Origin of the sequence: Scytonema sp. PCC 10023 (genome assembly GCF_963920835.1) — a bacterium.
Lineage (GTDB): Bacteria > Cyanobacteriota > Cyanobacteriia > Cyanobacteriales > Nostocaceae > Kalymmatonema.
Map to the genome: position 1 here is coordinate 1 of NZ_CAWUDP010000004.1, position 57671 is coordinate 57671.

47 protein-coding genes (1 of these 47 running past the window's edge) are annotated in these 57671 nt (G+C 44.0%); 26 read left to right on the forward strand and 21 right to left on the reverse strand.

Annotation, left to right across the window (positions count from 1 at the left end):
* The first annotated feature begins 362 nt into the window (after positions 1-362).
* Positions 363-641, forward strand: coding sequence for a helix-turn-helix domain-containing protein (locus ACM0OZ_RS03610; protein ID WP_414581462.1), 279 nt, complete (start codon positions 363-365; stop codon positions 639-641).
* Positions 642-785: a hypothetical protein gene (locus tag ACM0OZ_RS03615; RefSeq protein WP_414581463.1), complete on the forward strand. Its 144-nt coding sequence runs from the start codon at positions 642-644 to the stop codon at positions 783-785.
* Positions 786-826: 41 nt separating this feature from the next.
* On the opposite strand, the gene ACM0OZ_RS03620 is transcribed toward ACM0OZ_RS03615, so the two are convergent.
* Entirely contained in the window at positions 827-2704 is a 1878-nt protein-coding gene (locus tag ACM0OZ_RS03620; RefSeq protein ID WP_414581464.1) for a GUN4 domain-containing protein, read from the reverse strand.
* A gap of 16 nt (positions 2705-2720) precedes the next feature.
* The gene (locus ACM0OZ_RS03625) at positions 2721-3218 is read right to left on the reverse strand and encodes a hypothetical protein (RefSeq protein ID WP_414581465.1); all 498 of its coding nucleotides are present in this window, start codon (positions 3216-3218) and stop codon (positions 2721-2723) included.
* 543 nt (positions 3219-3761) lie between these two features.
* On the opposite strand from ACM0OZ_RS03625, the gene ACM0OZ_RS03630 reads away from it, so the two are divergent.
* Complete coding sequence (locus ACM0OZ_RS03630; protein WP_414581466.1) at positions 3762-5024, forward strand: HhoA/HhoB/HtrA family serine endopeptidase; 1263 nt, start codon at positions 3762-3764, stop codon at positions 5022-5024.
* Between the two features lie 370 nt (positions 5025-5394).
* On the opposite strand, the gene ACM0OZ_RS03635 is transcribed toward ACM0OZ_RS03630, so the two are convergent.
* Positions 5395-6138, reverse strand: coding sequence for a class I SAM-dependent methyltransferase (locus ACM0OZ_RS03635; protein WP_414581467.1), 744 nt, complete (start codon positions 6136-6138; stop codon positions 5395-5397).
* Between the two features lie 693 nt (positions 6139-6831).
* Between ACM0OZ_RS03635 and ACM0OZ_RS03640 the strand changes: the two genes are divergently transcribed.
* Positions 6832-8760 (forward strand): alpha-amylase family glycosyl hydrolase, encoded by a 1929-nt coding sequence (locus ACM0OZ_RS03640; RefSeq protein ID WP_414581468.1) that lies wholly within the window; start codon positions 6832-6834, stop codon positions 8758-8760.
* 103 nt (positions 8761-8863) lie between these two features.
* Here the strand turns inward: ACM0OZ_RS03640 and ACM0OZ_RS03645 are convergent, their stop codons facing one another.
* Positions 8864-9658 carry a hypothetical protein gene (locus ACM0OZ_RS03645; protein WP_414581469.1) on the reverse strand — a complete coding sequence of 265 codons (795 nt, stop codon included), beginning with the start codon at positions 9656-9658 and terminating at the stop codon, positions 8864-8866.
* Positions 9659-10025: 367 nt separating this feature from the next.
* Here ACM0OZ_RS03645 and ACM0OZ_RS03650 point away from each other — a divergent pair, with 367 nt between their 5' ends.
* Entirely contained in the window at positions 10026-10193 is a 168-nt protein-coding gene (locus ACM0OZ_RS03650) for a hypothetical protein (RefSeq protein ID WP_414581470.1), read from the forward strand.
* 90 nt (positions 10194-10283) lie between these two features.
* On the opposite strand, the gene ACM0OZ_RS03655 is transcribed toward ACM0OZ_RS03650, so the two are convergent.
* Complete coding sequence (locus ACM0OZ_RS03655) at positions 10284-10964, reverse strand: helix-turn-helix transcriptional regulator (RefSeq protein ID WP_414581471.1); 681 nt, start codon at positions 10962-10964, stop codon at positions 10284-10286.
* Positions 10965-11065: 101 nt separating this feature from the next.
* Between ACM0OZ_RS03655 and ACM0OZ_RS03660 the strand changes: the two genes are divergently transcribed.
* Entirely contained in the window at positions 11066-11722 is a 657-nt protein-coding gene (locus tag ACM0OZ_RS03660) for a DUF3386 domain-containing protein (protein WP_414581472.1), read from the forward strand.
* A gap of 337 nt (positions 11723-12059) precedes the next feature.
* Complete coding sequence (locus ACM0OZ_RS03665) at positions 12060-12740, forward strand: phosphatase PAP2 family protein (RefSeq protein WP_414581473.1); 681 nt, start codon at positions 12060-12062, stop codon at positions 12738-12740.
* A 72-nt stretch (positions 12741-12812) separates the two neighbouring features.
* Here the strand turns inward: ACM0OZ_RS03665 and ACM0OZ_RS03670 are convergent, their stop codons facing one another.
* The gene (locus tag ACM0OZ_RS03670) at positions 12813-14297 is read right to left on the reverse strand and encodes a PLP-dependent aminotransferase family protein (protein WP_414581626.1); all 1485 of its coding nucleotides are present in this window, start codon (positions 14295-14297) and stop codon (positions 12813-12815) included.
* 280 nt (positions 14298-14577) lie between these two features.
* Between ACM0OZ_RS03670 and ACM0OZ_RS03675 the strand changes: the two genes are divergently transcribed.
* Complete coding sequence (locus tag ACM0OZ_RS03675) at positions 14578-14805, forward strand: hypothetical protein (RefSeq protein ID WP_414581474.1); 228 nt, start codon at positions 14578-14580, stop codon at positions 14803-14805.
* Between the two features lie 428 nt (positions 14806-15233).
* Positions 15234-17918 (forward strand): CHAT domain-containing protein, encoded by a 2685-nt coding sequence (locus ACM0OZ_RS03680; protein ID WP_414581475.1) that lies wholly within the window; start codon positions 15234-15236, stop codon positions 17916-17918.
* Positions 17919-18351: 433 nt separating this feature from the next.
* Here ACM0OZ_RS03680 and ACM0OZ_RS03685 read toward each other — a convergent pair whose 3' ends face one another.
* The 7 genes from ACM0OZ_RS03685 to ACM0OZ_RS03715 all read right to left on the reverse strand — a co-directional run bounded on the left by ACM0OZ_RS03685 (position 18352) and on the right by ACM0OZ_RS03715 (position 30275).
* Positions 18352-21408: a filamentous hemagglutinin N-terminal domain-containing protein gene (locus ACM0OZ_RS03685; protein ID WP_414581476.1), complete on the reverse strand. Its 3057-nt coding sequence runs from the start codon at positions 21406-21408 to the stop codon at positions 18352-18354.
* Positions 21409-21703: 295 nt separating this feature from the next.
* Entirely contained in the window at positions 21704-24478 is a 2775-nt protein-coding gene (locus ACM0OZ_RS03690) for a filamentous hemagglutinin N-terminal domain-containing protein (RefSeq protein WP_414581477.1), read from the reverse strand.
* A 238-nt stretch (positions 24479-24716) separates the two neighbouring features.
* Entirely contained in the window at positions 24717-25511 is a 795-nt protein-coding gene (locus ACM0OZ_RS03695) for a DUF928 domain-containing protein (RefSeq protein WP_414581478.1), read from the reverse strand.
* 64 nt (positions 25512-25575) lie between these two features.
* On the reverse strand, positions 25576-27864 hold the full coding sequence (locus tag ACM0OZ_RS03700) for a CHASE2 domain-containing protein (RefSeq protein ID WP_414581479.1): 2289 nt from the start codon (positions 27862-27864) through the stop codon (positions 25576-25578).
* A 242-nt stretch (positions 27865-28106) separates the two neighbouring features.
* The gene (locus ACM0OZ_RS03705) at positions 28107-29093 is read right to left on the reverse strand and encodes a DUF1822 family protein (RefSeq protein WP_414581480.1); all 987 of its coding nucleotides are present in this window, start codon (positions 29091-29093) and stop codon (positions 28107-28109) included.
* Between the two features lie 21 nt (positions 29094-29114).
* Positions 29115-29756 (reverse strand): sigma-70 family RNA polymerase sigma factor, encoded by a 642-nt coding sequence (locus tag ACM0OZ_RS03710; RefSeq protein WP_414581481.1) that lies wholly within the window; start codon positions 29754-29756, stop codon positions 29115-29117.
* 168 nt (positions 29757-29924) lie between these two features.
* Positions 29925-30275, reverse strand: coding sequence for a hypothetical protein (locus tag ACM0OZ_RS03715; RefSeq protein ID WP_414581482.1), 351 nt, complete (start codon positions 30273-30275; stop codon positions 29925-29927).
* Between the two features lie 469 nt (positions 30276-30744).
* Between ACM0OZ_RS03715 and ACM0OZ_RS03720 the strand changes: the two genes are divergently transcribed.
* The 5 genes from ACM0OZ_RS03720 (at position 30745) to ACM0OZ_RS03740 (ending at position 36321) form a co-directional block, all read left to right on the forward strand.
* Entirely contained in the window at positions 30745-30957 is a 213-nt protein-coding gene (locus ACM0OZ_RS03720) for a hypothetical protein (RefSeq protein ID WP_414581483.1), read from the forward strand.
* A 39-nt stretch (positions 30958-30996) separates the two neighbouring features.
* Positions 30997-32643 (forward strand): ATP-binding protein, encoded by a 1647-nt coding sequence (locus ACM0OZ_RS03725; RefSeq protein WP_414581484.1) that lies wholly within the window; start codon positions 30997-30999, stop codon positions 32641-32643.
* A 433-nt stretch (positions 32644-33076) separates the two neighbouring features.
* Entirely contained in the window at positions 33077-33598 is a 522-nt protein-coding gene (locus tag ACM0OZ_RS03730; protein ID WP_414581485.1) for an NHLP leader peptide family RiPP precursor, read from the forward strand.
* A 260-nt stretch (positions 33599-33858) separates the two neighbouring features.
* Positions 33859-34647, forward strand: coding sequence for a response regulator (locus ACM0OZ_RS03735; protein ID WP_414581486.1), 789 nt, complete (start codon positions 33859-33861; stop codon positions 34645-34647).
* A gap of 384 nt (positions 34648-35031) precedes the next feature.
* The gene (locus ACM0OZ_RS03740; protein ID WP_414581487.1) at positions 35032-36321 is read left to right on the forward strand and encodes an RNA-guided endonuclease InsQ/TnpB family protein; all 1290 of its coding nucleotides are present in this window, start codon (positions 35032-35034) and stop codon (positions 36319-36321) included.
* A gap of 61 nt (positions 36322-36382) precedes the next feature.
* Here ACM0OZ_RS03740 and ACM0OZ_RS03745 read toward each other — a convergent pair whose 3' ends face one another.
* Entirely contained in the window at positions 36383-36646 is a 264-nt protein-coding gene (locus ACM0OZ_RS03745) for a hypothetical protein (protein WP_041039605.1), read from the reverse strand.
* A 594-nt stretch (positions 36647-37240) separates the two neighbouring features.
* Here ACM0OZ_RS03745 and ACM0OZ_RS03750 point away from each other — a divergent pair.
* On the forward strand, positions 37241-37588 hold the full coding sequence (locus ACM0OZ_RS03750; RefSeq protein ID WP_414581488.1) for a hypothetical protein: 348 nt from the start codon (positions 37241-37243) through the stop codon (positions 37586-37588).
* A gap of 347 nt (positions 37589-37935) precedes the next feature.
* On the opposite strand, the gene ACM0OZ_RS03755 is transcribed toward ACM0OZ_RS03750, so the two are convergent.
* The 7 genes from ACM0OZ_RS03755 to ACM0OZ_RS03785 form a co-directional block, all read right to left on the reverse strand.
* On the reverse strand, positions 37936-38841 hold the full coding sequence (locus tag ACM0OZ_RS03755) for an ATP-grasp domain-containing protein (protein ID WP_414581489.1): 906 nt from the start codon (positions 38839-38841) through the stop codon (positions 37936-37938).
* A 130-nt stretch (positions 38842-38971) separates the two neighbouring features.
* On the reverse strand, positions 38972-39214 hold the full coding sequence (locus ACM0OZ_RS03760) for a hypothetical protein (RefSeq protein ID WP_414581490.1): 243 nt from the start codon (positions 39212-39214) through the stop codon (positions 38972-38974).
* A gap of 331 nt (positions 39215-39545) precedes the next feature.
* The gene (locus ACM0OZ_RS03765; RefSeq protein WP_414581491.1) at positions 39546-40796 is read right to left on the reverse strand and encodes a S8 family peptidase; all 1251 of its coding nucleotides are present in this window, start codon (positions 40794-40796) and stop codon (positions 39546-39548) included.
* A gap of 397 nt (positions 40797-41193) precedes the next feature.
* Positions 41194-41490 (reverse strand): NHLP leader peptide family RiPP precursor, encoded by a 297-nt coding sequence (locus ACM0OZ_RS03770; protein WP_414581627.1) that lies wholly within the window; start codon positions 41488-41490, stop codon positions 41194-41196.
* A 303-nt stretch (positions 41491-41793) separates the two neighbouring features.
* Positions 41794-42141, reverse strand: coding sequence for an NHLP leader peptide family RiPP precursor (locus ACM0OZ_RS03775; protein WP_414581492.1), 348 nt, complete (start codon positions 42139-42141; stop codon positions 41794-41796).
* 234 nt (positions 42142-42375) lie between these two features.
* Entirely contained in the window at positions 42376-42621 is a 246-nt protein-coding gene (locus ACM0OZ_RS03780) for a hypothetical protein (protein WP_414581493.1), read from the reverse strand.
* A 137-nt stretch (positions 42622-42758) separates the two neighbouring features.
* Complete coding sequence (locus ACM0OZ_RS03785; protein ID WP_414581494.1) at positions 42759-43151, reverse strand: NHLP leader peptide family RiPP precursor; 393 nt, start codon at positions 43149-43151, stop codon at positions 42759-42761.
* Positions 43152-43537: 386 nt separating this feature from the next.
* Here ACM0OZ_RS03785 and ACM0OZ_RS03790 point away from each other — a divergent pair, with 386 nt between their 5' ends.
* From ACM0OZ_RS03790 to ACM0OZ_RS03840, 11 genes are all read left to right on the forward strand, one after another.
* Positions 43538-46795, forward strand: coding sequence for a type 2 lanthipeptide synthetase LanM family protein (locus ACM0OZ_RS03790; protein WP_414581495.1), 3258 nt, complete (start codon positions 43538-43540; stop codon positions 46793-46795).
* A gap of 140 nt (positions 46796-46935) precedes the next feature.
* On the forward strand, positions 46936-47238 hold the full coding sequence (locus ACM0OZ_RS03795; RefSeq protein WP_414581496.1) for a PLD nuclease N-terminal domain-containing protein: 303 nt from the start codon (positions 46936-46938) through the stop codon (positions 47236-47238).
* Positions 47239-47348: 110 nt separating this feature from the next.
* Positions 47349-47630 (forward strand): Nif11-like leader peptide family natural product precursor, encoded by a 282-nt coding sequence (locus ACM0OZ_RS03800; RefSeq protein WP_414581497.1) that lies wholly within the window; start codon positions 47349-47351, stop codon positions 47628-47630.
* A 72-nt stretch (positions 47631-47702) separates the two neighbouring features.
* On the forward strand, positions 47703-47993 hold the full coding sequence (locus ACM0OZ_RS03805; RefSeq protein WP_414581498.1) for a Nif11-like leader peptide family natural product precursor: 291 nt from the start codon (positions 47703-47705) through the stop codon (positions 47991-47993).
* Positions 47994-48016: 23 nt separating this feature from the next.
* Complete coding sequence (locus ACM0OZ_RS03810; protein WP_414581499.1) at positions 48017-49279, forward strand: nif11-class peptide radical SAM maturase 3; 1263 nt, start codon at positions 48017-48019, stop codon at positions 49277-49279.
* Positions 49276-49512, forward strand: coding sequence for a hypothetical protein (locus ACM0OZ_RS03815; protein WP_414581500.1), 237 nt, complete (start codon positions 49276-49278; stop codon positions 49510-49512). Before ACM0OZ_RS03810 ends, ACM0OZ_RS03815 begins: the two co-directional genes overlap by 4 nt.
* A gap of 44 nt (positions 49513-49556) precedes the next feature.
* A complete protein-coding gene (locus tag ACM0OZ_RS03820) occupies positions 49557-50978 on the forward strand; it encodes a cache domain-containing protein (RefSeq protein WP_414581501.1) in 1422 nt (473 codons plus the stop codon).
* Between the two features lie 389 nt (positions 50979-51367).
* Positions 51368-53989, forward strand: a complete 2622-nt coding sequence (locus ACM0OZ_RS03825; RefSeq protein WP_414581502.1) for a hypothetical protein — start codon at positions 51368-51370, stop codon at positions 53987-53989.
* A gap of 175 nt (positions 53990-54164) precedes the next feature.
* Positions 54165-54950, forward strand: a complete 786-nt coding sequence (locus tag ACM0OZ_RS03830; RefSeq protein ID WP_414581503.1) for a MinD/ParA family protein — start codon at positions 54165-54167, stop codon at positions 54948-54950.
* A 547-nt stretch (positions 54951-55497) separates the two neighbouring features.
* Complete coding sequence (locus ACM0OZ_RS03835; RefSeq protein ID WP_414581504.1) at positions 55498-56706, forward strand: DUF7005 family protein; 1209 nt, start codon at positions 55498-55500, stop codon at positions 56704-56706.
* Positions 56707-57041: 335 nt separating this feature from the next.
* Positions 57042-57671: the 5' portion of a cyclic nucleotide-binding domain-containing protein gene (locus ACM0OZ_RS03840; protein WP_414581505.1), read on the forward strand. Its footprint extends 465 nt past the window's final position; 630 of the gene's 1095 nt are visible here — the first part of the coding sequence; its start codon is at positions 57042-57044; the stop codon falls past the right edge of the window.

Genomic DNA, 57671 nt, shown 5'->3' on the forward strand with positions numbered 1-57671 from the left:
GCTCCCTATGAAGAAAGAAGTAAATGTCTAGACAAGTCTAGAATTTATATAGCAGGTTGTCTTTTACCGCACAGATTCAGAACGCTGCCCTATTGAAGAATTTTTTGATTCTCTGTCTGCAAAATAAAAAATACCGGGCGATTAGAAATCGCGGCTACACAGACAAAGCCTGCCTCCGCAGGCTAGATGTATTAGTCCGCGCAGGCGGTGAGACAGCGCTGCAGGAGGGTCTCCCTCCGTAGGCGACTGCGAACCCGAAGGGACTTGGTTTGTGTAGCCCCAGACTTCCAGTCTGTGGGATGAGGAAAATTTACACATTTGGGATACTCTCCCAAAAAGAGATTATTTAAGTGGGAAGCAAAATGATGAGTGATGTTGAGAAATACATTGGCAGACGCAAGCAAACCGATGCGGAGTTTGCTGAAGATTTTGAATCTGGATATTCCAGTTTTAAAATTGGGGTGCTACTGGCGCAAGCAAGAATTGAAGCGGGAATCACACAAGAAGAATTAGCACGTCGGTTAAATTTGCATGAATCTATAATCATCAAAATCGAAAACGATGGTTCAGATGTTGGTATCTCTACTTTAGAAAGATATGCAAATGCTTTAGACAAGAAACTTTATGTAGAAATTCAATAAGTGCGTACACACAAAGCAGCGGGAATGCAGCAAGGCTTTTTCTACGATTTCAGCAATTATGGCATCCACGACAGGCTGAGTGATGATGGTATAACACAATGGCATCCTGCATTTTTGTCTATTGCCATCATTGAGATTCTCTGACACTCACAAAAAACCTCAGATCAACTTGGGTGATTGAAGTTTCATAGACGAGTGATTACGAAGTCACTAAACTGTGCAGTAACAGGATCTCGGTTGTTTGCGGAAAGAACAAAAAGAAATATTTCTACCTCTGGAGATATTTCTAAATTGTCATTTTTTAAAAGAACCCAATTGCTCCCATTGGAACTGTAAAACATACTAAAATCTTTACCTTGTCTTTTGATCTTAAAATAAATAGTCTCATCCTCATAAGGCGTTTTACCTAAGGGTTCTGGATGTGCTGATAGATTTCTACACATTTCAATCTGTTTACCTTCTAACTTGTAAATGCGTAGATGATCATTTGGAGCATTTGTTGACCTAATACCAAGACCAGCACGCTGATTATTGATAGTAGGATTAAATTTAACTTTAACCCGCACCTCAAAGTCTCCATTTAATGGATAAGTAACAACGGGTGCTGTCTTAACAGATTCTTTATTTTCTGTGTAAATTTCTGTGTCTCCGCCGGCAGTTATCGATAACACACCAGGTGGAGTTATACTATACCCACTGCTGGGGGAACTGCCTGGTATCCAGGTAAAACTTTGATTCATCCAGGTAAAAATGCCAGAAACTTTAGCTTGAGGAGAAGGAGATATCGAAGGTTGGGGAGAAGGATATTTCCCTCCATTGAAAAAGTAAATGCCCAACGAAGTACCAAGTAATATAGCTGTACCTATAGCTATTAAAACAAGTAAGGTTAAGTTAGCGGGTCTTGATGTGTTTCTATCCTCATTTAGAGTTATATTCTGTTGAATTGCTTGCCCATTTGGAAGCTCTGGTTTGATAATCTGTTCAGTAAGCGCAGTGTCAGATTGTATTTTGCATTGCTCAAGCCTTGACATGAGAGAAGAGAAACGACTTACAACAGCATTAGATCGCTTCGAATATAGCCAAGCTCTGCAATACGGAAGATGACCATCAGAAGCAGTTAAAGCAAAAATAAGGTTATCATATGTACTCCAATTACCTCTTACAAACCAGCCAACGCAATCACCGAAACGCTGAAAGACTTCGTAACCTGCGCCCCTTGTTCCTCCAATACTTCGCCAAATACGCTGCTGTACACTAAGACCAAATCGCGCATCACTATATTTAACCCAAAGTTGGTCGATTTGGCTGAGGTCTTGACAGGGTAATTTTCTCAAATCTTCTGCTTCAAGTTGACCCTGTTGTTCTCGACCAGATAGCTTAAGCACAATAGCTCTGGTTTCCCTATCAGCCTCCAGCCAATTTCCCACTGCTAGGAATTCTTGGAGTACAGTGTAGTTTATGACCTGCTCGCTACTGAGGTCATCATCTGAATCATCTCGTTGATTTTGCGGGGTGTTTTGAGTTTCTATAACCTCTAGGTTTCTCAGTTCTTGGGTATTGGGGACTTCTTTCTTCGGTTCATAACTGAGGTCATCGCTTTGACTTTCCGGGATCACCTTCACTGTTGTCTCTGGCTTTTGCCCAGTAATACCCCAGACCAGCTTAATTATCGGAGCAGTATAAACACGCGTTTGTTCGCGAAAATCAACCCAAGTTATGCCTTCTAGGGAAAGTGGGAGTTGAGGCTTCTGTGGGGCATCAGCAAGCAGTACAGGAATAACAGGGCACTTTCGTTGCTTAAATTGACGCAAAAAACCATATATTTCATCTTCTTGCCACGGACCTATACCACTCTTACCAACAAAAACTGCTGCTGACTTTATGTGGGCAATCTGTTTTTCTAATTCCGGCTGCCAAGGAAAACCAGGTCGTAGCTCCCAATCATCCAGCCACGGTTCAATCTTATAGTCGTTCTTTAATTGCTGGGCAATTTTTATGACTGCTTCCTTATCTTCGCTATTGTGGCAAAGGAAGACATCGAACTGAGGTTGAGCGTAGGTCATTTAGAAGCTTCTCCTGTTATTCCTTCACACCAGCAATAATTGCTAGGGCGTTGGCATATTGTTCCAAATCTCTTCTCAACGCTTCTAATTCATCCCGCAAATTTCCTTCCTCAGACCAATTGCGCTCATGCTCTTTAGGACTCAAGTGAGGAGGACGCTGTGCTTCCCATGTCTGCAACAGTGGATGCCATTTGGCAAGAAAAGGACGCAAACCATTATTCAGTACCGCTATAGCAATGCCTCCAACAGACTCGCGGGATGCACCAACATCTGGTCCAGCTTGTTTGAGGACTTCCCGTGTTATGCCAAACAGACTGTATAAAGATGTTAGCGCCTCACGCAACAGTCCTTCGTCAATTTCCAAAGGTTGAACAGCAATACGGGTCACAAGTTCAACATATAACGACCATGCAGCCCGACGCTCAGTTGGATCGGCTTCCCATTCAGCAGAACCGATGCCAAAGGGAAGGCTGACAGAGACTTTTTTAAACTTGGCGGGGTCTATTTTAGGCATAAGTTTGTTGTCACTAGTATAGAGTCGCAGCTTTTAGGTCTTAACAACCGTCCGCTTCCTATAGTTGGCGCGGTTGCAGGATATTCTGTTTAATTAACTTAATAATTTTATAATTACATACAGCCTGCTAGCCGTGAATTCCGGGTGATACAGGCGTCGCATTCGTTTATCCATTTCACCATGGTACGATTAAAAACTATCGACCCAATTCAGGAACATGGACTTATGCTGTTGAAATGGAGATGGATCCAGAGCCAGAAATGGGTAGGGTGGGTTTTGAAACAACGATTCTTTTCAATGAAGCAGACATTCAGGGAATCATGAACTAGGTGCGTTGTCATCCAAAAGTCTTGACACGATAACTTTAGCTTATCTGTCAGGTTTGAGCATTGCGAAGAAACTTTGCAGTTCGTCCAGCAAAATCTATCAGCTGAGTGAAGTTTTGCAATACCACCTTTCTACTACGCTTGAGACAGGCTAGAACACGAGCCTTGAAATAAATTGCCCACATCCTTGATTCATCCCAACAAAGGAATAAAAACTATGTACGGCGATCGCACAGGCGCTAACTTGTCAGTTCGCGATTCTACAAACTTTTACTTTGCTCACCCCTCTTCAAGTCAGAAAACACAGCAGATTCAACTGACAGATTTTCAGCGCTTGTTACACAAGTTATCTACTTGCATACTCCTGGTGTTAGTGAGCGTTGGTACTGTATTGTTCAGTGGTTGGTTAAGCCCTGCTTATGCCTACGAGGGTTTGGCTAATGTTGGCAGCACTCTTGTTGCCGATGGCGAATCTAATTTTGTGACAGAAGCTGTAGACAAAGTAGAGTCTGCTGTCGTTCAAGTGAATGTCTCCCGCACCTTGGGAGGGGATGTGCCAGATGCTCTCAAACCCTTTCTAGGTGGTGCGCGGGGAGTTCCGCCTTCAGGACAAATTTTGCGGGGACTTGGCTCTGGTTTTGTGATTGACCCTACTGGTCTGATTCTGACTAATGCTCATGTTGTGGATGAAGCAGATACGGTCACTGTGTCCTTTCAAGATGGTCGCATCTTGCCAGGTAAAGTTTTAGGGAAAGACCCGGTGACTGATGTAGCTGTTATTCAGGTACAAGCAGAGAATAATTTACCGGCGGTTGTTATAGGTGATTCTGATAAAGTCCGACAGGGACAATGGGCGATCGCTATCGGTAATCCTCTCGGTTTACAAGAAACCGTAACAGTTGGCGTAATTAGTGGAACTGAGCGCTCTAGCGTAGACATCGGTATACCCGATAAGCGCGTTGGTTTTATTCAAACTGATGCCGCAATCAATCCTGGCAACTCCGGTGGACCATTGTTAAATGCCAAAGGTGAAGTCATTGGCATTAATACTGCCATCTTGAGGGGAGCACAAGGGCTTGGCTTTGCGATTCCCATCAACACCGCAAAAGCGATCGCCCAGCAGCTTATTGCCACAGGGCAAGTTCAACATCCCTACATTGGCATCCAGATGGTCACTCTCAACCCGCAAGTCAAGCAGCAAATTAACAACGCTCCCAACAGCAAGATTCAGGTTGAAGATGACCAAGGAATTCTGGTTGTCGAAGTTGGAAGAGCCACGCCAGCAGCAAAAGCAGGACTGCGACCGGGCGATGTGATTTCAGCAATCAATAACCAGCCAGTGACAAAAGCAAACGTGGTTCAGCGGCTTCTAGAGACAGTTGGTGTCGGCGGCAATTTGCAAATGGACGTTCGGCGAAATGGGCAAACCGTGGCATTGACAGTCGAACCTGAGCAACTTCCCAACATTCAAACTCGGTAACTTGTCCAATTTTTCATCGAATTCGTGAACAGGGAATCTGACTTTTCACGGGATGTGGAAAAGGGAGCAATGTTCGCGTTATATTCAACGCGAACTTAGTACTCGTTATTTTTCAGGCGATGGTGGTAAATATAGGGTAAAAGGAAAGATTGAATTTAAATAACCCCACAAAAGTTCAATAATCCTAAGACTAGCCAGTAAGTCAATTTGTCTTACTGGCTGGTTTGGTTTTTGGTTATAAAAACAACGATTCTCGCAACATATAAAAATTTCATTATTGAGATATATTTTGGCTTAACTGTTTTCTCACAATTCAATTCGGATTGCTATAGCAACCGATGCAGCCCAAGACCTAGAAAAATATCTGATTTTACAACTTACTTGCTGTAATAAAAACAAAACGGTCAGGAAATTCCAGAATAGATTGTTGAGCATACTTTTGTGACATTTCCGCCAAACCTTCAGCTAGTTGTTTATCATCAAACAATGAAAGCAGGGACATATAGCGATTTTCCACCATATGGAAATATTGTGATTTAGGAATAGCCTGAAGATATTCCACTAAATTAACTGATACCTTGAAGCCTACTTTTTCAAGCAAGTTAGCAAGATTGCTATAGTGAGGCTGGCTTTTTTCATATAGATGCAAAGCTTCATCAAATAAGGGGTAATCAATAGTTGGAGGTAAAAGTATTAACAAGAAAATCCCATCACTAGTTAACCGTTGAAATAAACGACTGAATAGTAGTTCTTTGTTATCTATATGATGGATTACTTCTTTTATTAGAACCTTATTGTAAACTTCGGCTTGGGATAAAAAATCTATGGCATCTAATGCCATAATTTTATATTGAGGGCTATCAGGTATTTGTTGGAGCATTTTCTCAGAAGGGTCTACGCAGATAATTGAGTTATCTAATTGTATCTGCTTCAGAATTGATTTTGCATAAATCCCTGTACCACACCCTAAATCGACAAGAGTATCTGTCGGTTTTAAGCGTAAATATTCAATGACCTTTGTAGTCATAAATTTAATGTACTCTTCTGAGTAAGACCACAAATCGTCATAAATATTGCTGATTTTTTGGTAGTGTTGCTGATTTTGTCCGCTCATATCGTTAATTCCTATTTCTCTTGAATTTGCACTTTGGATAAGTAAAATCTTGCTAACACCTTGCTATCGCGATTTTAGGATACAACTAAATTTATGGAAGATTATATAGGAATCCGATTTGATTTATGAAAAAATCTAAGTATGTTTCGGGTGTGTTATCGCCGAAAGTACGGCACCAAAGCCTTTGGATGGTGCGTTAGCCAGAGGCATAACGCACCCTACGTATATTTCAAAAATCAAATATGAGTCCTCTATATAAAAAAGCCACTACCCAACTGGCAGTGACAATGAAATAGCTGGTTAGACTATATCAAAAAATATATATTCCTATGGATTGACCTATAGGTTGTACAAGTGTGATAGTTAATGACCAGGTAATACAAGTTTAGTTTTCTCGCCAATCATACACGTTTGGCGGGATTTTTTAATTTTCACACTTTTTAGACTAAAAACCCACTAATCCTACTTATCCTACTTTCAATTTTTTCTTCACAGACCATTATTCTATTCTCTTTGCTTTATCCTCTATCTATAGATATATAAATATAGGTATATTTAGAAACTAGCCAGGGATAGATACCTCTTTCTTAAGAAAGATTAGATAATACCAGAATTTGTAGTTACACATACTACTTAGAAGTAGATTGCTAATTAATCTGCAAACCTTAGTTGCGTAAAATTTTTCATCCTCATATGGTAAATACTCCTCCATCGCTGTTTTCAGAAGATCAATACAAGGTAGAAGATGCAGAGGCAGAAGTCACTGCCATTATAGAAACACCACCATCAGAGACAGAAATTGACCTAGAGTTTCTTTACACCAGAGATATTGAATTTCGTCAGGAAACTCTCTATTTTATTGTGGTGGATCGCTTTTATGATGGCGATCGCTCAAACAGCGAAGGTGAAAATGCAGAACTGTATGATCCAACTCGACAAGATTGGGGTAAGTACTGGGGCGGTGATTTGCAAGGCGTCATCGACAAGTTAGACTATCTCAAAAGCATGGGAGTGACTGCGATTTGGTTAACTCCTCTGTTTGAGCAAATTGAAGAATTGTTTGTTGGCAATGCCGCAATGCATGGCTATTGGACAAAGGACTTTAAGCGGATTAATCCTCGCTTCATTGCTAACGGTGAAGAGCCTTCTTTAAACAAAACCCAAGAAACAAAAGATACCACATTTGATAGATTAATTGCTGAACTGCACGAGCGCAAGATGAAGCTGGTGCTGGATATTGTCTGCAACCATAGCTCACCTGATATTAGTGGTACTAAAGGTGAATTATACGACGATGGAGTGAAAATTGCTGACTTTAACGATGATGAGCAGCACTGGTATCACCACTATGGCGAAGTGCAAGACTGGGAAAATGAATGGCAAGTACAAAACTGTGAACTTTCCGGTCTTGCAACGTTTAACGAGAACAACATTGAATATCGTAATTATATCAAATCGGCAATTAAGCAATGGCTAGACCGGGGTGTGGATGCACTGCGGGTGGACACTGTTAAGCATATGCCCATCTGGTTTTGGCAAGAATTCACAGGTGATATGTACAATCACAAACCAGATGTGTTTATTTTTGGTGAATGGATTTTCAGCCATCCTTATGACGATCGCTCTGTAGAATTTGCCAATAATTCTGGCATGACGATGTTAGACTTTGGGCTGTGCGTAGCCATTAGGGAAGCTTTGGCACAAGGTGCAGAAGGTGGATTTCATCTGATTCAAGAGATTTTTGACCAAGATTATCGCTACAACGGAGCGACAGAGTTAATTACTTTTCTTGACAACCACGATATGCCCCGTTTCCAATCGCTGAACTCTGATCCAGCGATACTGAAAGTGGCAATTACCCTGATTATGACTTCTCGTGGTATTCCTTGCATCTATTATGGGACGGAACAATATCTCCACGATGACACTAATGGTGGAAATGACCCATACAACCGTCCAATGATGGATAAATGGGATACGGATAGTGAAATTTATCGTTACATCAGGCTACTTTCTGGCTTACGGCGACTCAATCCAGCGATTTCGATGGGTAGCCAATGGCAAAAATACATCACGCCGGATGTTTACGGCTACGTACGTCGCTATCGGGACTCCCTGTGCTTTGTTTTACTAAATAAGGGTGAAGCCGTGACCATACCAGAGGTCACAACAGAACTACCTGATGGAGAACACACCTGTGTCATGACTCGCAATAAGTATGAAGTGAAAGACGGTAAAATCTATGACTTGCAACTCGAAGAGCGTGGCGTGATCGTCTTAAGCCGAGTTGGAGAACGGGTGAAAGGGCAAACGATTGTGCGAGTCCAACTCAATGGTGTACAAACTCAACTGGGTGAAACTATCGTCGTGATTGGAGATTGTCCGGAATTAGGTAACTGGGATATTGGCAAGGGATATCCTCTGGAGTACATCAACTCTAATACATGGTTTGCTGAGATTCCGTTTGATGAAAGTGCTGGCAAGTTGATTAGTTATAAATACGCTATGTTGCGAGAAGGGCGATCGCCTTTGCGCGAAAATCTGATGAATCGTCGCTGGGTGATTGCCAAAGAAGGGACTGTCAAATGGCGTGATACTTGGGCACCTGGGCGCGAATCATAACAACAGGAGTCAGAACTCAGAACTCAGGAGTCAGAATATTATGTTTTTTGACTCCTGAATTCTGAATTCTCCCCATCAGAGAAATCTGTTTTGCTCAGATCATCTACACTCCTGAAGTGAGTTTTACGGCTCCTAAATTTACAGAAGGTAGATCGATACCGCCTTCCGCCTTCGTATCTAATGGAAAGCAGGGATTGTTTACATTAACCAGTTGAGCTGGTGAACAGGTTACGTCGGGACTGAAAATAGAGTAACCGTAAATTGTTTGACCTGGACTAATAAGTTCGCTTGTTTTGATAATAATACCACCTAAAGTTTGTCCAGCAGGTACTGTTAGAGCAGGGTTTTGGGCAACTCCTGTTCCAGCATTAGCAATATTGTTCACAACATAGGTTTGGGGAATGGGTGTGACCAAAGGAACTTTTCCCCATGAAGAAGCTGGTATCTTAACAACAGAACCGTAACCGCTTGGTTTACCAGAAGAACTCACTTGTGTAATTGCGGCAATTCCAAAACCATCGTGTCCGTTTGGCGCACCTCTTTCCAAGACAACAAAGCCAGTGCGATCGCTAGCTTCCACAGGAGTTTTCAAAACAAAGTCTACGCGCTCAATACTTGCGTTTCCGTTATACGGTGTACCCTCAACGTTAGCCCCTGTATTTGTAAAAACGTTATCAAAGCCTGCAAGTATATTATTCTCTGAAAGTAGCTGCTCTTGTGAGAGTGGACCAGAACTCAAAAAAGTAAAGGTATTGTTGCCATCAAATGTACCAAAATACCAGGCTAACTGCCTGTCATCTGTACGCGGGTTACGGCGAACGTATACATTTGCAGATATGGCTTCGTCTAGAGTGGCTGTTCCTCCATTAAAAGAGAAACTTGTGATAGATTGAGTCAATCCTAGGAAGTTAAGCTCGCAAAAACTTATTTCACCTTCGTCGCGTAGCCGTTGTTCATAATCTTCATGTCCTTGCCAAAATTTTTACCAACACTACTGAGCCTGCCTTTACTTCTATCTGATTACTGAATCGGTGTTCTAGCGGGTATTGAGTGATGAAAAGTTTGATTTGAGCAACACATTGAAATTTCATTCTTTAGAAATATTAAAATTTCATTCTTTAAATAGATTTTTTCGCTTAACTGTCTTAACTGTCTTAACTGTCTTAACTGTCCTTTTTTCTTTTTTCATTTGTGTTAATTTTTTTAGTGTTTGTATTACTTGTCTGGTTATAGACACTAGTAAAAATCAAAAGAGGTGTTGATAGATGGGATGGGTAGTCAAATACGAAAGCCGTTTATTTTCTGAGACAAAGACGGATGGTATTTTTGTTAAAAAAAGTACAGCAGAATTTTGGGAAATTTGTGTGTCATTACATCCTAGTACTATTCGAGTTTGGATTGAGGAAGTTTCCCAAGAAAAAAAGGGTAATTGACTGGAAGTTAGCACTCGACAAACTTTTTTACCACTTCTACTACTTAAGGACGCAATACCTGGCACTGCTTCCAAAGTGTCAACTGACCACTTAACTGATAACTGCTCCCAAACTATCTTGCAGCTTTGCGACCATCTCAGCACGCGCCGAAACTTCTAGTTTGCGGAACATCCGTTTGAGCGCTTGCTTGACAGAATTTTGTGTAATCCAAAGTTTTTCGCCAATTTCCGCATTGGTTAACCCCCGCGCCACCAACTCAGCAATTTCTAATTCACGGGGAGTAAGACGACTTGCTAACGGACAAAGAGATGTTTTTGGTTTGGCGCGTAAGGTGGCGAGTTTTGCGGAAACATGAAGGCATAAAGCACTCATGTCAGCCAGATCATTGACGTTAAAAGCAGCAGTACCATGCTCACGGGCGAGGTTAAGCGTTCCCACAAGACGACCATCACAGACAATTGGTCCGCTCATGACGTGTTCATGGTCATGGCGCGAGCAAAAATGCTTCCAATCTCCAGTTGGTAACACCAATTGCTCGTGAACAGGAGCATGACGTTCAACGACGAAGCGCCCAACCGGATTGCTTTCCATACACACACCCGGAACATCTTGAGCATCTACCTCTGGAGGGAACGGTTCATCCAGCAGATAGAGACCCCAACGCTGCACGCCAAAATACTCCGCCACTGTATCTATCAGAGCTCGTCGTAGTTCTTGCTCATCGCTGACAGAAGCTATTTCATGAAATACAGTTTGAAGAGATTTAACCATAGGTGTACCCACTTGGGGTCTATGCGAAACTTCATAATTACTTCTATGCTAATAGCAGCAAAGGTAAAAAGCTAACACAACAGGTGACGATAGGAGAAACAATGACAGTAACACAAGTTTCTGCTCAAGAACTTTTTCGTGCTGCATACGAAAACCGTTACACTTGGGAGAAAAACTTCCCTGGTTACACCGCAGATGTCACCTATAAACAGGATGACCAGGTGATTACAGGCAAAATTCGCATCAACTCGAATCTCAAGGCGGAAGTTTTTGAGGTAGAAGACGAGCAGGCGAAGCAGTTCATTAACAATCAAGCATGGGAGATTGCGATTCACCGCATCCGTCGCTCTTTTGAAGAAACCCACGGCGCGAATACATTTCGCTATGGTGCAACTGACGAAACTGGTGCTGTTGAGATTCTTTTAGGCGGTAAGTCCGAGGGCGATCGCTACAAAGTCCGCAACAATGAAGTGAGCCACGTCCACCGTCATATCCACAACGTTGTTGTGACCATTGACACCTTCAGCAGTCATGATACAGGAGAAGGCTACCTGTCTCATCAATATGACTCTGTTTACCACGATCCGAAAACGGGCGAACAAAAAGGCGGAAGAAGCGAGTTTACAGATGAGTACGAAAAGGTTGGCGATTACTTCATCCTAAATCGTCGAGAAATTCGCACCGAAATAGAAGGAAAAACATCCATTCAGGAAATTATCTTTTCCAACATTCAGTTATTGGAGCCTGTTGCTGCTTAATTGCAGTGCAGATGGATTAGATTCCCGACTTCTTAAAGAAGTCGGGAATCTTGTTGTTCAGGAATGATTTACGATTGCTGTATATTAGATTAGTATTCACTTAGTTCTTCTGGTGTTTTTGACCTCTGTTGCACGACAGATAACAGGCGCAGACAGAATTACGAAAGCAATCAAAGCCACGTTAGTCAACATTGTTTAACCCCTTTTGTTTTTAAAGTTCTTCTTGGTATAGGACTACTGGTTTTTTCTCTAAGGTTCCGGAAATTCTCTGGTCTTGAGGACAGTTTTCAAAGCTTCATAGTTAAACTTGTTTTTAGGGATTTTTTGATTAGAAAAATTGTTCACCGCACGGCTCTGGAAGCTTTTCCAATCCTTTTTCAGATTTGTCCAGCAACTGCTGATTACCCATTGGCGATCGCTGCTGCTGCTATTGCTCGGAGTCTTTTTACCTTTGCTGGTTTTCGGGGAACTGGCAGAGGATGTTTGGGAGAATGAAGGTGGCTTCTCGTGGGATGTACCCTTACTGTTGGCAATTCACAGCACAGCCAATCCTCAACTGGACGTTGTGGTCACAATGCTAACTAAATTGGGTGTGTTTTGGGGTGTGTTTCCGATGGCGACTGTCACCGCGCTAGTGCTATTTAGGCGCCGACGGTGGCGTAAGCTCACTTACTTGATTGTCACCTTACTGGGTAGCATCATCATCAACCGGACAGCGAAGGTACTGCTGCATCGAGTCCGTCCCCACTTATGGGAATCACCTGCACCAGAATTTGACTACGGATTTCCTAGCGGTCATGCGATGTCGAGCATGACGTTCGTAGCAGTCTTAGTGATTTTGAATTGGAGAAGTCGGTGGCGCTGGTTGATTTTAATTGTCGGGGCAATTTTTGTCTTGGTTATCGGCTGGACACGGCTTTACCTGGGAGTGCATTATCCCAGCGACATTTTGGCAGGCTGGATGGCATCGATTGCTTGGGCAGTTGGGGCTAGTTTCATCATCCGGCTTTGGCGATGATCCAGTTGCTATAGCATTCTTCAGATCCCCGACTTCTTTAAGAAGTCGGGGATCTTGTTTGTTCAGATATAACTAAATGCTGTGAACAAGCGTTTGATATCTGTTTCTCCTCTCGCCACTTTTGTCAAGATGTTTTTTCAACAATTTACCCAAAATAGAGATACCTTGCTCGATATCCTGTGGTGAGTTGGCGAAAGTCAGTCGCATCGCTGGATAACCCTGTTTATCTGGGAAAAATGCGGAACCACAGAATATCAGCACATTTTCCGACAAGGCTTCCTTAGTCATTGCTTGAATAGGAATATCGGCTGGTAATTGCACCCAAAGAAATAACCCTCCTTTGGGAACCGTCCACTTTGCTTCTGCGGGAAAATAACGCTCCATGGCTTGCACCATAATATTGCGGCTTTGGATATTTTCCGCTCGCAGTTGGCTAAGGTGACGGCGGTAATGTCCTGATGCGAGGAATTCACTCACGATTGCTTGAGAAACCGTGGATACATGAATGTCATGAACTAATTTCCGCTCCAAAATTGCTTGATAATGCTTGCCTGTAACCACCATATAGCCCACTCTTAACCCAGGCATCAAAGTTTTAGTAAAGGTACCGACGTATGTCACCAATTCGTGTTTATCTAAAGCTTTAATTGGTGCTGGAACCGGCTCAAAATTCAATCCTTCATAAGCATTATCTTCCAAAATCGGACATTCATATTGTTCGGCTAATGCCAGCAATTTTTGGCGATGTGCCTGAGTGGTCGTCAAACCAGTAGGATTGTGTAGGGTACTAATGGTGTAAATTAATTTTGGGCGATGGCTCTTGAGGTATTGCTCTAACAACTCCAGATTCATCCCCTCGGCTTTCATGGGAATACCGATGATTTTGGCTCCTAAGTTTTCTAAGATGGCGATCGCACCATAATAGGTGGGAGCTTCTACAATCACCCAATCTCCGGGTTGCACAAAATGAGACATTGCCAATGATAAAGCTTGCTCAGAGCCATTGGTAATAATTAAATCCTCAGGTGATACATCCAGTCCCTGATGTACCAACATTTGAGCAATCTGTCTGCGTAGTATTAACTGTCCTTGTGGCAAGTCGTATTTACATAATACATCTACCTGCTTGAGCGCTCGTTTGGAAATTTGCATTAAATCCTTTGGCGGACGAGGAAAGCCAAAACTCATATCAATCATTCCTGGCTGCGCTTGTGCTTGCACTCTCGCCATATGCATATCAAAAAAAGAATTGCCTCCTGGCTCTTTAATGATGACTTCTTGCTCTGGGGCAAAAGTTGGTTTCAGGTTAGCAGACACCAGCTGAGTGTTCACGAAATAACCAGAACCTTGACGAGCGCAAATCACTCCATCTGCTTCTAAAACGTTGTATGCCTCAATAATGGTGAGTTTATTAACTTGCAAATTTTCTGCTAAAGAGCGGATTGAGGGGAGGCGATCGCCGCTTTGCAGTGCGCCGGATTTAATCAGACTACTAAGGCGATCGCGTATCTGCAAATAAATAGGCTTAGGTGACTGCCGATCTAAAAAAATCTTCATTTTGGCGCACTCATCAACGACGACAACAGCACTATTACTGGCAATATAAGCGATTTTCAATTGTTATGCATGGTACAGTTGGGTGAATTTTGACTAGAACAGTTGTCAAGGTGCATAACTGTTCTAGTACAAATCTGCAAAAACTGTACCTTCTCACTCTTCCATTCCTGAGCGAAGGTAAAAGTAATAGTTCACCAAACAGTAATAAGCAATCACTGCTTAGTGCTGAACCATTTTTACTACTCAAAACGTTCTCAAGTTCACGCTCGGAAATTTTGCTATGGAAATCTTTAATTTTTCAAAAGAAATATTGCCGAAGATAAAAAACGTTTGGCAACATTTTGTAATCTGGCTGGTTAGCAGTTCTGAACTGCAAGTATGGCAGCAATCAGACCGTTATGGTCGTACTTTTTCTTGGCACGCCTACGACCCGTTAACAGGACGTTCTGCTTGTTTTGGTTCTGAAGAAGAAATGCGAATTTGGATCGAGCAATGTTACTACAAGTAACAGATAAAGTACAGTACTACCTCAAGAACACTTGACTCTTGGAAAATTATCTCCAAACTAAAACCCTATTTGCTTGCGGCAACAAACAGACAGGGGTAATACCAATTCACTAAGAACGCTCATTCATAAGGGTACGGCATTAAGAAAGCCTAAGATAACCAGGGTTTGGCAGTGTGTATCTGTCGCATTCTTTTTTCACGCTTGGTATAATATAGCGGTTTCAATTAAAGAGAATACAGTGCTTATGGGGATTGTTAATGCCGTACCTTATGAATGCGGTACCTTATGAATTCCCCGTAAGCGCAAAGCGCAGGCTCCGCCAAGCGCGTAAGCTCCCACCGGGTGAAAGCACGCGCGCAGCATCTTTGCTCTTGAGAAGGGGTTGGCTGGGGTATCCCTTTACTATCTGTTGATTCAAGGGAAAGAACATGGCAAGAAAACGGTCTGTATTTTTCCATACAATACAACCCTTTTTGAAGTCTAGGCGTTTAGATAAGGGTTGGCTGAGTCGGTGTGTATTGGCGCTGCTTACCGCGTTTCTGTGCATAGTACTTTCGCCCCTTTTGTCAACCGTCCTTGCTGTTAATTCTACTACCACTACTCCACCAAACAGCACGGCTCAAACCGAAAACTCAGTGCAACAAGGCAAAGCACTGTATGATGCTGGACGGTTTGCTGAAGCGCTCAAGGTTTTGGAACAGGAAGCTGCTGCTTTTAAAGCCAGTGGGGATAAACTCAATGAAGCTATGGCTTTGAGCAATCTTTCCCTAGTTTATCAGCAACTTGGACAGTGGAGTCAGGCAGAAAAGGCAATTATCCAAAGTCTGAATTTATTAAAAAATAACGATAACTCAAAACAGCGTTTTGCAATCTTCGCCCAAGCTCTAGATGTGCAAGGACGGTTACAATTGTCACAAGGACAAACTCAAGCTGCACTCTCGACTTGGCAAGAAGCTGCAAAGATTTACAAGCAAATAGGCGATTCGGCGACATTAACCCGCAACCGCATTAATACTGCTCAAGCAATGCAAGCTTTGGGGCTTTACCGTCAAGCTAGCAAGATTTTAACAGAGGTTCAGCAAACCCTCATAAGCCTAAGAGACTCGCAACTGAAAGCAACAGGATTGCGTAGTCTCGGTAATATTCTCAGAGTTGTTGGTGATTTAAATACATCCAGAAAGGTCCTAGAGGAAAGTTTAGCAGTCGCACAGCGCGTAAAATCTCCAATAGCTACTGGTGATACTTTGCTGAGTTTAGGTAATACGGCTCTCGCCCAGGGAAAAACTCAACTTAGTCTGGACAACAAAGCCGGGGCTGAAAAAGAAACTCAAGCTGCTTTAAAATATTACCAACAGGCTGCACTTGTCGCACCAACCGTCACGCGCATTCAGGCACAACTGAACCAACTTAGCCTACTTGTGGAAGACAAGCGATTGAGCGCAGCTTTGGCTTTAGCATCTCAAATTCAACCAGAAATTAGCAAGTTGCCACCTAGTAGAACTTCAGTGTATACCCGGATTAACTATGCTGAAAATCTAACACAATTAAAAGAGAAAAGCAACGCAGATAACCCGTCATGGCTGGATATTGCTCAGATGTTGTCCACCGCTCTTGAGCAGGCGCGAAGCTTAAAAGACGCGCGAGCAGAATCTTATGCTTTGGGTATTCTGGGTGGGTTGTATGAACAAACTCAGCAGTTATCTGAAGCACAAAACCTTACCAAGCAAGCACTCATTATAGCCGAAACTCTTGAGCCACGGGACATTGCTTATCAGTGGCAATGGCAGTTGGGACGTTTACTTAAAGAATCGGGAGATATTCCAGGAGCGATCGCATCATACGATGAAGCATTCAAAACCCTTGAATCTCTGCGTGGCGATTTAGTCGCCATTAATCCAGAAATTCAGTTTTCCTTCCGCGAAACTGTGGAACCTGTGTATCGGGAGTTGGTTGATTTGCGGTTGCAGAATCAGGGAAGCCCTGAAACTAGGCAATACAATCTTAGACAAGCTCGTAATGTAATTGAATCACTCCAACTCGCGGAACTGAATAACTTCTTTCGCTCACCCTGTGTGGAAACCAGAGTCGAAATTGACACGGTGGTTCAGCAAGACAAAAAAGCGGCAATTATATATCCTATTATTTTACCAGACCGCATAGAAGTTATTCTCACGTTGCCTGAACAAAAGGAACTTCGCAAATATACAACGGTCATACCCCAAGAAAAAGTAGAAAACATCGTACAAGATTTGCGGAAAAGCTTATTGGATGTGGCGGGAACTTTTCAGGTTCAGGAAAAGTCGCAGGAGATATATAATTGGTTAATTCGACCAGCAGAAGCAGAGTTAAGCAAGAGTGGCATCAAAACCTTAGTGTTTGTTCTGGATAGTTCGTTGCAGAATATCCCGATGGGGGTTCTGTACGACCAACAACAGCAGAAATATCTGATAGAGAAATATGCTTTAGCCCTTAGCCCTGGTTTGCGACTTTTTGACCCCAAACCGTTGCAACGGGTACGCCTAAACGCTTTAACTGCGGGAGTGGGTAAAGAACGCTTTGGGTTTCCTCCATTGCAAAATGTGCCACGGGAATTGGAACAAGTCAAGTCTGAGGTACCGAGGAGTGAAGAACTCCTAAATCAGAAGTTTACTGAAAACAACTTGCAAAAGGAACTACAATCAGCTCCTTTCTCGGTAGTTCATTTGGCGACTCACGGCGAGTTCAGTTCCGATCCAGAAAAAACCTTTATTCTCGCTTGGGATAAACTACTTAAGGTAAAGGATTTTGACAGTTTACTGCGAGTCAGCGAATCTAGCAGGTCAAGCAACATCGAATTACTCGTCCTGAGTGCTTGCAAAACCGCCCTTGGAGACAAACGAGCAGCATTAGGATTAGCTGGAGTAGCTGTGCGGGCGGGCGCACGCAGTACGCTAGCAAGTTTATGGTCAGTAGATGACCAGTCTACCGCAGATGTGATGAGCGAGTTTTACCGACAGTTACAGACAGGGGTGAGTAAAGCCGAAGCACTCCAGCGTGCTCAACTTGCGGTTTTTGTCAAGGATAATAGTCCTTATCATTGGGCACCTTATGTGCTGCTGGGGAATTGGTTATAACGGAATTTTGAATTTTGGACTTATATCAGGTTCGGTTGATTATATCATGTCCGGATAAACACTTATAAAAAACGAAGAACCTCACCCCCATCCCCTCTCCTTATTAAGGAGAGGGGTGCCCGAAGGGCGGGGTGAGGTCTTTTTATTGTAAGTAATTAAGCGAACTTGATATTACTTATCATTCCTGAAGAACCCCACCCCGGTTTTGTCTTGGGCCAAAACCTCCCCTCCCCGCATGCGGTGAGTCCAGCGCTGCAGGCGGGTTTCCCGCCGTAGGCGACTGGCGTTCGCGTAGCGTGCCGAAGGCATACCCGGAGGGGGAGGGGATAAAGGGGAGCCAGCGCTGCAGGAGGGTTTCCCGACCTAGGCGACTGGCGTGTGGGGTGCAGTCAAGGTGGTAATCATAACTAATTAACCGAACATGATATTATCTCTATGTGCGGCATTTAGCCGAGGTTTGCCAAGAACTGCGAGGCGTAGTCGTGGGTGCCGAGGCTGTTAAGACTACCTCACCTTTGGCGTTGAACACCCACCCAGTCGCTTCAACTATGGGTTCTGGCGTGGGCTTTGTTGGTGTGGAAACAGATGGACTCTTGCGGTTGTCAAAGTTTGGGTTGAGGGTTACCCAATCTACTAGAACGGCGTCAGGTGTGAGAATGTCTTTGGGGTTGGGGGGTAAGCCGCCGCGTCCGGTGATGATAAAACTGCTTTGAGCGTAATTGGGAGAGTTGCAACCTTGAGCTACCTCAGTGTCAACTGGTACTGATGGTAAGTTAATTAATCTGGTGTTGGGGTCAATATCAGGTGTGTTGACTTCCACAGTACCACTTAAAGAAGGGTTTGTTTGCGAGATAGCAGTGATGTCGTTCGTCTGTAATTTACTGGGGTCTAAATCATCAGGACGCAACCTCTCAATTTCTTGCCGACTAAGTGGTGCAATTCCAAATATGTCACTAGCCTTAATTGTAATTTTTCCACCAGTGCCACTATACGCATTGGCAGTGATGTCGCTGTTTTCATTTGGAACGGCAACGATGAACCCATTGGGAGCATTGATTCTAATGTTACCACCGTCACCACCTTTGTTGTCAGTACCCGCAGAGGTGGAGATGGAACTTCCACGACGCAATAAAAGTAAGTTCCCTATTTGTAACTCAACATCTCCACCCTTACCCGTTGTGGAGGTTCCATTCATCCGACTTTGATTATCAAGTTGAATGGTATCTGCCACAATATTCAAAGTACCAGCATTGCCATCACCAGTACTTTCAACTTCCAATCTCCCTTGATTATCAAGAACCAGGGTTTTTGTTTGCACACTCAAGTTTCCTGCATTGCCACTGCCATTGGTTGTTGCAACAATTCCACCATTATTGATTTTCAAAGATTCAGCAGTAACAGTAATTTGTCCAGCATTACCCCTGCCCAAAGTGTTGGTACTCATATCTCCTGTATTTATCACCATAGGACCTGCGATATTAATGTTGATATCTCCGGCTTTACCTGTGTTCCTTGTACTGCTATTGATCTGCGAATTTTCAAGCTCAAAAGAATTTGCGTAGATGCTGATTTTTCCTGCGTCACCCTTGCCAACGCTGTTTGTAAATATACCTAGAGGATTCCGTAACACCATAGAACCTGCGACATTAATGTTGATGTCTCCGGCGTTACCTGTGCTATCTTTTTCAGTCGCCTGGCTAGTGATCTGCGAACTGTCAAATAGCAAGGAATTTGCATAGATATTGATTATTCCAGCGTCACCAATGTTATTGGCGAAGCTATATATGCCTGAAGACTTGCTCTCAAAAGAATCTGCGACATTAATGTTGATTTCTCCACCTTTACCTGTGAGAAATGTACGACTATAGACTCCCGAAACTTCCATCAGCAAGGAATTTGCAGTAATGCTGATTTTTCCAGCGTTACCCCTGAGGGTTTGGCTCAGTATAGCTGCATTTTTTACCACCATAGGACCTGCGACGTAAATGTTGATGTCTGCGGCTTTACCTGTACTATTTTCCTGCGTACGACTAACGATCGCCGATTCATTTTCAAGCCGCAAAGAATTTGCCCTTATGTTAATTTTTCCAGCGTCACCTTGACCAAAAGAGTAAGTATCTATACTTGTTCCACTTATTCCATTCCCTAGTAGCAGTAATGGACCTGCGACATTAATGTTGACTTCTCCACCGTTACCTGTACTATCGTTCCCCGTACCGTTACTCAAAGTAGATTGGTTTTGAATCACGAAAGAATTAGCTTTAACTTCCATCCGTCCGGCGTTACCTGTACCATCAGTGTTACTGCTTAGCCCACTTTTGTTACCGATAAAAATAGAATTAGCTTGTAAAGTAATGTCTCCAGCTTTTCCCGCTTCTAGTACGCGAGTACCCACACCAGCCTGATTCTCAAGCCTGATAGAGTTGTTAGCAACCAGCTTAATTTGTCCGGTATTCCCCGAACTGAAACTGTTAGAACTGATGTCGGACTGATTGATACCTATTTCTTCACCAACAATACTGATTTCTCCCCCATTTCTGTCGCCAAGCGTATCAGCTCGTAGAATAGACTCAGAGGTGAAATTGATGTTTTTACCAGCAACTGCAATGGCACCACCGCCCACTCCTGTAGTACTTACGAACGATTTACCAGAGAATTGGATGTCTGCAAAACTGGGAGCAGCTTCATAACCCAGCTTCCAACCTTCTGGTACCGAGACGAGACTCACAGCTCCATTGCTCGCAACACTACCGATTTCAATACGTCCTGCTGGTGACTTGAGAACACCACCTTCAACAGACACTTTACCGCCCACCAGAGCTAAGGTTTTCCCCGACTCTAGCTCCAATCCTGGAACGCTACTGTTAAGAAGAGGACGGGGTCTCCCTGGCTTGGTACCATTACTATACTCGATCTGAGCCTGATCATATACAAATTCGTGCCCTGCCCCTCGTACTTGAATTTCCCCTGGATTTGTGCCCATACCCAGTCCAATAGGTGCGGTTATCGTCAACAGGGGTTTATCTGGTGATGGAGTGGCACTGAATTTAGTACCATCGGCAAAATTTATACTGCTTGCTGTACTACCAATAAACGAACCTCCAATATTTAATCTGGCATTGGGACCAAAGATAATCCCATTTGGATTAATCATAAACAGGTTAGCTGTCCCGTTAGCTTTAATTAACCCATCAATGTTTGATACTGAGCCACCCGTTACCCGAGTGATAATGTTTTGAATATCAGCAGCATTATTAAAGAAAGCAGTACTCCCTGTGGGAACAGAAAACTCCTTAAAACTGTGGAACAAGTTGCTTGCTGCTTGTGTTCCTCCAGTGATATTAAAGTTGTTACCCTCGCTTGTGACGCTGGAGTTATTAGGTAAGGTGGCATCCGGCGTAATTTGAGCAAGAGCACAATTTGCCCAAACGCTGACACCACCTATGGCAATACCTAACAAAGCGCCCCAACAAGTACTTATCCCGGACATTGCAGCCCCTCCAGCGTTTGGCGTTGCACAACAACGGTTATGTTGCCCTAGTACAAAGTAAACCACATCCAGTGGTACTCAAAGTAACCTCCACCTACTTCTTAGCTTTAGGAGTGCGAGTTTTATGCAAAACCCGCCATTTCTTTACGAAAGTTCATATAAAAAACCCGCCTGAGCAAGGGTGCAGTAGGGAATACCAGAACTGAATTTTTCACCACACCGCACACTTTGTACCAGTCCAGCAGACAAGCTCAGTGCGTAAGTCCTGTACAATTGAAGATGTGGACACTAGCATCTAAGAAGCTCTGCATCTTGCAGAGGGTGACCAAGAATTACGAGGCGTGGTGGTGGGTGCATCGGCTGTTAAGACTACCTCACCTTTGGCGTTGAACACCCACCCAGTCGCTTCTACGATGGGTTCTGGCGTGGGCTTTGTTCGTGTGGAAACAGAGGGACTTTTGCGGTTGTTAGTGTTTGGGTTGAGTGTTACCCAATCTACTTCTACAGCATCAGGTGTGAGAATGTCTTTGGGATTGGGGGGTAAGCCGCCGCGTCCGGTGATGATAAAACTGCTTTGAGCGTAATTGGGAGAGTTGCAACCTTGGGCTACCTCAGTGTCAACTGGTACTGTTGGTAAGTTAATTAATCTGGTGTTGGGGTCAATATCGGGTGTGTTAATTTCAATAGTGCCACTTAAAGAAGGGTTTGTTTGCGAAATGGCAGTGATGTCGTTCGTCGGTAATTGACTCGGATTTAAACCCTCACGACGCAACCTCTCAATTTCTTGCCGACTTAGCGGTGCGATTCCAAAAATGTCAGTAGCCTTAATTGTAATTTTCCCACCAGTGCCACTAAACGCATTGGCAGTGATGTCGCTATTTTCATTAGGGACAGCAACAATGAAGCCATTGGGAGCATTGATGGTGATATTGCCGCCGTTTCCACCAGCCTCTTGAGTACCTGCACTGGTGGAAATTTGACTACCGCGACGCAGTAGCAGTAAGTTACCAACATTTAGTGTGAGATTGCCACCATTGCCAGAGGTAGTGGTTGCATCAATCAAGCTCTGATTATCTAGCTTAATGATATCTGCCACAATCTCGAAAGCACCAGCATTTCCACTACCTGTACTTTCAAGCCGGAATCTTCCATCATTGTCAAGATTTACGGTTTTTGCCCGTATATACAGGTTTCCTGCATTGCCACTGCCTGTGGTTGTCGTACTAATTCCACTAACATTACTGATTTCCAAAGATTCAGCACGGACAGTAATTTGTCCAGCATTAACCGTTCCATAAGTGTTGCTATCTATACCTGAATAGTTTTGTAACACCAAAGGTCCTGCGACATTAATATTAATTTCTCCAGCTTGACCTGTGTTCTGTGTACCGCTACTGAACCCCGAATTGTCTGAAATCAGCAAAGAATTTGCTGTAATGTTGATTTTCCCAGCGTTACCCTCACCCAAAGCCGCGTTACTAATACCTGCAAAGTTCTGGAACACTACAGATCCTGCAACATTAAGATTGATTTCTCCAGCTTGACCTGTGCTACCTTCCTTCGCAGCACTAGTGAACCCCGAACCGTTTTCAATCAGCAAAGAATTTGCTGTAATGCTGATTTTCCCAGCGTTACCTGTGTTCTCTGAAACGCTCGTGAAGTTTGAATTGTCTGAAATCCGCAGAGAATTTGCCGTAACGTTGATTTTTCCAGCATTACCTGCGCCTTTGGTTTCAACTCCCAAACCAGCATAATTGCGGACTACAAAGTCGCCTACTGCAATGTTCATTTCTCCGGCGTTGCCTTCACCATTAGAAGAAGCACCAAAACCAGCATTATCAATCAGTAGAGAATTAGCTTTAACTTCTATCCGCCCAGCATCCCCTTCACTAAAGGTTTTGCTACCTAGACCACTACGATCTCTAACTTCAATAGAATCTGCTTTGAGGGTAATTTCTCCAGCTTTTCCCAATCCTTGTGTGTTTGCACCCGCGCCACCGTTATTCTCAAGCAGGATAGATTTGTTGGCTACAAGCTTAACTTGTCCGGCATTCCCTGAACTAAAGGTGGCAGTGTTGATCTCGGACGAAATCACAGATATCTCGTCCCCAACAATACTAATTTCTTGCCCATTTCTGTCACCACGCGTCTCACTCAGTAGAAGCGCCTCTCCAGCCAGACTGATATTTTTACCAGCAACTGCAATCGAACCACCGCCGACTCCTGTGGTATCCACGAACGATTTACCAGAAAACTGAATGTCTCCAAAACTGGGGGTGCCAGAATAATCCAGCTTCCAACCTTCTTGTACCGGGACGAGACTCACAACTCCATTGCTCGCAACACTACCGATTTCAACACGTCCTGATGATGACTTGAGAACGCCACCCTCAACAGACACTTTACCTCCGACTAGTGCTAAAGTCTTTCCAGACTGAAGCTCTAATCCTGGAACGCTACTGTTAACAGGGTCACGAGGTTCCTCTGTTTTTTTGATAGCCTCAAGGTTAATATCATGCCCAGGTCCTCGTACTTGAATTTCCCCTGGGTTTGTGCCCAGACCCAGTCCAATAGGTGCAGTTATTGTCAACAGGGGTTTATCTGGTGATGGAGTGGCACTGAATTTAGTACCATCGGCAAAATTTATACTGCTGGCAGTACTACCAAGAAACGAACCTCCAATATTTAATCTGGCATTAGGACCAAAGATAATCCCATTTGGATTAATCATAAACAGGTTAGCTGTGCCGTTAGCTTTAATTAACCCATCAATGTTTGATACTGAGCCACCCGTTACCCGACTGAGAATGTTTTGAATATCCGCAGCATTATTAAAGAAAGCAGTACTCCCTGTGGGAACAGAGAACTCCTTAAAACTGTGGAACAAGTTGCTTCCGGCTTGGGTTCCTCCCTCAATCGTTCTGATATTGTCCTGTATTGTGACGCTGGAATTATTGGGTAGAGTGCTATCGGGGGTAATTTGGGCGTTGGCACAATTCGCCCAGAAAGCATACGCACCACCTATCGTAATTCCTAACAAACAGCCCCAACGAGTACTTATCGCGAACATTGCACCCCCTCAAGCGTTTTAGTTGGTAAACGATTATGCTACACCAGTACAAACTAAACCACATCTAGTCGTACTCAAAGTAACATCTGCCTTCTTCTCGGTTTCAAGCGCACGACTTTTATGCAAAACCCGCCATTTCTTTACAAAACTTCATTAAATACCTGATCAGAAAACTCCCGCTTAACAATTTTACTATGCGCAGAGCGTCAATATTGCCGCATAACGAGAGCCTTTTCAATTATCTTTCCAAACCATAACGCCCAACAACCGGCGCAGTAGCAAATTCTTGCAACCCAACAGCTTTTAACAAATCTATCCAATCCTGTGCAAGCACCGCAGAACCTGAATTAGTACGCCGCATATCAGCCAAATTAGTTAAAGCATCCTGCCAAATTTGATTAACAGCATAAGCCGTGTATTCTTCTGGTTTTGCCGCCTTTAACTGACTTTCAAGATTCGGAGTGAGCGCAACTTTTTGCACCCATGCTTTAACGTAATAATAATCAGATGTATTTTCCGGATCGCCACAATAAACTTTGAAGTACCATTGATACTTGTTGTCTTGCTTGAGAGCATATTGCGGATTTTGTGGTAGAGTAATGCCAATCACACCAGACTTTTCAGGCAGCGTCAAAGGTGTCTTGTAGATATTTTTGCCTTTCTCATCTTGAAATATAAACTCTCCAGAACGCAGATTCGTCGGTAAGTCGGGAAGATAAACCCAAAAGGTTGGATACTCGGAGACTGTCAATGCCAAGAAAGATGTTGATTCATTGCCAGTTGCCTCACCAGGCACCAAGGCAGTTACAGACTGGTTCAGGTTTGGGCAACCATTACGCCTTGCCCCTCCTTGGCGGCGACCTGTGGGTGCGCCGTTACGTGGAAAGTTCAGTTTCTGCAGGCGGTTTTGTGTCTTAGCATTTTGTATCTTAGCAATAGGATTCTTGACTGGGTGGGCAACTTGTGCAACTACTTGTGGGTAGTAACTTGCAAAACAAAGGAGTATCACAGGGATAACGCCTGCAAGTTTCATAATTCAGTGTCCAAATGCCGATATAACTTATAACTTCAAAACGCAATGCCTGTATTTCGGAATTTTAACTTCGTATTTTCCACACCACAGCCATAGCTGTTAATATTAATGTCAAAGCAGAAGGAACCAGTGGTATCCATCCAGCCTGTGTAAAGATGCCAAAACAAATTACAAATAGTGTGAATACCGCCCCTGCAACAGCCAGCCCAAGGTACACTGGCTTGGAGTAGCGCCACGCTATCATTCCCCCTACCAATGACCATCCCCAAACCCAGAGTGCTTCCACCCACACAGACCACCACCACAACAAAGGTCTATCATCAAGAACGGCACTGAGGATATGGCTTATCATGTGTGCGTGCACGAACACCCCCGGAATTTTCTTTTTGTTGGTGGGAGTTTTCCAAAAATCAGCAGTGCTTGGGGCAGTCACGCCAATCAGGACAATACGATTCTTCAATAATTCAAGGTTAATTTGGTCATTGTTACTAAGGACATCTCTAAGAGGTACAGTCTCAGCAATTTTTTCTTGAGGACGCAGCGAACGATAATTCAGCAGAACTTGATAACCTGATGTATCTACTCTTTGATAGCCACTAGAATGTTCCTTTAATGGTTGAAACAGAACTTTGCCAATTTGTAAGTACCCTTCTTGAGTAATATCTGCGTTGATGCCTTTGTCATGCAAATAATGTCGTGCCAGCTGAAGACTAAAAGCATATTCTGCCGTACAAGGAGACTTCGGGGGAGGGGTTAAATGCAACAATTGGCGACGAGGAATTTCATCATAGTCTGCCACAAAATCACTAAAACTTTGGCGTTCTGTTGGTACTTCGTGAGGGGGGTGAATGCCATCAGATGCGTTATCAAATTCAGCAGGAACTTTGCAGACTGCAAAAATACGCTCATCTTGCTGCAAACGATTAGCTAAATCTGGATAATTAGAGTCCACACCGAAATCACGATAAATATCTAGACCAATAGTTTTTGGTTGATATTGCTCAAGTTTTTGTAAGAGTTGAACGAGTGCTTGATCCGATAGCGAACCTATGCCTTTCATCCCCTTCTGGTTCTGATAATAAATATCTGCTTCATCAACTGTAACTACCAAAAGGCGTGGATCTGAACTTTCAATTGCTGGTCGCAACTGCATGAGATGGTCGTAAGCTTGCAATTCCCAAGGCTGTAGCATTCCTAAATAGCGGACTCCCATGAGACTTGCTGTAATCAGTACACTCGCCATCAGTACAGCAAGAATTTGACGTTTAGACTCGGTTTTTGGAGTGCTTAATTCTTTCCAAGTCAGTGGAACAACTCTGGGATTTTGGAAAATGACTGGTAACCAAGTTGCATTAGGATATCTGTCTTCCAAGCCTTGGAGCTTTTCTCTTGCTTCCCGTGAAGCTAGATACAGAGACTGTCCACCTGAAAATGCTACCAGAAAATGCTTTAAAAATTCCTGTGCTACCTCATCTGGCACAGGTTCCCGCATAACAATCATTTGCGGGATATGTAAAGAAGCAAGCTGCCGTGCTAATCCTAAACCATCACAGGAATTAAAAATTGCTAGCTGTAACCCTTGTGCGATCGCTCTTGTTAAAGCATACTTTAATTCTTCTATTGTTAGGCAATCTGTTTTATTAATATAAATACGACCAATATCGTTAGCAGTTTCACTATGTCCTGCAAAAAACAAAATATCCCACTGTTGCCAAAGATAATTATTTAGGGTGTTGCGTTGCGGTTCTTCTAAAAAAACAGTTTCGGAAGAAGGTAAATTTTCTAGCAATTGACGGTCTAGTTGAACATCAATTCCACGGCTATTACCCAGAACCGCCAAAATTCTGACTTTGGGTTTCTGTGGTGGTTTTGGAGGTATTTCAGACCTGATTGACGTTAAAGCAAATTCTGCTAATGAATATCTACTAAAAAAATCCCACAAATGCCAAGGAATTTTTTGTAATTCACAATTATCTGTACGAATTAATACTCTAATTGCTTCATCTCGTTTTAATTCTTCACGTAATGTGTTATTTATACAGCGAAACTCCTTAGAGTCAAGCCATTTTTGTAGGCGATCGCTCAATATTTTAGCTTTTTGAGAACATTCTGAAATTCCCGTTTTTATAGAGCCATCGTAAATAATTTCTTGGGGTTTAATGCGACTTGGCATTCCTAACGAGCGATACTTCTTTTGCCACTGGCTTAGGCAGGTAGCCAAGTCGGGTTCGGGTGGCAAGTTACCAGAGATTTCTATTTCTGGGCGAGCAAAATCTGAGCCGATTTCTAGCGTCACCCGAAACCCTTGGTGTGATAAATCACCATCCATTTTAAGAACGACTAACTTCGCCATATACCCATTTAAAAATTGGGATTTTGGAGTATCAAAATACAGCAGAATTCAGAACTCAGAACTCAGAACTCAGAAGTAACATTTGCTCGCTTGTCTTGCTTTTAGACAAAGCGCGTTGTACTTGATTTACTTGCAAGGTGCTGTAACACTATTCAATAGTAAACTATTGGGTACTAAGGTAACTCCGTAATATTGAAAATGTAACTATGACAACCAACACCAGTATTTTTGGATTTGGAAATTTAGGTCATAAATACTTCTGTAAAACTGATATCACCTAAAGCAATTTTAACACTAAAAATTTCTCCTATCTCGCTACTAAAGTTTAATTGAATACTCTTTGTGTTTCTTGCCATTGCTTGCATTACGGAGATACCAGCTTCATCTAATACTGTCACTTCGAGTTCTTCTGGTAAATAATTTTGGCTACCAGTTGGGTACACTTTGATACCAATATTTATTTCTTCACTAGAAGCTGGTATCAGTCCTACCACTAAGGCGATTGGTTGACTTTTTGAATCTCGTCGTAAGTCTAGTACTTTGCCTTTCTGCAGCCAAGACGTTGAATTTTCTGGGTGAAGAGCTAAAGTGTGTTCAGTCCCTCTAAATCTAAAAACGAGTTCTGTTTGTTGTTGCGGATTCAGAAGCGATTCTATAGTCTGCCAACCAGCATCGACAACATTCATGAACCACTGGCTCAAGTGAGTTGGCTGTTGCACTTTTATGGCATCTTCATGCCATGCTTGGCTATTGGTTAGTTGATTCAGGTGTATAAGCAAATCTTCGAGGGAACTCAACTGGCTTAGATGTAACTCAAAAGAAGAAGGGACTGTTTTCATAAATCCCAGTATTGTTGCTTCTTCAAGCGATGAGTCAAACTGTACAGCTAAGTAACCAATTCTATCTGAGCAAACTTCTGGTGGAACATGAATAACTTTCTGATTGGGTAACACCGGGAGACACTCTATTTTCCCTAAACCAAGAACTTCTAAATCAGCAATATCCATGAGAGTTTGTATGGCTGGCTGACAACTTAAACTTTCTGACCAAGAAGTTTCAATTCCCATGCAACGCAGATAAAAATTTACAGCAAACACTGCCAAAGTGTTGAGATAAACCTGTTTAGCTTTCTGAGGGTTTCTCTGTTTTCTAAGAAACTGTTCCGCTAGTGCGCGCGCTTCTGAGTTTATCGGTACAGTAAAGGTTAAAGATTCTGAGAAGTTTTTCATAGTTTATTCACCACCTACTACTTAATTTTCCTCGTTGCTACAGTATTCTTTTAACTTTGGAGACAGCTTTTTTATACACCTGTAATAAAAGCTGCTAACTGTGGGAATTTTCATTCCAAATTCTGCTGAAATCTCTTTCCACGATTTTCCAGACATTCGTCGCTTCACCAATGCTTGAAAATTGACTTGAGGAGATTTTTCTATATGTTCATTTTTGAAAATCTCTTGTGGGTCTGATTCTATATATTCTTGAAGTATTTCTGTGAGGTCTTTTGATTCTTTAGGTGAAGCAAAATTATCCAGGTCAGCAATAGTCATTTTCATTCTGCAATGATAAGTCTGGATTTTACGAATAGCGTCTTTAAAAAATCGTTTCTCCAACAGAACATTAACCCATGTCATGACAGAGGCGCGTTCCGGTTCGTACTTGTCAATATTTTGACAAATATACAAGAAAAGTTCCTGACGTGCTTCGTTGTAAATATCTTCATAAACACCTGCGGGAAATTGACTTCTTTGTGGACGGCAAAGCTTGCCGGCGCGCACAATAGCATTAACCAGCTTTGTTAAAGCAAGCTGACGTTCCTGAGAACGCGGCGGGTGTCGCTGTGCCGAAATTGCTAGCTGTAGTAGATGTGAATCTAGTTCATCTCTTCTCGTCATTTGAGACTCCAAAGGTGATCTCTGGCGCGGAAGTGAATCTCTATTTCTCTCTCGCACTCCTTTGAGGCACTTTATGCGAAACCAGTATATTTGTTACATTTCTTTACATTTTGAGTCTAAGTTAACAGAAAGAACTCAGGTGTCAGTCGCCAGAATTCAGAACGAAGGTTAAGCGACGCTCGGTTGAGTAAAGGAGTTTAAATAACGAACGCGCTTCACGGGAGCCAGTACTGCACTCCTGGTCTCCCGACCTAGGGCTCTGGCGTTGTCTACAATTGATTGGGGTCTGAATCTAAGGGCGTACATTGGTTCTGACTCCTGAATTCTGACTCCTGACTTCTTCTTCAACAACCAAGGTGTTTTGTTCCAGAACTCTTGAATGAGGTTAACAATCATACCAATTTGAAAAAAGAATGCAACACCAAGACCCCTCCCCAACCCTCCCCTTGCTAAGGGGAGGGTGCCGTCAGGCGGGTGGGGTATTTGTCCAAAGTTGGGATGCTCCCGCTGTAACGCCAAGGAATTACCCCTAAAATTTGAATCACTTTTGGCATATAGGCAAAAGCAGTGAGCCACGAACTGAGCCAAAGATGCGCCAACAATGTGGCGTCAAGCCTTGCACAAGACAGTACTTTAGAGGTATGGGAATGTGGGAAGTAGGTGTTAGCGCTTCCTACACCGATAAGCTCTTACCAACTAAGTGATTTTACAAACAAAAACATACGGAGGGAAAAGATGAGAGACAATTCGCGCTGCTTTGTCTAATAACCCAATTGCAAAACAACTGCATACTCAGGCATAGAAGTACTCTAGGACTTATTGAAAGGGGACAATTGGCCTAATCGGGGCAGAACACCAGCAGAAAATATCAATTTTTGTAAAGAAAAATCGAAGCTTTGCAGAAAAGAAGTCGCACTCGCAAGATAAATAGTTAGAGCAACACATCGGTTTTCAATAGGGTTGTATCGATACCAAATAAGTTTTGAACATGGTATTAATTCGTGACGTTGTTCAACAGGCTATAGCGACTGGTTATCTGACGGTTTGGGCAGAAGAAAGATTGCGACAACTTCTGAGTACAAAGTATGACTTGGAAGATTTAAACGCTTTTATGACTTTACAGGAAGCAGCGATCGCTGGGAGAGTTCGGCAAGAGTCGCGTGAGTTAAGACGCTATCAGGGGCATGGCGATGAGGACTAATTTTTTAAAGCTCATTTAGTAATTGTAGAGAGTTGAACTATGGTTTTGGGCAACTGCATTTCAAAGCAACGCAATTCTCAAGTCACACTACAGCTACAAGAGAACTTGCACCTGACCAAGTTTTTCATGGTTCCTATGGCAAATGCAGTTTTCTGGGTAAAGCCAAACGCGGATTTTATATACGTTAATGATGCAGCGTGCAGTCTAGTAGGTTATTCCCGTGAGGAATTACTCTCGATGACTATGCACGACATAAACCCAGACTTTTCGCCAGAAGTTTGGTCAAACCATTGGAAAACTATTAAAAAGCAAGGTTCCCTATACTTTGAATTTCTACATTGGACTAGGGAAGGTCAGAGCTTTCCGGTGGCGATTACCCTTATCTATATAGAATGCGATCGCACAGAGTATGGCTGTATCTTGATCCGCAATATCAGCAAGTGCAAGCAGACTTCATCAGCCTTACACAGGACTAATCAAGTCCTAGAGTCGAGAGTCCAAGAGCTTTTGGCTGAATTAAGTCATGCTAATGAGCAATTATGCCGGGAGAAAGCTTTGCGCAAGCAGATGGAGGTAGAACTGGAAAATTCCCCTTGTTTGCTTCAGGCTACTCTAGATTCCACTGCTGACGGTGTTGTTGCAATCAGCTGCAAGGGAGATATTGTTAGCTTTAATCAGAAATTTGTCGAGATGTGGCAGATTCCAAACTCGATTATTATATCACGCAACCATAACCAGTGCTTAGCTTTTTATAAAAATCAACTTAAAGACCCAGAAACCTTTTGCAGGCGCATTCAAGAACTGGAGAATCAACCGGATGTTGAGGGCTACGACACTCTGGAGTTGAAGGATGGGAGGGTTTTCGAGCGATACTGCCAACCTCTACGCTGCGGTGAAGAAATTATCGGCACAGTATGGACGTTTCGGGAGATAACCAAACACAAACAAGCAGAAAAAGAAATTTGCTTTGCTCTAGAACAAGAAAAACAACTTGCTCAACATAGAGCGCAATTTGTTTCTATGGTCTCTCATGAATTCCGCACTCCCCTAAACATTATTTCCTTCTCCACTAGCTCACTGAAACGCTATTATCACCACTTGAGCGAAGAGAAAAAACTCCGGTATTTGCAGCGCCTTGAAACAGCAGTCGAACAACTCAGCCAATTGATGGATGAAGTTCTCATGCTGGGTAGAGCAGAAGTAGGAAAGCTAAAGTTCGAGCCAGAACCACTTAATTTGATCCAATTCTGCCATGACATATTGGCTCAATTAAATTTGAGTCAAAGCCACCATCATGCAGTCACCTTTGTCAGTCGAGGTGATTGTAGAACAGTCTGCGTGGATAAAAAATTGCTACAGCCCATTCTCACGAATTTACTCTCGAATGCGATCAAGTATTCTCCGGTTGACAGCACAGTTGATGTCGTACTCTCGTGCCAAGATAAAAAAGTCATTTTCCAGATTAAGGATAGGGGAATTGGCATTCCAAAAGCAGAGCAAGAAAGACTGTTTGAGCCATTTTATCGGGCTGAGAATGTCGGCGATATACCAGGTAATGGATTGGGATTGGCACTGGTCAAAAAGCTTGTAGACTTGCATAACGGTCAAATCACCGTAGCGAGTGAAGTCGGCGTGGGTACGACGTTTACAATTACATTACCTATCACTAAACAGCCGATAAGATAATGAAAGAAATCTTAAGAAACGAATATTAAGCACAAAACTGAGAAATGTTTCTTGAATGCTTGGAGGTTCAAGCGTTCGATGTCATCGCGGTGCAGAAAACGGTCTTGCCGGCGTTAATCAAGCACAATAAAATTAACAATTTATAACGCTTTTCAATTGATTGCAATACACAAGAGATAGAGGTTAGATGTAACATCTATCAGATTTTGTGTCATGTATTAATTTCACATAAAAGCGCTATAACTAGCCTTGAGAAAAAACTGAAAATATAAGAATCAAGAACAAAAAATCCGTTAATGTCATCGTGTGAATTAGACTATAAGTTTAGGTAGAAAGGAGCTTGTCCAAGTTTAGCTATGAGGTCGGAGGTGCAGATGAAGAGAAACAGGAAAGCTCTTCTACAAGAATTAACTTGCAAAAGTAAAGGGATATAATGACGAAACGAATCAATTTCTACAAACTTCTTCTCGAACGACTTTGGTCTGATGAACAATTCAAAAACTGCTTCATTGCAGTTCCCAAGCCAATACTATGTGAGTTTGGGGTGACAGTTCCCGAGTTTGTAAAAAAGATTGAAGTGCATGAAGATAAACCCAACGTGCGAAATTATATTTTGCCAATAAAAGAGCAACTAGAAAGGTACATGGAAGAACAAAACCCGATTATTGCTGAAGTCATAAGACACGCTTTAGCTGATGATGCCTTCAAAGGCAGACTGCTCTATAACTCCAAGGCTGCTATTAAAGAGGCAATAGGTGAAGACTTACCTGAGGATTTAACTATTTGCTTTTACGAAGACACGCCAGCTGTTAGACACCTGGTCATTCCCATGAATCCGGATAACGAACAACTGAATGACTCCCAATTAGACATGGTTGCTGGTGGAATAGCTTTTCCAATCTTGAGGCAATCTCAACCCTACATTCTTGGTCTAATTGCAATTGACAAGGTTTAGTATTTGAGGACTTATACCAATTCTCTGTAACAATGCGCTTAATAATTACCCCCCGCCTTCGGCGTCCCCCCTTGGTAAGGGGGGACTACAGGGGGGTGGAATTAAGCTCAACTTCATAGAGAAATGGTATTAACCTCAACAACTATTAAGGTGGTTCAAGTATTAATTATCCCCAAGTTCTTGTACAGTAGTCAAATTGTTTGCAACTGACTGCTGCTCTCATTTTTCTAGTTCAAAATCACTCTTTCTCGGAGGTAACAATGACAAAGATTTTAGTGATAGAAGATGAGGCAGAAAGCCGAGAGATGTTTTTAGAATGCTTGGAAGCGGAAGGGTTCAATGCCATTGGTGCCCAAAACGGTCTTATCGGGGTGCAGCGGGTGCAAAAACATCTACCTGATTTGGTGATTTGCGACATCGTGATGCCAGAACTTGATGGTTACGGTGTGCTCACCACACTGCGCCAAAATCCTGTGACAGCGATTATTCCATTCATTTTTGTGACTGCTAAAGCTACCAATGCGGAACTTCGCCACGCTATGAAGTTGGGAGCTGATGACTATCTTACCAAGCCAACTACAGTAGACGAATTATTGGCAGCGATCGCCGCCCGACTAGAAAAACAAGCAGCCCTGAAACAGTGGTACGCTGCTTTGCACCAAATATCAGCGCCTGAGGCTGCTGAGGAAGCAAAACCCACAACTAGTGAGTCGATTTTTCCGTGTTGTCCGCACTTAAATGAGGTGTTCCAATTCATTGAAGAGAATTATCACCAACCAATTAGTTTGTGTGATGTAGCCCAAGCAGTGGGTTACGCTCCTGGTTACTTAACTGACCTCATGCGACGCCTAACTGGACATACGGTGAATCAGTGGATTGTAGAACGTCGCATGGCAGCAGCGTGTTCGTTGCTGTTGGAGACTAACCAGTCAATTGAGCAGATTGCTGAAAAAGTGGGATATCAAAATACGGGTCATTTCTTCCGTCAGTTCCGCCAATATCAGGGAACTACGCCTCAAGTTTGGAGAAACACGCATCGCATTCAATAGCGTAATCACCCAAGTTACGGGTTTATATGGCTACGCACTCAGTGAGTACTGAGCTATTTCCGGCAGCAGCCCCACACTGTACTACGAAGTAGTCAGTGTGCGGAAGAATGCTGGGGCGACAACGAGGTACACCCCTGACCATTTCAAGCCGTAGGCTTGAGTGGGAATAGGGTGTCCGAGTTGTCGCCTATCTCTTTGTTAGGTAGAGAATCAATATAGTCTTCAATTATTTGGGTCATTGTTTTGTCAGCACTGACGGCATAATTGCGAAGTTTATTCAGTCTACGTTCGGATAGCCGCAAGTTAAAATATTTTTTCTTTATTGTCGTTATTTTGTTGTTATTTAAGGATATTTTGAATATAACATAAGGAGGTGATGATGAAGTGCGACTAGCTTATCAATATCGATTCTTGCCAACAACAAAACAAAAACTAACCATTAATAAATGGTTGGAGATGCTACGTCTTCAGTACAATTATTTATTGCAACAAAGGTTTGATTGGTACGAGCAAAATCGTTGCTCTATAAATGCTTGTCCACTTATTTGTCATCTTCCAGATTTGAAGGATAATCCTGATTACTACAGTCAGAAAAGAAAACTTGTTCAATTAAAAGAAGAACGTCCTTGGTATAGCGAAATCTATAGCCATGTTTTACAAGATATGGTTAAGCGTGTAGATTTGGCATTTTCTCGTTATATCAAAGGTGATTGTAATGGCAAACGTAGCGGGAAGCCGAGATTCAAGGGTAAAGGTCGTTACCGCTCTTTTACATTTGATGATGCTAAGAACCACTACTTAAAAGGCAATAAACTTTATTTGTCAAAAATAGGTTGGGTGAAAATCATTTTTCACCGTCCTATTCCTAATGGTTTTGCGATTAAAACCATTACTATTTCTAAAAAAGCCGATGGTGTTTATGCAACTTTATCTCTAGAAGATAAATCTGTTCCGGATTCACTAACACCTGATGAAGCACCAAGTATGGATAATTCCGTTGGTGTCGATATGGGTGTATTGGTGATGTGGGCTAGTTCAGATGGGGATATTGAACATCCTAAGAAGCATTTTCGTAAATCTCAGAATGAACTACGATTAGTACAACGACGCAAAGACAAACGTCGTAAAGGTTCCCGCCCTAGAAGAAAACTAGCAAAACGAGAAGCCAGAGTACATCAAAAAATTGCACGCCAAAGAAAACAGTTTCATAATGAATCCGCTAATCGTTTGGTATCCAAAGGTGCAAAGCACATCTTTGTAGAAGATTTGAACACCAAAGGATTAACTAAACGGAATAAAGCGAAGCTTGATGAAAACGGTAAATACTTGCCCAATGGTCAATCAGCGAAGTCTGGTTTGACAAAATCAATCTTAGATAATGGCTGGGGTCAATTCGTTGACATTTTGACATACAAAGCCGTAAATGCTGGTGTGTCAGTTGTCAAAGTCAATCCGAAAGACACTAGTCAAATTTGCTCTTGTTGTGATGCATATGTGCCGAAAGATTTGGAAGTTCGATTGCACCAATGCAGTTGCGGATACACAGAAGATAGAGATATGAACGCAGCGAAAAACATCAAGAGAGTTGGGCTGGGCATCTTCCCAACTATAAAACGCCGAAAAGATGGTAGTGTCGAGAGTTTCTCTAATAGAAAGAGTACTACCATCTCCTAGGAAGCCTACACTGACACTTCGTGTACAGTGTAGGAGTATGTCACAGATTCGTTTTCTTCCCTCAGGCGGCTGATTCCCCCAGGAGTTTTTCCTTCAGTAGTGCAATTTCGCCTTTGAATTCCTCCCTGAGTTCCTCTGTGAGTTCTTCTCTTAGCGTTTGTAATCGCTCCTCCAACTCATCATATCTACCTGATACTCCCAAATAACTATCAATCAATTCCAGAAGTACCTCAGAAGCGTTTTTCCCCTCCTGTTTTACCTTGTTCATGAAAGCTTCCTTCTTTGCCGTGCTAATTCGCACCATGATCCGGTTATCTGCGTTCATATCTTATTTTTACGAATCTATTTGTTGACTTGACTTTTGACGAAACCTCTTGCATTCGTCCCTAGAACCCCACCCTAACCCTCCCCGTTTACGGGGAGGGAACAGGATTTTTATTGCTTCCCCCCGCTTGCGGGGGGACTCTTGGAGGGTGCTTCTTTTTAATGAATGCAAGAGGTCTACGGTATCTGAAAAACCTCGTTTCCATTCCTCTCTCCACCTCTCCCTAACCCTCCCCTAGAAGGGGAGGGAAGAGGAGCAGCTTTTATTACGGAGAGAGGCTTTTAACCTTTCTTCCCCTTCCCTACTAGGGAAGGGGGCTGGGGGGTTAGGTCACAGGTCTTTTTCCACATGACGTGAAAAGTCAGATTTGTTGACTACCCTCAAGCTATCAATCTGTTTCAGTACTGACAACTGTACTAACAATATAACCCTGTTTAAAATGATATTTTGTCATAACAAAAGTGTTTACAATGTACATCATAGTGTTTATACTATTTATAAGGCAGTAGGGAACACCCAAAGCCGAACGAAAAAAAACCCCACCAGTACTCACTGGCAGGGCATTCAAAGTTAAAACATAAGAAAATTCTAGCAATGACATACACCAAGCTTAACGAACAACAAATCCCACAATCCGAATTAGCCTCGGTTGGACAACAAGCAACAGCCGGAGTACCGGATAGTCAATCTACGATCCAAGACTTTCTATCCGGAAAAGACAATCCAGATACACCCGTTTTTAGTAAGATTACGGAAGACAAAACCCCAGATAGAGAACCCATTAAACATCTGCTAGTTGGTTCTCCTAAAGCAGTAAGAGCCACTATTCATACCTTGCAAGTCCTTGGTTACGCAGATGTTAGAGCTTGGAGTCCTTTAGTACCAACAGCCAACCCAGGTGAGGTGATGACCCTTATGAGCCGCTCCATTTCAGTACAGTAGTCGTTATTGCTCTACCATACTCAGTAGTTTTCGCCCCCAGCTATCTGGGGGTTATTTTTTGGGTGTTTTCTAGAAGTAGAGAGGGCTGTTCTTCGCCCATACGTATCAACAATCACGTTCAAACCTTTATCCCACGTTGGTTTTACCCCACCCCTTAATCCCCTCCCCGCGAGCTCGGGGAGGGGAAGTTTTGGCGTCAGACAAAATGGGGGTGGGGTGAAGCGAAAATTGTGGGCAAGTATAAGGGCATGATATGACGTATTTACAAGGTTCTTGCCTTAGACACCAATGGGCAAAGAACAGCTTATACCATGTGCGTGTATTTTATGCAAGTAAGAATCGCTATATTAGCTTATCAAAAGCTGAATTAGTGCCTCAGTAATCGGAAAACCCGTTTGTTGCTCAAAGTAGAGAAACATGGGACTGGGATTAGCTTCTAAAAATACATATTCTCCGGTAGGTTGATGACGCCAATCAATTGCTGTCCACTGCAACATGAATGCTTTGGCGATCGCCAGACATTGCTGTTTAATTTCTGCTGGTAACTCTACGGGAATCAGTTGCGCTTGGGAGTCGTCCCGAAAGTCAACAGCTGCTGTGCGAATTTCCGCAGAGTAAACTGACTCACCAATGACGTAGCTACGAATGTTCGTACCGGGAATATACTCTTGAAGCGTCACGGGCGAGAAGCGCAACGCATTCCTCATGCGCTCATACTCAAGATGGTACTCGGTGACTAGCCGAGCATGGCTACCGCCGTAGACTGGTTTGAATATTACTTTTTCATAAGATTTGGTAAATTCAGTTATGACTTGGGGGTTGTTGCTGATGACAGTAGCGGGAATGGTAACGCCAAGCTGCTGTGCAAGGCTCAGTTGCAGGGGTTTGTCTTTGTGAAACTCGTAGGCTTGCCAAGAATTCACCCAGTGGGCTGGACAAGCTTGGAAGAGCGATCGCACCGTGCTGTTGGCATCGTGGAAGGCGATATCCTGTTGAAAAGAGTCTCCAAACTCGGGAATGCTCACACCATTAAAACTCCGCCAATAGACACTTTTGATGTCTTCGAGGTCTAATCGCTGTCCTGAAGGTAACTGCAAACAACCTTTTTGAGTGTGTGGATGCCAAGACAGTTGCAGTTGAGTTGGAAATAGACGAGTATTTAGATACTCAACGGTGGCACCAGCTTTTGTCAGTGCAAAATGTAAGTGAGCAGCATGAGCATCTTTGGCATCACCTAGAATTAAAATATTCATTCACCGAAAGAATGGATTGGATGACACGACGTTTCAAACCTTGGTTACACAGAGGGATATTCCACAAGGGCGGGTGTGAATGGAGCAGTTTACACACAAAGCTTGTTCCACCCGCCTTTATCACTAAAGTTTAGGAATCCTTGCCCGCTTCAACCCAAATCTTTGAAATTCCACCTCCCTGTTCACCTACGCCCAAAGTAGGACGACCACCCTCTTCGCCTATTCCCTTAGTAGTAATAGGTATGGAACCACCTGCTACTTGCTCCATATCCTCATCCGTGAGTTCTTGTTCAGCCTCTGTTTGCTCTTGTTCAGCATTTAATTTAGCTGCTTCTTGTTCGGAAAATTCGCGTTCAAATGGATGTTGTGTCATGTTTTCCTCCTAGTGGGAAAGTTTTCTCTTGAATGTTACTGCTAGTAAAATGTGGTTCCAATCACCTTTTTTTTGCTGACAATTCATGTTTTTTTAGCTTTTTGCAGTTAGGTAAAGCAGGAGTGCGATAGCGAAGCGCTGCTGCTTTCAGCAGATCGCATATTTTCATCGCTTTAGTTCAGTGCGATCGCTGTATAAAACTGACAACGGAAGCCCAATAAGTCAACTCGTGGTTAGACAAGAGCTTATCTGGGCTTTTAAAACTGCATAGACGCTTTTCAGGCGGCTTTAAGGAAGAGTAGACAGCATTTCTTCTCGAGTAGCCGCGCTTTTAAGCGTCAAGCAATTGAGTAAGTCCTGAGTGAACTAGGGTGAGGCTCTCGCTGGGCTTAGCTATAGCCTCAGACTTCTGCTGAGTGCGTTTTACAAGCAGACTAGCAATCAGAACGCTGACACACAGCAAGGCAGGGGCTGCGGAAGGTTCGGGAACTGTTTTCAGTTTGGATCGCGCGTTCAGTGCCATGAGGGCTTTGTCTCCCCGAATCAAACCAAAGCCAAGTCGGGAGTCAAAACCTGGTAAAGGACTGTCAGCCGTATCTCTTAGAGCATTATAGATATCAGTGGGTGTTGCGCTTGGGTCTGCTTGCAGTAATAACGCTGCTACCGCAGCCGTGTACGGAGTTGATGCCGAGGTACCGAAGAAGTCAAAGAAGCCGGGGTTGGCAACACGACGAGCGTCTTCACCGCCCAAGCCGAAGGAAATCGGCAGCGCGTCTGGAGCCACAACATCAGGCTTCATGGTACCTGAATTGCCTTCTGCAGAAAAAGGTTGTAGTTGCCCCTGCTCTACAACAACACTGAAGGGTCGGTTTGAATAGGATTCTGCGTTACCGTAGTACACCGCTCCAACGGTCAGCGCATTTGGGTTATTTGCGTGCCCGTATATTGGTATTGGGGGATCGAGAGGACTATTACCAGCAGCAGTGAAGTAAGAAATCCCTTGATTGAATACCGCACTAATCGCTTGGTTGATAGATCCGTTTGGTGGCTCAAAATCTATAAGGTTTAAAGGTACATCAGGGATATCTTGGGGATTATATCCAACATCATCCACGATGATATCTGCCCCGGCAGCCGCTAGAGCCTGAATACCTTGACCTAAGACATCCACACCGCCCACACCTGTATGGAACACTAAGTTCGCCCCTGGAGCTACAGCATGGATAAGCTGCGCTATGGCACGACCTTCATCCGAGGCACCAGGTTCTGAATAGTCCTTTAGCACGTTAACGCCAGATGGTAGATAGCCCTTGGCTATGTTAGTTGCATAGGTATCCAGGTTGCCAGAGGTGTCGAAAGTCTCTGCTGTGGCGAAGCTATCAGATATGAAACCGATGGTGATCCCGGTGCCATCTAAACCATAGCGATCGCGCAAAACATCAACTCCTGTAGCTTTGGCTGCTGGTTCAATCGGCAGGGTGAAAGTAGCCGCCTGAACCTCGGCAACAGAGCTAACAAATGCGGCAGTCGTCGCAATCACCCCTGACGTAACGATTCTTCGGAGTAGTCTCAAATCTCTCATGGTGTTTAAGAACCTTAAAGCGTAGAATGCTCGCGGCATTGAGGTTAGGTCTAATTTTATTGAATAACTGAACAGTGCGAACCTCTGTAAATTATAGAAGCTCAGGTTTAGAAGTTATGTAATTTACAGAATACATTTACAGCGCCACTTTAAAAAGGGCAAAATCGGAAAATAGGAAATCCCAACCATCCCTCTTGCCACAACTTGCCACTTAATGCGAGGTTGCAGTCAAAGACGCAATGTAGTACGAGCCTTTCGCTTGCACTACATTAGAACACAAATCCGTATGAATCCTTACGAAAGTAAACCCAGTGAACCAAGAAGAATTTTTTTTCAGGACTCACTGGGTTAGAACAGTTTGGATCTTGATGTAGTTACTGGTGTACTGAGCTTACGCTTACGCTAAGTCGTTGGCATTCCTTATTCTGGTGAGTAATATACATTCGATAGGTCTAGTAAGAAAACGACAAGCACCACCTGCCACTGTCTCTAAAGCTTCTTCAGATAATTCTTCCTCATAACCAGATGGAGCCGGGTTATTTGGAAGCACCAAGTAGACCTTATTTGCAGTTTCTTGGATCACTTCAATTTCAAGATTTTTTGGAGTTTCTTCTCCTGATTCTCTCGCATAAACTGCTTTAGGATTACTCAGCAATTCTTGCTTGAAGCTCTCATCTTCCCAAGCCCGCTGAATAAGCTTTTGCTAGAACTCGAACCGGGTATTCATTGCCTGAGTGATAACTTTTTTCAGTTCTTCGTGCATTTTCTTTTCTCGTTGCTTCTGTTAATAACTCAGAATATTGATAGGAAAACCAAACCGCCGATTTGACCGTCAGTTGAATTCTTTATGGAGACATTCAAAAAAATTAGGAGTAACGAACTGAGACATTGAAATGTTAATTCTCCCAGAGAATCTAGTGAGTCCAGCAGAATTATCTGTCAAGGCTCACTAGGTTATCGCAGTTTGGAATTCCAAGTAGTTACTAGTGTGCTAAACTTATGCTAAGTCGTTGGCGTTGCGAGTCCTAGAGAAAAGTAGACATTTGCCAAACACACCACCTGCCACTGTCTCCAAAGCTTCCTCAGATAATTCTTCCTCAGATCCAGATGGAGCCGGGTTATTTGGAAGCACCAAGTAAACCTTATTTGCAGTTTCTTGGATAACTTCAATTTCAAGGTTTGTTGGAGTTTCTTCTCCTGACTCTCTCGCATAAACTGCTTTGGGATTGCTCAGCAATTCTTGCTTGAAGGCTTCATCTTCCCAAGCCCGCTGAATGAGCTTCTGCTCGAACTCGAACCGGGTGTTCATTGCCTGAGAGATGACTTTTTTCAGTTCTTCGTGCATTTTCTTTTCTCCTTATTTACTTCTGTCAACCTTTGATTGACACTTACCAGAATATCGATTCATGAACTAAAGGATCAATGTACTTTTTTCAGGTATAAAATCTGAAAAATAAGTAGTGCCATCATGATGATTTATCACTTTAAGCTCATGAAGCAGTTAGTCAAATAAAAAATAAAATCATCAGCAACAGGATTTAATAAGGAAAAAGTGAGGTAACAAAGACCAGTGGTTCGCTCAAGGTTGATGCTTTCCCACTAGGTACGTAGAGAAGCTATTAGATAGAAAACCGATTGTGATTCCGGTGCCATCTAGACCATAGAGGTCACGTAAAACATCAACTCCCGTAGCTTTTGCTGCTGGTTCAATCGGTAGGGTGTACAAAACTGCTGCCTGAACCTTAGCAACAAAGCTTCCGAATCCGGCAGTCGTTACGATCAGTGCTGACGTAACTATTGTTTGTAGGAATCTCAAACCTCTCATGGTGTTTAAGAATCTTGAAGATTAGTATGAATCCTTGCGAAAGTAAACCCAGTGAACAAAGAAGGGTTCCCTATCAAAGCTCACTGGGTGAGAGTGTTTTGAATTTACTGCTAATTAACGGTGTACTCAAGTGATGCTTACGCTAACTTTCCAGCGTTGTGAGCCTTTGACCACAATATGCATTTCTCACCTGTTCTGACTCTTAGTGAAGGCGGAATACAAATATCGATAGACACACCACCTGCCACTGCATCCAGAGCTTTCTCAGATAATTCTTCCTCATCTGTAATAGCTGGAGCAGGGTTGGCTGGGAGTACCAAGTAAACCTTTTTAGCAGTTTCTTGAAGGACTTCAATTTCAAGCTCTTTTGGAACTTCTTCTCCTGACTCCTTCGCATAAACTGCTTTGGGATTACTAATCAATTCTTGCTTGAAGGCTTCATCTTCCCAAGCCCGATGAATAAGCTTCTGCTCGAACTCGAACCGGGTGTTCATTGCCTGAGTAATAACTTGTTTAAGTTCTTCGTGCATTTTCTTTTCTCCTTATTTACTTCTGTCAACCTTTGATTGACACTAACCAGAATATCGATTCATGAACTAAAGCGTCAATGTAGTTTTTTCATGTATAAAATCTGAAAAATAAGTAGTGCCATAATGGTGATTTATCACTTGAAGCTCATAGTAGTAAATCTGTAATTAATAACCCGCAACTTGGGTTAAGGAAAAAGTGAGGTAATAAAGACCAGTGATTCGCTCAAGGTTGATCTTTTCCCATTAGGTACAAAGCAGAAGCTGAAAAATTGTTAGTCTTACCGAAATATTGTGGAGTGTGGTTCAGGCTTTGCATCCTCTAAAATACAACTTCAAGTATCAGTAGGACAAACATTCTGTGTTCAAATAAAACAGGATGCAAATAAATGAAAGTTTCACAGCAAGATTTACTCAAAATAGTCGAGCAAGCTAGTACGTTCACTGAAAGATTGAGCAAGCACTTCATCCCCGATGATTCTCAAACGAACGAAAAGCTCATTGCCTCTGGTTTAGAAGCTTGGTGTCAGGTTGTCGCACAAGGAAACCCAGAAAAATTTGCCAAACGTCTCACCTGGGATGGTCTGGATTCTAGCAGCATCGCTAGTGTTTTCGGTGATGTTCGTCTTGCTAATGCACAACAACTCCCCAGCTGGGCAGAAACTTTGAGGGAAGCCCTGCAAGCAGACTGGAAAACAACTAATGCAAGTGCGTCTCGCTGTCTGAATCTCGGAAAGCCAATTCCCTTTGAAGAAGTTTATCTACCTTTTGTTCAGGTGGCGCGGCAGAAACTTATTGCTCAAGTCGGTACTAGCTGGCAACGGCTGTCCGAAACTGTTCAAATAAGTCTGGAGCGCCAACTGATATGTCAGTTAGCATCTCTTGGCGCTCAAACTCTACAATTTGAGTTTTCCCTATTTAAAGCGTTGAAACAATCCACTTTCACTTTCTTATGGGGACGACAACAAAGCAGTGATTTTAATGAGCAGTACCAAACCTTTGTCAAGGACCTGAAAACAAGCAAGTTACTGTCCTTTTTCCAGAAATACAGCGTTTTAGCTCGGCTAGTAGCAACAGCAATGGATTTCTGGGTGGAAGAAAAAACGGAATTTCTCCAGCGATTAACATCAGACTTACCAACCATCCAGCAAATCTTCCAAAAAGATACAGGTCAGGTTGTTGAAATCCAAGTGAATCTCTCCGATCCTCACAATGGATCACGCTCCGTGATGGCTCTCACCTTTGCTTCTGGGTTGAAACTAATATACAAGCCCAGAGGCTTAGGCTTAGAAGCCACGTATTTTCAATTACTAGCTTGGTGTAATCAGCAGTGCGTTCTGCTACCGTTCAAACTACTCAAAGTTATTGACTGCAAAACTCATGGCTGGATGGAGTATGTAGAGCATTTGCCCTGCGAAGACGCAGCAGCAGCACAGCGATACTACCAACGTGCCGGGATGCTTCTGTGTCTACTCTACGTGCTGCAAGGGAGTGATTGCCATTACGAAAATCTGATTGCCAGTGGCGAACATCCAGTGCTGGTAGACTTGGAAACTCTTCTACAGCCAGTTGCTCAAGATATTGACCCCAAAATAGAAGAAGTGGGAGGAGCGCGATACCAGGCGAATCAACAATTTTTGGACTCCGTACTGCGAACTGGACTACTACCCAGATGGGAATTTGGGCTAGGAGGAAAGGCTGAAGACATTAGTGGTTTGGGGGGAGTTGGCGAGCAGGAAATCCCTGTTAAAAGCCAAAATTGGCAGAATATCAACACTGACGCTATGGCACTGGAGTATGAGTTTGGCATGATGCCATCTCAAGCCAATACACCTTTCCTCTATGGCATTACCTTATCACCAAACGATTACGTTAATGAAATCGTAGATGGTTTTCGGCAGATGTATCAGTTCTTCTCAGAACGACGAGAAGCACTTCTGGGAACGAATAGTCCTTTAGCAGTCCTAGCTCATCAAAGAGTACGGTTTTTGTTTCGCCCTAGCCAAGTCTACGCTGATGTTTTGGATAAAGCCTTGAACCCAAAATTCCTGCGGTATGGTGTAGACCGCAGTAGTCAACTAGACGTTTTAAGTCGGGCATTTTTGAAGGCTGATACAAAACCTCTCATCTGGTCACTTCTGTCAGCAGAGTTACAAGCCTTGGAACAAATGGATATTCCTTACTTCGTGGCTGACTCAAGCAGTAATGCTTTGACAATCAATCCTGACCTAATAATTGAGGGATATTTTAAAGAACCTAGTTATGACCAAGTGATTTCTCGTATACGGCAGCTAAATGATGCAGATCTAGCTCAACAGATTGCTATGATTCGCGGTTCTTTCTACTCGCGAGTTGCTCATGGAATGACCAGTGCCGCATCTGCTGAGTGCGCTAGTACTAGTCTGGATCTGAAGACAACGGCTTCCTTAAGTCAAACACACTTGGTATACGAAGCAGTCGAGATTGCCAAAGAACTGCAAAAACGAGCAATTCATTCTGCCAACGGTAGTGCGACCTGGATTGGTATAGGATACCTCGCCGAGGCAGAGCGGATGCAACTCCAGCCATTAGAGTATGGCTTGTACGACGGTGTTTGCGGAGTCGCTTTATTTTTAGCGGCATTGGCAAAAATTACTGGGGACTTGGAATTTCGAGATTTAGCATTCAGTGCTTTGCAAGACCTCAAAAAAACCTTGCAAGACACAGACGCGCTCGCTCAATCTAGAATGACCAAGCAAATGAGTATCGGTGGAGCGAGTGGATTAGGATCTATTGTTTACACCTTGGTACGAGTCAGCCAATTTCTGGATGAACCGGAACTTCTAAATACTGCACGTCTTGCCGCCTCTCTCATCACTCCAGAAAGTATTGCCAGCGATCGCCAATTTGACATAATAGCTGGGGCAGCAGGAGCAATCCTAGGATTACTAAGTTTGCACCAAGCGACTGCAAATCCAGCCATTCTGGAGCAAGCTACCGCCTGTGGTTATTACCTACTAACTAATCGCACTAAGAGCGATTCCGGATTTAGAGCTTGGGCAACCCTACAAGGCAAGTTAGCGACAGGATTTTCTCACGGTGCAGCGGGTATTGCTTACGCTTTACTACGATTGTACAAAATCACCCAAGAAACAGTTTTTCTGGAGGCAGCAGAGGAAGCGATCGCCTACGAACGCAGTGTATTTTCTCCCAGCATCGGAAATTGGCAAGACGTGAGGCAGGATAAGCCTTCGTTTATGACCAGTTGGTGTCATGGTGCTCCTGGCATCGGTTTAGGTCGTTTAGGTGGTCTATCCATTCTTGATACTCCAGAAATCCGGCAAGAAATTGCAGTGGCATTAAACACCACTCAGCAGTTTGGTTTGCAGAATTTGGATCACCTCTGTTGCGGTAACTTTGGCAGAATGGAGGTGCTATTGGTAGGAGCGTCTAAGCTGTTGAGTTCGGAACTTTGGAATACTGTCCAAAAACAAGCGGCATGGGTTGTAGCAAGAGCAAAGCAAGTCGGTGCTTTTTATTTGTTTCCCGAACTTCCCGGAGATGTTTACAACCCTGGTTTCTTTCAAGGCACAGCAGGAATCGGTTATGAACTACTGAGGCTAGCGTATCCAGAATCGCTTCCTTCTGTGTTGCTGTGGGAGCCTTAATGTCTAATTGGTAGGCTCGAATGAACAAGCTATTTGTGAAAACTTTTCAAACGTCTAAGCACTACGGTCTGCCAAAACTCAAGCTAAAATCCCTGCAATCTTAAACATCAATTCGATGAAAATAAAGAGGACGAAAACCGATGAATAGACGACAGATAAATATGCTTGGTTACGGCATTTTGGGAATTGTGTTTTTTGTTTTAATCAGCTTGATTCTCAGCAACCATTTAGGAATGTCTGCAAGCTTATCTACATTGTTAATATTTCTGTTGTTGGCTACACTATTTTGGATTTGGGTGTTCATCGACTGTGTTACCAAAGAACCCAATATGGGAAGCCACAAAATTGCTTGGATTATCACCATTCTCTTCACTAACGGTTTTGGTGCTTTAATTTACTACATTGTAAGACGACCAAAACGAATAAAAGAGATAGGGAGATGATTGCTGACGGAATCAGTGGCGAAGAAATAGCGAGTCTGTCCTAAATATTGTGCATTGTAGTCACAGGTAGCTTCACATAAGCTGCTATATATCAACAGGAGGTAAGGTATATGTCCATTGAAAGCGCAAACGCCTTTTATCAAAGAGTAACTACAGATCAAGCATTCCGAACTCAACTCCAGAATACTGCCAGTGAAGAACGCACAGCAATCATACAAGCGGCAGGATACGATTTCACCCCAGAAGAATGGGAAACTGCTACCGCACCTGTTTTAGACTCTGCTGAAGCTAACACAGAACTCAACGATGCTCAACTAGAGGCGATCGCTGGTGGAAGGATATTTTTTCCTGTGTACGGTCTACCGCCCAACCTTACTTGGCCAAAAGTATAACTTGCCTCTGGTCTAATAACGGTTGTACATCAGGTTTCAACTTACACCACTTAAATCTCACAGGAGGAATGTATGTCTATTGAAAGCGCAAGAGCCTTTTACGACAGGATTGTTACCGATGAAGCATTCAAAACTCAATACCAAAGTGCTGCCAGTGATGATGAACGCCGAGAAATTGTACTAGCTGCTGGCTATAACTTTACCCCCCAAGAATGGGAAGCCGCCATGACTCAAATCTCACAGTCCTCTAATGAAGAACTCAGCGACGCAGAACTAACAGCAGTTAGCGGTGGGTCTATTCGGCCACTACCAGGCTGGCCACCGAAATGGCCAACTCCTGTGTACGGCACACCAAGACTTTAAAACCTTTTGAGCAGGGTGAAACAATGTCTAAAGAGTACCAACGAATCAGTTATGCTGTTTGGGAAATTACGCTCAAGTGCAACCTCGCTTGCAGCCACTGCGGTTCAAGGGCAGGGCAAGCTCGTACTAAAGAACTCTCAACAGAAGAAGCGCTTGACCTTGTCCGACAGTTAGCCGAAGTTGGCATCAAGGAAGTGACTCTCATTGGGGGAGAAGCATTTTTGCGTCCCGATTGGCTGGAAATTGCTCGTGCCATCACCCAAGCAGGTATGCTCTGCGGCATGACTACCGGGGGCTATGGCATATCACTGGACATGGCACGCCGGATGAAGGAAGCCGGAATTGCTATGGTTTCCGTCTCAACGGATGGAATGGAGGCGACTCATGACCACCTTCGTGGTCGAAAAGGCTCTTGGAAGTCCGGATTGAGAACTATGGGCTACCTCAAGGAGGTTGGCATTCCGTTCGGCTGCAACACCCAGATCAACCGACTGTCTGCTCCAGAATTTCCGCTCATCTACGAGCATATCCGTGATGCAGGTGCCTGTGCATGGCAAATCCAACTGACTGTTCCGATGGGAAACGCAGCAGACAACGCAGACATCCTGCTCCAGCCGTCCGAACTATTAGATATCTACCCCATGCTGGCTCGTGTTACCCAGCGAGCCAACCGTGAAGGAGTCAAGGTACGTGCTGGTAATAACATCGGTTACTACGGTCCTTATGAACGGCTGCTGCGTGGGGGAGGCAATGAATGGGGATTTTGGCAAGGTTGCGGTGCCGGACTGTCTACACTCGGTCTTGAAGCAGACGGTGCAATTAAAGGCTGTCCTTCATTACCCACGGCAGCATACACTGGTGGTAACATCAGAGACCGCTCTCTGCGCGAAATTATTGAACAAACAGAAGAGCTGCGGTTTAACCTCGGTGCCGATACTCCCCAAGGGACGGAACATTTGTGGGGATTCTGCAAGACTTGCAAGTTTGCTGAGTTGTGCCGTGGGGGCTGCACTTGGACGGCTCACGTATTCTTCAATCGCAGAGGTAACAATCCTTACTGCCACCACCGAGCATTACAGCAGGCGAAGCGCGGGATACGAGAGCGTGTCTACCCTAAAGTACGGGCGCAAGGGCTTCCCTTTGATAACGGTGAGTTTGCCTTGATTGAGGAGCCACTTGACGCTCCTTGGGCTCTCGACGATCCACTTCATTTTACTGCTGACCGCATTCAGTGGTCAAACAGTTGGCAAGAAGAACCTGAATACACTTACTCCCTAGCGAGATGAATACTGTGAATGAAACAACTGGTGAATTCTCAGTTCCAGAGAACAACTCAGTCGATTCTGAGAACACCGAGCATCAAGAGTGGTCGAAAAGTGTCTCTGAAGGTCAATTGGGTTTTCCGTCTCCCCTTTTACCTCGCTCTGCTTGGCAGAATCAACAAGCTTTTTTGAGGGTTCTGATTAAGGCGAAACAAGCCCTGGATATGGCAGAAATTACTGCCACCCTCTGGGGTTGAACCAGCTTATTAATCCAATTCTGTTAAAAAAATTTTACACCCAAATGAAGCGCTTACATCGGTTACTTTACCCCCCAGCCTGGTCGATCGCCGCCAAAATTTCGGCAGCATTGCTCTGTGCTGCAATCGTACCGATGAGCTTCACCGCCTGCTACAATCTGCGACACAGCTTAGAAAGTGTGGAGGCGAGCGAATACCGCAAATTGGAGTTGTCAGCCACCAGTACCGCTAGTCGGCTTGACCAGCTCATTATCGACATCCAGCGCGTTTTGGTTCAAGTGAGCAGCGATCGCAATGTCGTAAGTTTCCTAACTTCTACCACACCTGCAAAGCGAGATGCCTTGCGCCCCCACCTACAACAGACGCTCTTGAACGTCTTCCGCTCTAACCCAGACTTTGATGCTGTCTTTCTCATAAACAGACAGGGTGAATGTCTCGCTTCTACCGATCCAAAATTCGTTGGTCAAAACTACGCCTTCCGCGAATATTTCCGCTCCAGCATCCAGGGAAATTCTTACATTTCTAGCATTTTGGTGGGTCAAACTACTAAACGACCAGGGCTTTTCCTCTCCAACTCCGTGCGTTCTGACAATGGCGAGATTGTGGGAGTGACGGTACTCAAGATCAGGGGAGAAGATATCTGGGCGATCGTTAATGCATTGCCAGTAGGAGAAGAGAGCTACGCCTTCCTCGTTGACCAACATGGGGTAATCATTAGCCATCCGGATCAATCCCTCCTCTACCATAGTCTCTACCCCTTGCCGCTAAAAACCCTAAAGCATGTGCTGACCGACAGACGTTACGGTGTTGATGAGATTAAGAGCTTGAACATTCGGGAGTTGAAGGTGATGGTCACAGCAGAAGAGCCGGGACACACCAGCTATCGCTTTGGGATGGAGCAGATACCCCGGATAGTTGGCTTTGCACCCTTGAAAGAGCAACCTTGGGTGTTGGGGGTTAGCCAACCCAAAACACAGTTTGACGTTCCCTTGAATCGCCTGATCTGGCTAAACGGCAGTAGCGTGTTGTTAGTGGGGGGAATCACGGCAATCATAGCACTGCTCTTAGCCCGGAGCATTTCCCGACCAATTCGCGCCCTCACCGCCGCAGCCCAAGCACTGGAGCGGGGGGATTTCAATTCTCAGCCGTTAACTGAAGTGTCTCACACTTATGACGACATGGGGCGGTTGGTGCGTGTCTTTCTACACATGGCTCGTGAGGTTAAGACTAGAGAGCAGAACCTGAAACAGCAGGTAACTGCTCTGCGAATCGAGATTGACGAAACTAAAAGAGTCACCCAAGTGGCGGAAATTACGGAAAATGAACACTTTAAACAGTTACAAAAAAAGATACAAAAACTTAAACAGCAAACGGTAAGCTCAGGCGAGACTGAGACGGAGTACTTCCAGCGATTGCATAGCAAGGTGCAATCCATCAAGGAGCGGTCACGAAAGATTGCTCCATAAAACCAGAAATTCACTAGACAAATTAACAAAAATGTGTATGAGAAAATTTCTTGGCAAATTCTACAGTCTACAGCAATCATCAAAGCCTAACAGTAATGAAGAGGAAATTTACTTAACGGCGCTGTCTCTATCAAATACTCACAAACAGAATAATTATGATTTTAACTACCCCAAGACTGACACAAGCTAAGGCTGTTGTTACTAAACAAATGTCTAATCTGGAGATGGCAGCAAGAGCCATAGTAGTTCTGATCCTTATTTATTATGGAACTTTGCTGGATTTGTTATCTAGCACACAACAAGACTAAACAAAGAAGTGGCAAGCGCTAACCAGGTAGCCGCCGCGTAAGTCCTAAAAACTTTAATTTCACAATCAGGAGGTGATAAATATGACATTTGACGACGACGAACTCATCTCGCGTGAGGAGGTGCTGGCAGGTTTTCCAGCCAGACGAGCAAATACTTTACTATTTTTGATTGAGAGCCGGACAGCGCAGATAGTGGCGCGATCGCGCGTGGAATTTTGCCTCACGGATCAAGCTGCATCCGAGCGCGACCTTGCTTTCTTGGAAGCCTTTGCCTTAGGAAATGCGCCTCCACTCCACCCCACCATCCAGCACCTGGAACGCTATGCCCTTCAATGGACACCCTTAGTGCCGGAAAATACCAGATTGAAAGCCGCTGTTGCCCACGCTTTGGGCGAGAAGTACACTTTCACATATCAAGCAGTGCCTAATATCCGGGCAGCTTTGGGTTTGGATGAGAAAGCGGTACAGGTGGTTTACTCCCGCCTGTACAAAAGACAATTAGTAAAAATGTTTGCATCCACGCTGCCGTTAACCGAACAGTTGCGCTGGAATTTATCTGCGATCGCCCAACGGCTAGAGTCCTTGCCACCCTTCTGGCTCGCCTCCTTGATAACAGTTGCTTTGGGTTTGCCCCAAGCCTTCTTAGCCTTGCCCATTGCTGTAGCTAATATTGGTCCGCTGCCTACTGTTGGTTTTTTGGTCATCATTGGCACTATCAACATACTGACTATGGCTTGTATGGCTGAGGCTGTTGGTCGCAGCGGTGACTTTCGTTACGGTAATCCTTTTATCAAACAATTAGTATCCAATTATTTAGGAAATACTGGTTCTTTTATACTTTCGATAGCCGTTGGCATCCGTGTTTTTCTCATAGCCTTAGCTTGTTACATCGGTTTGTCAACGACTCTGGCAAACTTCACCCACATAAGCCCAGCACTATGGGCGGTGTTGCTTTTCTTCGCTGGGTTGTACTTGCTGTCGCGTCAATCCCTGAATTTTACCGTTGCCGTGATGGTATTGCTTGCAGCAATCAACGTGAGTTTGCTCCTGATCCTCTCAATTCTTGCCTTGGGTCATGTGCAACTGGACAATCTTTTTTATGTAAACTTGCCTTTCCTCAATGGTCATCCTTTCCAACCCTGGATGCTACAGCAGGTACTTGGTGTTAGCCTCATGCTTTACTTCGGGCATGTTTATGTGGGAGAATGTGCTAAGGTCATACTTCCTCGCGACCCGAGCGCCTCATCACTGATTTGGGGTAGCGTAGCGGGAACTGCTTTTTTAACTGTTCTTTTTTGCATCTGGGTGTTGGCAGTCAACGGAGCTATTTCGCCGCAGCTGCTAGCTGGACAATCAGGCACTGCCTTGGAGCCACTGGCGCTTCAAGTCGGTTCCATCGTCTCAGTCTTGGGGGCAGTTTTAGTCACCCTCCTCTTGGGAATGGCTTGGCTGCGTAGTTCGAGCCTCTTGCTCAACCTAGCGCGGGAGTGGTTCCCTGTGCGACCTCAACCCGTCTTGATGTTGCCTCGCAAGCAGGGAACATTGATATTGCACCCCTGTGGCGATCGCAGTCGTGTTCCCCATATTGGTTTAACCTACCTCGGACTGGAAGAACAAGCGCCAAGGTTTCGCCTAGATGTCCAATCGAACGGCAAAATCCGTCATGCAGAGATAACAGTGACTCAGCATTGGGAGATAAAAGAGGTACTAGAGCAGTTTCCAGACCTCCGCAAGTGGGACATTCACCTAACTTTAGAGGTACGTTCGGCAAACCAAGATAGTGTGTGTCTACAAGTCACTTCACCAATGCTCATAGCCTACGAAGGAAGGTTGAAGGCAGATGTCACCAATGCTACTGTTGATAATGTCAATATGCCAACAATGGCACGACGGTTCTGGGCAACTCTGCTCAATCAACGTCGCTTCCTCCTATCCATCAGCCCGTTAGTGCTAGTCTTCCTGCTGACTGAGTGGCTTTTTCTTACTGGTGTACAATCGTTTACTGGTATACTTGCCTTTGCTGGTGTCCTGGGTAACTCCTTGGTTGGTGGTATTTTCCCGGTTTTACTGTTGCTTTCCAGCCGACGCAAGGGCGAGTTGGTACCGGGAGTCGTCCTGGAAATCCTTAACCATCCGTTTTTCAGCGTTGGTATCTACAGCCTCTTTTTAGCCATTTTATTCGTCCACGGTTTGTTCATCTGGTCAAATCCTGTGGCACGTATCAGCGCATTGTGTATCGCCTTGCTATCTTTAGGAGCAACCCTTGTCATGAAGCGCTATGGAGCCTTTGCTTCCCGCGTGGTCGTAGAGTTGCGAGAGGAGCAACACTTGGGAGGGCGATCCGTCTTCACAATCACTGCTGGCGGACAACCAAAAATGGCAGAGGTACGGCTGGGATATGCTGAAGGTGAGCAACACCACCAAGCTGCTAGTGTCGAAATTCCATCTCTAAAGATGCTGCGTTATGCCATCTTCCGCTTACCAACCAAACGGGAAGAAGAACTGAGAGTGTGGGCACACAGTAGCAATTTCAGCGGAGACTCGAAGAGTCTACCTGCATTTGTAGAAGTTGAGAGTGGAAACAAGAATATGCAGTTTGACTTGAAACTATCCAGCGGACGAGTTTTGCTACCTCTGTTTAGCGACGCGTGCTGGTTAAAATTGACATTTCCCGGAGATGAGGAGTTAGTCGCTAGTGGTTAGCGGTACTTTTGGACAACTAACAACTACTCCCCTGACTGCGTGTAAGATTACCTATCTTGTTCTTTCTTGGCGTTCTTGGCGTCTTGGCGGTTATTTAATAGGTAATCTTAGACTTGGAAACGAGTAACACCCAACAATTAACAACTAACAACTAACAAATAACTAGAGGTAAATTATGGCACAAATTGTAGCTGTTCACTCTTTCCGTGGTGGTACTGGCAAATCAAACTTGATTGCTAACGTTGCTGCTACTATGGTGCGTCAGGGACAACGGGTAGGTATTGTTGATACTGACATTCAGTCCCCAGGAGTTCACGTTCTTTTCGGTCTCAATGAGGAAAACATGAACTACTCCCTCAATGATTACCTGTGGGGACGCTGTGATATTAAAGACACTGCCTACGACGTGAGTCCTATTCTCATGGCACAGGGGGAGACAAGTATGGTAAAGGGTAGTCTTTACCTGATTCCCTCAAGTATTAAGGCTAGTGAAATCGCCAGGGTTCTGCGTGAGGGGTATGACGTAGTCCGGCTCAACGATGGCTTTCAAGAACTCATCCGCTGTCTGAACTTAGACTATCTGTTAATTGATACTCACCCTGGTCTTAATGAAGAAACTTTACTTTCCATCGGGATATCTCATGTTTTAATCGTCATTCTGCGTCCAGATCACCAAGACTTCCAAGGTACTGCGGTGACAGTGGATGTGGCTCGAAAGCTGAAGGTGCCCAAAATGCTGCTAGTGGTTAATAAGGTGCTATCAGCCTTCGATTTTGCAGACTTACGGCAACAAGTGGAGACAACCTACAACGTCCCTGTAGCTGGTATTTTACCTTTGTCTGAAGAGATGGTGCAACTAGCCAGCAAAGGTATCTTCTGTCTACGCTACTCCCAGCATCCCATAAGTCAGACTGTGAAAGGGATTGTTGACGAGATTTGTGGATTAGTCGTATGTCAGTAGGGGAGTTCCAAATTAAAAAATACCCAACTTTTCTTGTGGGATGGGATTGGTGCCATACGTGTCTAAGGCAAGAACCTTGTCATTACCTTACATCATGCCCTTATACTTGCTCACAATTCTCGCTTCACCCCACCCCGGTTTTGTCTTGCGCCAAAACCGCCCCTCCCCTTGGCAAGGGGAGGGGATTAAGGGGTGGGGTAAAACCAACGTGGGATAAAGGGTTGAACCTTAAGTTGACACCAATGGATTGGTGCCTGTCCTAGAAACTGGGTGGGCAAGGATGCCCATCCCACAAGATTGGATAATTAATTTGTTGGAAATCCCTAGCACCGCTGCGCGGAAGTCAAAAGTCAAAAGTCAAAAGTCAAAAAGCTTATGATGTAAGCTTTTCGTTGATTTGGAATGGTGAACCAGCGCTGCAGGAGGGTTTCCCTCCGTAGGCGACTGGTGAACCCGAAGGGTAGCTTTATTTCCGCCGTAACGTACTAGTGAGGAGTCAGAAGTGAGAACTTTATAATCCCCTTGTCCCCTTGTCCCCTTACCACCTATGCTTGCTCAAGAATCATTTCGCGCTGATGTCCTTGCCAGTTTCGCAGCCAGCGCAAAAGAGGTAGAGGAACTACTGGCTTACAATCAAAACGTCTTTCATCGCAACACGTTCACCCATCCCGTCAAATTTCCACTTGCACCTGAAGCCCATGTGGTAGCCTGGGAGGAGTACGCTGTTGCAGCAATTGACGGAGCATTTGAAGCACTCAAGCAACGGCTTGTGCAGTTCCGGTTTCCCATACTCGAAGGTATCAGCCAAACTGAGGGATATCGCGCTGCTACCCGTAAGGGTGTTCCAGTGGATGGCATACCAGAGGCGACTGGTTTGGTTTTGAAGCAACCTGAGAAATTCCAGCTGATCATACATCAAAGCCTAGCAGGAGCCATCCCGGTTTTGGTTGCCCCAAATCGAGAGGACTTTGTTTCTCTGATACAAGCGCTGACTATGCGCAATGAACCACTACCAGTTCCCGCTTCTATGGGAGCCTGTATAGTCACCGGGTACAACAACTGGGACAGGATTCGCTCTTATCGGCAACAATGGGAAGCTCAAAATCCTGGCAATTGTTCCGAAAGTAGTTGGGCAGCAGAGTTTAAGCGGATTATACCGCAAAAAGAACTCTATCAGGATCGGTTCATTATTTTAAGTGACGGTCCCTATAGCAACGTTTCCGCCAAGGACGTGGGACTAGAGGAACCCGAATGGCGACGCTTATCCCTGATAATTCGGCTGGAACATGAATGTACCCACTACTTCACACGTCGCTTGTTTAACTCAATGCGAAACAACATGCTCGACGAACTTATTGCCGACTACAGGGGTATTGTAGCGGCTACAGGACACTATCGAGCAGATTGGTTTTTGCGCTTTGTGGGGTTGGAATCGTTTCCAAATTACCGCAAAGGAGGTAGGCTGGAAAACTACCTCGGTCAGCCCCCACTTTCCGATGGGGCTTTTAAGATTCTACAGGCGTTAGTGAAAGCTGCCGCCGAAAATTTGCAGCGCTTTGATGCTGAGTATGCAGATAAGTTAAAAACCGTTAATGGTCAAACCTTTATGTTGATGGCACTGACCTATTTGACATTGGAAGAATTGGCTTCTCTTGAGGCGAACTCACGTATCCAAAAGACCATAAATCAAGTGCAGACAGCTATGTTCTTTGAAACAAATCCGCTCCCTCCAACCCCCCTTATTAAGGAGGCGTAGGTAGGCATTGCCTACCTAGCCCTGTCAAAGTGGCTCATAAAATTTTGATTCAAGCGGCAATTCCTCATCTTTTTTCTCTGCGCTCTCAGCGTCTCTGCGGTTTAAAAGTAATTTATTTAACCGCAGAGGCGCAGAGTACACCGAGGTAAGAGGAGACAGAGCTATTGATTTCCTGAATGAAGTTTTTATCCACCTTGATAGGACTAGGAATGCCTACCCTACTATCTGTATATAGCAATCAAAAATAAAAACTTCCGATATACGCGGATAGAACAGACAATTATCCGCGTCCATCTGTGGTTCAAAATTCACGCATCCTGTTTGAGGTATGAGTTATGACAGAAGTTCTACTACAAGAATTGAGTAACAGTGACATCGATTGGATGATTGCTACGGGGCGTCGGCGAGAAATAGCTGCTGGTAGTGTACTCGTTCACCCAGGAAAAGCTGCCGATAGCCTGCACATCCTACTGGATGGAAATTTAACAGTTACCGTCTCTGGTACTGACAACAATCCTCTGGCTCGTGCTTTTGCAGCCATAGAGGGTGGGGAAAGTTCAGGACGGGAGATTGCTAGGTTATCCAGTGGTGAGGTTGTGGGAGAAATCCCGTTTGTGGGTGTCCGTCCGTCTGCTACTACGGTTAAGGCTACTGAAAAGTCGCTGGTGATGTCAATTCCCCAGCAGCATTTGGCAGCAAAATTACAGCAGGATGTGGGTTTTGCTTCACGCTTTTATCGGGCGATCGCTATTCTATTTTCAGACAGACTGCAAAGCATCATCAATCGGTTTGGTCGTAGCAACATTGCTCAAAGTCAATCCCTAAAGGACGTACTGTTTATTTTGAGCGAATTGCATGACAGTGACATCGATTGGATCATGGCTTGTGGAACTCAGCAAAGACTTCCTGCTAACACCGTACTCATCCATGAAGGAGGAGTTGTGGATGCGCTGTATATTCTACTT

What these genes read in the sequence shown, in the direction of transcription:
- ACM0OZ_RS03610 (WP_414581462.1), top strand. Translation starts at nt 363, where the DNA reads ATGATGAGTGATGTTGAGAAATACATTGGCAGACGCAAGCAAACCGAT.
- ACM0OZ_RS03620 (WP_414581464.1), bottom strand. Translation starts at nt 2,704, where the DNA reads ATGACCTACGCTCAACCTCAGTTCGATGTCTTCCTTTGCCACAATAGC.
- ACM0OZ_RS03625 (WP_414581465.1), bottom strand. Translation starts at nt 3,218, where the DNA reads ATGCCTAAAATAGACCCCGCCAAGTTTAAAAAAGTCTCTGTCAGCCTT.
- ACM0OZ_RS03630 (WP_414581466.1), top strand. Translation starts at nt 3,762, where the DNA reads ATGTACGGCGATCGCACAGGCGCTAACTTGTCAGTTCGCGATTCTACA.
- ACM0OZ_RS03635 (WP_414581467.1), bottom strand. Translation starts at nt 6,138, where the DNA reads ATGAGCGGACAAAATCAGCAACACTACCAAAAAATCAGCAATATTTAT.
- ACM0OZ_RS03640 (WP_414581468.1), top strand. Translation starts at nt 6,832, where the DNA reads ATGGTAAATACTCCTCCATCGCTGTTTTCAGAAGATCAATACAAGGTA.
- ACM0OZ_RS03650 (WP_414581470.1), top strand. Translation starts at nt 10,026, where the DNA reads ATGGGATGGGTAGTCAAATACGAAAGCCGTTTATTTTCTGAGACAAAG.
- ACM0OZ_RS03655 (WP_414581471.1), bottom strand. Translation starts at nt 10,964, where the DNA reads ATGGTTAAATCTCTTCAAACTGTATTTCATGAAATAGCTTCTGTCAGC.
- ACM0OZ_RS03660 (WP_414581472.1), top strand. Translation starts at nt 11,066, where the DNA reads ATGACAGTAACACAAGTTTCTGCTCAAGAACTTTTTCGTGCTGCATAC.
- ACM0OZ_RS03670 (WP_414581626.1), bottom strand. Translation starts at nt 14,297, where the DNA reads ATGAAGATTTTTTTAGATCGGCAGTCACCTAAGCCTATTTATTTGCAG.
- ACM0OZ_RS03675 (WP_414581474.1), top strand. Translation starts at nt 14,578, where the DNA reads ATGGAAATCTTTAATTTTTCAAAAGAAATATTGCCGAAGATAAAAAAC.
- ACM0OZ_RS03680 (WP_414581475.1), top strand. Translation starts at nt 15,234, where the DNA reads ATGGCAAGAAAACGGTCTGTATTTTTCCATACAATACAACCCTTTTTG.
- ACM0OZ_RS03685 (WP_414581476.1), bottom strand. Translation starts at nt 21,408, where the DNA reads ATGTCCGGGATAAGTACTTGTTGGGGCGCTTTGTTAGGTATTGCCATA.
- ACM0OZ_RS03690 (WP_414581477.1), bottom strand. Translation starts at nt 24,478, where the DNA reads ATGTTCGCGATAAGTACTCGTTGGGGCTGTTTGTTAGGAATTACGATA.
- ACM0OZ_RS03695 (WP_414581478.1), bottom strand. Translation starts at nt 25,511, where the DNA reads ATGAAACTTGCAGGCGTTATCCCTGTGATACTCCTTTGTTTTGCAAGT.
- ACM0OZ_RS03700 (WP_414581479.1), bottom strand. Translation starts at nt 27,864, where the DNA reads ATGGCGAAGTTAGTCGTTCTTAAAATGGATGGTGATTTATCACACCAA.
- ACM0OZ_RS03705 (WP_414581480.1), bottom strand. Translation starts at nt 29,093, where the DNA reads ATGAAAAACTTCTCAGAATCTTTAACCTTTACTGTACCGATAAACTCA.
- ACM0OZ_RS03710 (WP_414581481.1), bottom strand. Translation starts at nt 29,756, where the DNA reads ATGACGAGAAGAGATGAACTAGATTCACATCTACTACAGCTAGCAATT.
- ACM0OZ_RS03720 (WP_414581483.1), top strand. Translation starts at nt 30,745, where the DNA reads ATGGTATTAATTCGTGACGTTGTTCAACAGGCTATAGCGACTGGTTAT.
- ACM0OZ_RS03725 (WP_414581484.1), top strand. Translation starts at nt 30,997, where the DNA reads ATGGTTTTGGGCAACTGCATTTCAAAGCAACGCAATTCTCAAGTCACA.
- ACM0OZ_RS03730 (WP_414581485.1), top strand. Translation starts at nt 33,077, where the DNA reads ATGACGAAACGAATCAATTTCTACAAACTTCTTCTCGAACGACTTTGG.
- ACM0OZ_RS03735 (WP_414581486.1), top strand. Translation starts at nt 33,859, where the DNA reads ATGACAAAGATTTTAGTGATAGAAGATGAGGCAGAAAGCCGAGAGATG.
- ACM0OZ_RS03745 (WP_041039605.1), bottom strand. Translation starts at nt 36,646, where the DNA reads ATGAACGCAGATAACCGGATCATGGTGCGAATTAGCACGGCAAAGAAG.
- ACM0OZ_RS03750 (WP_414581488.1), top strand. Translation starts at nt 37,241, where the DNA reads ATGACATACACCAAGCTTAACGAACAACAAATCCCACAATCCGAATTA.
- ACM0OZ_RS03755 (WP_414581489.1), bottom strand. Translation starts at nt 38,841, where the DNA reads ATGAATATTTTAATTCTAGGTGATGCCAAAGATGCTCATGCTGCTCAC.
- ACM0OZ_RS03760 (WP_414581490.1), bottom strand. Translation starts at nt 39,214, where the DNA reads ATGACACAACATCCATTTGAACGCGAATTTTCCGAACAAGAAGCAGCT.
- ACM0OZ_RS03765 (WP_414581491.1), bottom strand. Translation starts at nt 40,796, where the DNA reads ATGAGAGATTTGAGACTACTCCGAAGAATCGTTACGTCAGGGGTGATT.
- ACM0OZ_RS03775 (WP_414581492.1), bottom strand. Translation starts at nt 42,141, where the DNA reads ATGCACGAAGAACTGAAAAAAGTCATCTCTCAGGCAATGAACACCCGG.
- ACM0OZ_RS03780 (WP_414581493.1), bottom strand. Translation starts at nt 42,621, where the DNA reads ATGAGAGGTTTGAGATTCCTACAAACAATAGTTACGTCAGCACTGATC.
- ACM0OZ_RS03785 (WP_414581494.1), bottom strand. Translation starts at nt 43,151, where the DNA reads ATGCACGAAGAACTTAAACAAGTTATTACTCAGGCAATGAACACCCGG.
- ACM0OZ_RS03790 (WP_414581495.1), top strand. Translation starts at nt 43,538, where the DNA reads ATGAAAGTTTCACAGCAAGATTTACTCAAAATAGTCGAGCAAGCTAGT.
- ACM0OZ_RS03795 (WP_414581496.1), top strand. Translation starts at nt 46,936, where the DNA reads ATGAATAGACGACAGATAAATATGCTTGGTTACGGCATTTTGGGAATT.
- ACM0OZ_RS03800 (WP_414581497.1), top strand. Translation starts at nt 47,349, where the DNA reads ATGTCCATTGAAAGCGCAAACGCCTTTTATCAAAGAGTAACTACAGAT.
- ACM0OZ_RS03805 (WP_414581498.1), top strand. Translation starts at nt 47,703, where the DNA reads ATGTCTATTGAAAGCGCAAGAGCCTTTTACGACAGGATTGTTACCGAT.
- ACM0OZ_RS03810 (WP_414581499.1), top strand. Translation starts at nt 48,017, where the DNA reads ATGTCTAAAGAGTACCAACGAATCAGTTATGCTGTTTGGGAAATTACG.
- ACM0OZ_RS03815 (WP_414581500.1), top strand. Translation starts at nt 49,276, where the DNA reads ATGAATACTGTGAATGAAACAACTGGTGAATTCTCAGTTCCAGAGAAC.
- ACM0OZ_RS03820 (WP_414581501.1), top strand. Translation starts at nt 49,557, where the DNA reads ATGAAGCGCTTACATCGGTTACTTTACCCCCCAGCCTGGTCGATCGCC.
- ACM0OZ_RS03825 (WP_414581502.1), top strand. Translation starts at nt 51,368, where the DNA reads ATGACATTTGACGACGACGAACTCATCTCGCGTGAGGAGGTGCTGGCA.
- ACM0OZ_RS03830 (WP_414581503.1), top strand. Translation starts at nt 54,165, where the DNA reads ATGGCACAAATTGTAGCTGTTCACTCTTTCCGTGGTGGTACTGGCAAA.
- ACM0OZ_RS03835 (WP_414581504.1), top strand. Translation starts at nt 55,498, where the DNA reads ATGCTTGCTCAAGAATCATTTCGCGCTGATGTCCTTGCCAGTTTCGCA.